Consider the following 55,957-nt stretch of genomic DNA (forward strand, 5'->3'; position numbering starts at 1 on the left):
CCGCCTCAGCCGTCCAGTCCGTCCGCCCCGGCGCCACCGCCGTCGTCGATGAACGCCTTATAGGGGGACCCACCGCAGAAGGTCAACAGGGAAATGCCGACCAAAGGGAAAAAATTGGAAACGACAGCCCGAACAACGGCTTGCAACGTCGCTCAACCGTTAGACGGACGTCACCGTCGCGTCTTTTGAGGCTCCCCGCCTTGTCGGATCGGCAGAAATCAATCCCCGTTCCGTCCCCTTCGAGGCGTTGTGTGCGCCTGCGGCGCCGGCTCTCTCCTGATACGAACCCGCCGGGAACCCTCAGGCGCGAGGGTCGCCTGCGTCCCCACGGTTTTCCCGCGCCCCGCGATCGGCTATGAACCCGCGCCATGACGACGCCCCGCCCCGCCCCGCACGGCCAACCGATGCCGGACTACGAGACGCTGCTGCGCGAGGCGGGCGTGCGCATCACGCGGCCGCGTCGCACGATCATCGCGATCCTGCGCGAACATCCCGATCACCCCGATGCGCTCGAGATCTTCCGCCGCGCGTCCGCGGTCGATCCCTCGATCTCGCTCTCCACCGTCTATCGGACGATGCGGCTTCTGGAGGAGAAGGGAGCGATCCACCGGCATGCCTTTGGCAACGGACCCTCGCGTTTCGAGCAGGCCGACGGCGCACACCACGACCACCTGATCGACGTCGACACCGGCGACGTGATCGAGTTCTCGTCGGACCGGATCGAGGCGCTGCAGGACGAGGTCGCGCGCGCTCTCGGCTACGAGATCGTCTTCCACCGGCTGGAGCTCTACGGGCGCAAGCGTCGGCGGGACTAACGAGAAAGGGCCCGCCTCGATGAAGCGGGCCCTCTCTATGATCGTCAGACCAGCTTGGCGTCGAGGCTGACCTCGATGGCGCCGAGCGCCTTGGAGATCGGGCAGCCGGCCTTGGCCTTGTCTGCGAGCTCCTGGAACTTGGCGTCCTCGATGCCGGGAACGCGCGCTTCCAGCGTGATCTTCGACGACTGCACCTCGAAACCGCCGTTCGCCTGCTCGACGGCGACGACGGCGCGCGCCTTCAGCTCGTCTGCCGGCGTGCCGTTCTCGGCGAGGAAGTGCGACAGCTGCATGGCGAAGCAGCCCGCGTGGGCGGCCGCCAGGAGCTCTTCCGGGTTAGTGCCCGACTTGCCGCTTTCGTCCTCGAAGCGGGCCTTGAACGAGTAGCCGTGATTGTCGAGCGCGCCCGACTGCGTGGTCAGCGACCCGCGACCGTCGGCGAGCGCGCCGTTCCAGATGGCGGTGGCATGGCGTTTCATGGGTCTGTCTTCCCTTCAAGGCTAAGCCCGCGCGAGGCGGACGGGTGGCTCGTGGCGTGTCCGGCGCCGGCACGGGAGCCGGGCCGCTGGTTGGCGAAATGGGGGAAGGTTCGGCTTCGTCCAGCCGCAACGATCCCTTTACCAGACCGCGTTCAGGTGGTTCCCTGCCGTCCGCCGCGCGAGATGCCGTCCCATGTCCGAGCCCCTTCTGGTTTCCGCCACCGCCCCGCTCCTCGCGCTGAAGGCCGCCTGGCTCGATCGGCTCGGCGTCGAGCGGCATGCGGGCCGCCTGACGATCGACGCCTACGAGCGGGACGTGCGCCAGTTCATCGGCTTTCTCGCGCGCTACCACGGTCGCCCGGCCGAGCCCGGCGACCTCGCCGCCCTCTCGGCGACCGACCTGCGCGCCTTCCTTGCCGAACGTCGCCGCGAGGGATTGGGCCCGCGCAGCCTCAACCGCATCCTCTCGGGCATCCGCTCCTTCGTGCGGCATCTGGAGCGCGAGGGTCTTGCCTCCTCGGCCGGTCCCTCCGCCATGCGCGCGCCCAAGCAGCCGAAGTCGCTGCCCCGGCCGCTGCCGGTCGCCGACGCGCTGGCGGTGACCGAGGAGGCGGGGGCCATGGCCTCGAGCCCGTGGATCGCCGCGCGCAACGTCGCGGTTCTCACCCTCCTCTACGGCTGCGGCCTGCGCATCTCCGAGGCGCTGGGGCTGGAGGGCGATGCGCTCGCCGACGAGACCGCGCGCTCGATGACGATCCTCGGCAAGGGGCGGAAAGAACGCCTCGTGCCGCTCCTGCCGGCCGTCCTCGAGGCGGTGGCGGCCTATCGCCGGCTCTGTCCCTTCGATCTCTCAGTCGGTACGCCGCTCTTCCGGGGCGCGCGCGGCGGGCCGCTGCGGCCGCAGATCGTGCAGGCCGAGATGGCGCGGCTGCGCGGGCTTCTCGGGCTTCCCGCCTCGGCGACGCCGCATGCGCTGCGCCATTCCTTCGCGACCCATCTCCTCGCCAAGGGCGGTGACCTGCGCACCATCCAGGACCTCCTCGGCCACGCCTCCCTGTCCTCGACGCAGATCTACACCGCCGTCGACGGCGGGCGCCTCCTGCAGGCGTTCGAAACCGCGCATCCGCGCGCGCGGCGCGCCCGCGCGGGATAGGGACCGGTCCGCTCGCGGCAGGCCTTTCAGCATTTCGTCGGACTCTTCGGTTAGTACTCTTCGGTTAATTAGGGGATCGGTCGGTCGGGGGAGGCCGTGGAGGCCTGTCGCCGCCACGGCAGCCTTCGGCCGGCCGATCCGCCCCACGCACACGGGAAGCGAAGTTCGATGACGAAACGCCCGCCCCGCGGCCTCCTGCCGGCGATCCTGTCGGCGCTGCCGCACCTCTTCCCGCTCCTCCTGTGCATCGCGCTCCTGATGGCGGCCGCCGTGTCGGAAGCGGACGCGGCCGAACCCGAAGCGACGGCCCCGGCCTGCCGGGCGGGTCGCAGCCTGGTGCCTGATCTCGTCGCGAGCGGCGAGATGGCCGGGCCGGAGCGGGAAGCCGCCGCGATCGCGAACGGCGAGGGCCGCCTCTTCCGGATCGAGCGCGAGGGCCTCAAGCCCTCGTTCCTCTTCGGCACCATGCACCTGTCCGATCCGCGCATCGTCGATCTGCCGGACGCGGCGGACCGGGCGCTCGACGGGGCCGACGGCGTCGTGATCGAGACCACCGACGTCCTCGACCCCGCACGGATGGGCGCGACGCTCCTGTCGCGCGCCGATCTCACCACTCTGCCCGCCGGGCAGACGCTGGCCGGCGTCGTCGGCGAGGACGGCATGGCCCGCATCGTCCCGGTTCTGGAAGCGCGCGGCACGCCGCCGGCGGCGATCGCCCGCCTCCAGCCCTGGTTCGTCGCAGCCGGCCTCCTGATGACCGATTGCGAGACGCAGCGCGCGGCGCAGGGCGCGAAGGTGCTCGATGTGGCGATCGCCGAGCGGGCGGCGGCCGCGGCCAAGCCGCTCGACGGGCTCGAGACCGCCGCCGAGCAGCTCGAGGCGCTGGCCTCGATGCCTCTCGACCTCCAGGCCGACAATCTCGTCGCCAGCGTGGCGCTGGTCGACCGAATGCCCGATCTCTTCGAGACGATGATCGACATCTACCTGAAGGGGCAGATCGCGCTGATCGGTCCCGCCACGGAAAAGGCCCTGCCGTCCGGGACCGATGCGGCGACCGCGGTCGCCGTGACCCAGGCCTTCGAGGATCGCGTCGTCCACCGCCGTAATGCGCTGATGGCCGAACGGCTGCAGCCGCTCCTGGCAAAGGGCGGCCGTTTCGTCGCAGTCGGTGCGCTGCATTTGCCCGGCGAAACCGGCCTCGTGGCGGCGCTGCGGCGCGCCGGATGGACCGTCGCGCGCGCCGACTGACCCGCGCGGTCGCCGAGCCGGAGGAACGGGGCTCCGGCCCCGACGTTCTCCCATGCCGATGGATGCGCGCCGGCCGGCCTGATCCGGCCGCGGCGTGCCCCGGTTCCGGAGATCCGCCATGCGCCTTGCCCTGCCCCTCCTTGCCGTCCTCGCCCTGTCCGGCTGCACCGCGGTCGATGGTCCCGCCTTCGACGGGCGACCCGCCGTGGCGCCGACGCTCGGGCTCGCGCCCGCGTCCTACCGCCCGCCGGTGCGGCGCGGCTGCGACAACTACGCCGACCAGACGGCCCGCAACACCTACGAGAACCTCGCGGACAACGAGGACGGCTTCGGCGCCAATGCGTTCGCGCGCACGCAGGCCGAGCGCGACGGGGCGCGGGCCTACCGCCGCTGCGTCGAAGGGCGCCGTTCCTGACGATTTCGAAAGGTGACAGCCGCGCGCGATGGGTTCACACTCCCGTCGTCAACCATCTCGGGAGGATGAACGGATGTCGCGATACCGGATCGAAACGGGACGGGTGGACGGGTCGGCCTGGGTGCCGGGGCCCTTCCACGACGCTCTCAATGCGGTGACCGACGAACAGGCCGTGGGCGCGGTGCGCGAGGTGCTGACGCGCTCAGGCTTTGCGGACGAATGGGGCGATCATGCCCGCGTCCTCGACGGCGACCGGCGCGAGGTGGCCCGCCTGCCCCTCGACCGCGGCTTCTGGGCCGGCGGGAACGCCTGAGGCCTCGAGACGAAAAAGGGGCGGCGCACCGGATGCCCCGCCCCTTTCATCATTTACGAAGCCCGTCGATCAGACGTGGATCGGCTTGGCGAAGGCTGCGAAGGCCGCCTCGCGCACGGCTTCCGACAGGGTCGGATGGGCGTGGCAGGTGCGCGCCAGGTCCTCGGCGGAGCCGCCGAACTCCATCAGGACGGAAATCTCGGCGATCATGTCGCCGGCGCCGAAGCCGACGATGTGCCCGCCGAGCACCTTGTCGGTGCGCGCGTCCGTCAGCACCTTCACGAACCCGTCGGTGTGGAGCATGGCGCGGGCGCGCCCGTTCGCCATCACCGGGAACTTGCCGACCTTGTAGTCCAGCCCTTCCGCCTTCAGCTCCTCCTCGGTCTTGCCGACGGAGGCGATCTCGGGCGAGGTGTAGACCACCGACGGGATGACGCCGTAGTTCACGTGGCCCTTCTGGCCGGCGAGGATCTCGGCCAGCGCGATGCCTTCGTCCTCGGCCTTGTGCGCCAGCATCGGGCCCTTCACCACGTCGCCGATCGCATAGATGCCCGGCACGTTGGTCTGGTAGTGCGCGTCGATCTCGATGCGGCCGGCCTTGTCGCGCGCAACGCCCGCCTCGTCGAGGCCGAGCCCTTCGGTGAAGGGGCGGCGGCCGGTCGCGACCAGCACCACCTCGGCCTCCAGCGTCTCGGCGGCGCCGCCCTTGGCGGGCTCGAACGTCACCGAGGCACCCGATCCCGTCTTCTCCACCGCCGTCACCTTGGCGCCGAGCTTGAAGGTGAAGCCCTGCTTGACGAGGAGCTTCTGGAACTGGGCGGACACCTCGCCGTCCATCGGTCCGAGGATCTTGTCGAGATACTCGACCACGGTCACGCGCGCCCCGAGGCGCGACCAGACCGAGCCGAGCTCGAGCCCGATCACGCCGCCGCCGACGACCACCATCGAAGCGGGCACCTTGGCGAGCGCGATCGCATGGTCGGAGGAGACGATCGTCTCGCCGTCGAAGGCGACGCCGACGCCCGGGATCCCTGCGACCTCCGAGCCCGTGGCGATGCAGATCGCCTTGGTCTGGAGCGTGCGCTTGGCGCCGTCCGGCCCGGTCACCTCGACCTCGCCCGCCTTGACGATGCGGCCCGTCCCTGTGACGCCCTCGATCTTGTTCTTGCGGAACAGGAAGGCGACGCCGTCGACATTGGCCTTCACCGTCTTGTCCTTGTGGCCGAGCATGGTCGGCAGGTCGAGCTCGGGACTCACCTTGATGCCGAGGTCGGCGAAGGAGTGGTTGGCTTCGGCGAACATCTCGGAGGCGTGGAGGAGCGCCTTCGAGGGGATGCAGCCGACGTTGAGGCAGGTCCCGCCGTAGGTCTGGCGCTTCTCCACCACGGCGACCTTCAGGCCGAGCTGCGCGGCCTTGATGGCGCCGACATAGCCGCCCGGGCCGGAGCCGATGACGACGAGATCGAAGGAGGTGGTGTCGGACATGGGTTGGTTCCGGTCGTTGAATGTCTAGAGGAAGCGGATCAGCATCAGGAGGAGGCCGAGCATCGAGAGGGCCCACACCAGGCTGCGCACGTAGGGCACGCCCTTGAGGTAGAGCGGCACGTAGACGATGCGGGCAGCGAACCAAAGCCCGGCGCCCCATGCGCCGATGCCACCGGTGCGGCCCGTGACGGCGAGGCCGAGGGCGAGCGCCACGAAGGCGGGGTAGGTTTCCTGGAAGTTGGCGAGGTTGCGCGTCGCGCGCCCGGCCATGGTGCCGAGCGGCTTCGCCTCGCCGTCGCGGGGGCCGGCGTTCCAGTCGCAGCCGCGCTCGCGCGTCACGAAGTGCCCCTGCAGCATGATCTGCACGACGAGGAGCACGACGGACCAGCCGAGAAGGGTGAGTTCGAGGGGAAGCGACGTCATAGGGACCGGACCTTTGCTGGGAGGCGCCTTGCGCCTCTTTCGCCCGATGACTTGGGACGCGCACGCGCGAAGGAAACGGGGCGGGTCATGGCGTGGCCCCCGTGTCGCAGCGCCCCGTCGCGGCATCGAAGCTCTCGTCGACGGCGGCGAGCCGGGCGCCCGAGATGCCCATCGGCTGGAACGGCGGCTGCCCCTGCGCCGCCGGCTGGACGAGCCGCAACTCGTAGCAGCCCGCATAGACGCGCGTTCCCAACGCGGTCTCGGCCTCGACGACGGCGGGAAGGCGATAATAGGTCGAACCCGCCGCCCCCTCGCCCGTCGCGGTTCCGAGCTTCAACCGAACATGGCGCGTGTCGGCATAGCCCGCGGCGAACGTCTCGAAGGGCCGCGCGGCCTCCTCGCGAAAATACGACCAGGCGCGCAGGTATTCCTGCCGCTCGATCGCGTTGTAGAGCGATCCGACCACCGCCTCGGGCGTCGAGCGGTCGTCGCGATAGGCCGGCGGCTCGGCACGCGCGTCGTTGGCGGCAAGGCCGGCGAGCGCCAGCACCAGGGCCCGGACCCCGGTCCCCGTCACGGCAGGATCGCCCGCGCGCCGGACACGTCGAGGATCGCGCCGGTGGAATAGCTCGCCTCGTCGGACGCCAGCCAGAGGATCGCGCGCGCGACCTCTTCGGCGCTGCCCGGCCGGCGCATCGGAAGGTCGGGCGTCATCCGCGCCACCCGGTCCGGCTGGCCGCCGGAGGCATGGATGTCGGTCTCGATGATGCCGGGACGCACTGCGCAGACGCGCACGCCCTCGGCCGCGACCTCCTTGGCGAGGCCGACCGTGAACGTGTCGATCGCACCCTTGGCGCTGGCATAGTCGACGAACTGGCCGGGCGAGCCGAGCTTGGCGGCGGCCGACGAGAGATTGACGATCACGCCCCCCTCACCGCCCCGCGCGGTCGACATACGCCGCACCGCCTCGCGGGCGCAGAGGAACGAGCCGATCGTGTTGATGCGGAACATGCGCTCGAGCCGCGCGAGGTCCATGTCGGCCACCGCTGATGGCTGGTCGACGACCCCGGCATTGTTGACCAGCACCGCGAGCCGACCCATCCGGTCGGCGGCCTCGAAGATGCCGAGGATATCGGCTTCCGAGCCGACGTCGCCGCGCACCGTCTCGGCCTGCCCGCCGGCGGCGCGGATCTCGGCGGCGACGGCCTCGGCCGCCTCGGCGTTGGCGGCGTAGTTCACCAACACCGCGTAGCCGGCAGCACCGGCAAGACGCGCGGTCGCCGCGCCGATCCCGCGCGAGCCACCGGTGACGATCATCACGCGGTCAGACATCGGGTGCTCCTGGCTCGAGTTGGCGTTCGGGACGGAGATCGGGAAAGGGCGGGCCGGTTCACCGGAGGGCGGCTCGCCAGGCTGTTCCACGTGAAACATCGGCGTCACGCCCTGTCGCCGGCAGGCCTCCGCCTCGGTCGAACCGGCGCCGCCCCTTTCCGGGGGCGATGCCGGGTGTTCTCGTGTCTCAGAGGTCGAGGACGAGACGCTCCGGATCCTCCAGCGAGTCCTTGACCCGCACGAGGAAGGTCACGGCTTCCTTGCCGTCGACGATCCGGTGATCGTAGGACAGCGCGAGATACATCATCGGCCGGATCACGATCTGGCCGCCGACCACCATCGGGCGCTCCTGGATCTTGTGCATGCCGAGGATACCCGACTGCGGCGCGTTCAGGATCGGCGTCGACATCAGCGAGCCGTAGACGCCGCCGTTGGTGATCGTGAAGGTGCCGCCCTGCATGTCGGCCATGGTCAGCTGGTTGTCGCGCGCCGCCTTGGCGAGGCGCCCGAGCTCCTTCTCGATTTCGGCGATCGACATCTGGTCGGCGTCGCGGATCACCGGGACGACGAGGCCCTTGTCGGTGCCCACCGCCATGCCGACATGGGCGTAGTTCTTGTAGATGATGTCGGTGCCGTCGATCTCGGCGTTCACCGCCGGGATCTCCTTCAGGGCATGCGTCACCGCCTTGGTGAAGAAGCCCATGAAGCCGAGCTTCACGCCGTGCTTCTTCTCGAAGATGTCTTTGTACTTGGAGCGCAGCGACATCACCGCCGACATGTCCACCTCGTTGAAGGTGGTCAGCATCGCCGCCGTGTCCTGCGCGTCCTTGAGGCGGCGCGCGATGGTCTGGCGGAGCTTGGTCATCCGCACGCGCTCCTCGCGCGACGCGTCGTCGGCGGAGGAGGCCGGACGCGGGGCGGCCGGCGCCTTGGCCTGCGCCGGCGCGGCCGAGGGACCTCGAGCGATCGCGTCGATGACGTCGCCTTTCAGCACCTGGCCGCGCTTGCCCGAACCCTCGACGTCGGACGCCGAGAGGTTCTTCTCGGCCATCAGCTTGGCGGCCGAGGGGGCGGGCTGCGTGTCGCCCTGCGCGCCGCCCTGCGAGGGCGCGGCCGGCGCCGTGGAGGCGTTGCCGTAGCCCTGCGTCGCCGCGGGCTCGGGCGCCTTCGGCGCGTCGGCCTTGGGCGCCTCGGACTTCGGCGCCGACGCGCCGGCGGCACCCGCCTCGCCGATCACCGCGATCAGCGCACCGACCTCGACCGTCTCGCCTTCCTTGACGAGGATTTCCGACAGGACGCCGGCGGCCGGCGCCGGAACCTCGACCGTGACCTTATCGGTTTCGAGCTCGGCGATCGTCTCGTCCTGCGCGACGGTGTCGCCCGCCTTCTTGAACCACTGGCCAATCGTGGCCTCGGTGACGGATTCGCCAAGGGTCGGGACTTTGACTTCGGTGCTCATCTTAGAAGATCTCATCGGAAAGGGTGTGGCGAGGGCGGGCGGGATACGGCGGCCCTCAGGCCGCCGTGGTTCCCAACGCTTCCTCCAGGAAGGCTTCGAGTTGGGCCATGTGCTTCGACATCGTGCCGACGGCCGGCGAGGCGGCCGCCTGACGGCCGGCATAGCGGGCGCGGCGCTTGGTCTCGCCGATGCGGTCGAGCACCCATTCGAGATAGGGCTCGATGAAGCTCCAGGCGCCCATGTTCTTGGGCTCCTCCTGGCACCAGACGATCTCGGCCTGTTTGAAGCGCGACAGCTCGTTGATCAGGGCCTTCGCCGGGAACGGATAGAGCTGCTCGACGCGCAGGAGGTAGATGTCGTCGATGCCCCGCTTCTCGCGCTCCTCCAGAAGGTCGTAATAGACCTTGCCGGTGCAGAGCACCACGCGGCGAATGTCCTTGTCCTTCTTCAGCTTCACCGTGACCGAGTTCGGCTTCATCTCGGCGTCGTCCCACAGGAGGCGGTGGAACGTCGTGTCGCCCGCCAGCTCCGACAGGTCGGACGTCGCGCGCTTGTGGCGCAGGAGCGATTTGGGCGTCATCAGGATCAGCGGCTTGCGGAAGTCGCGCTTCATCTGCCGGCGCAGGATGTGGAAGTAGTTCGCCGGCGTCGTGCAGTTGGCGACCTGCATGTTGTCCTGCGCGCAGGCCTGCAGGAAGCGCTCGAGGCGCGCCGAGGAGTGCTCCGGCCCCTGCCCCTCGTAGCCGTGCGGCAGCAGCATCACGAGGCCCGACATGCGCAGCCACTTGGCTTCTCCGCTCGAGATGAACTGGTCGATCACGACCTGCGCGCCGTTCACGAAGTCGCCGAACTGGGCCTCCCAGAGCGTCAGCGCGTTCGGCTCGGCGAGCGAGTAGCCGTATTCGAAGCCGAGCACGGCCTCTTCCGAGAGCATCGAGTTGATGACCTCGTAGTTCGCCTGGCCCTTCACGAGGTGGGACAGCGGGATGTAGCGACTCTCGTCGCGCTGGTCGTAGAGGACCGAGTGGCGCTGCGAGAACGTGCCGCGCTCCGAATCCTGGCCCGACAGGCGGATCGGCGTGCCCTCGGCGAGCAGCGAGGCGAAGGCCAGCGCCTCGCCGGTCGCCCAGTCGAGGTTCTCGCCGGTCTCGATCGCCTTGGCGCGGTTGTCGAGGAAGCGGCCGATGGTCTTGTGGACCTCGAAGCCCTCGGGCACCTCGGTGAGCTTCTGACCGAGCTCCTTCAGCGTCTTCACCGGCACGCCGGTGACGCCGCGGCGCTGCTCGTCCTCGTCGTCGGCGCGGCGAAGGCCCGACCACGCGCCGTCCAGCCAGTCGGCCTTGTTCGGGTTGTAGCTCTGGCCCGCCTCGTACTCGCCTTCCAGCTGCGTGCGGAACTCGGCCTTGCGCGCCTCGACGTCGCCGTCCGACAGGACGCCGGCCTCGACGAGCTTCCGGGCGTAGATTTCGAGCGTCGTCTTATGCTCGCGGATCTTGCGATACATGATCGGCTGCGTGAAGCCGGGCTCGTCGCCCTCGTTGTGGCCGAAGCGGCGGTAGCAGAACATGTCGACCACCACCGGCTTGTGGAAGGTCTGCCGGTACTCGATCGCGATCTTCGCCGCATAGGTCACGGCTTCCGGATCGTCGCCGTTGACGTGGAAGATCGGGGCCTCGACCATCTTCGCCACATCGGACGGATAGGGCGAGGAGCGCGAGAAGCGCGGGTTGGTGGTGAAGCCGATCTGGTTGTTGATGATGAAGTGCAACGTGCCGCCGACGCGGTGGCCCTTGAGGCCCGACAGGCCGAAGCACTCGGCGACGACGCCCTGGCCGGCGAAGGCCGCGTCGCCGTGGATGAGGAGCGGCAGCACCTGGTTGCGCACCTCCTGCGGCACCACCTCGGTGCGGGTGCGACCGCCGCCGAGCTGGTCCTGCTTGGCGCGCGCCTTGCCCATGACCACCGGGTTGACGATCTCGAGATGCGAGGGGTTGGCCGTCAGCGACAGGTGGACCGAGTTGTTGTCGAACTCGCGGTCCGCCGAGGCGCCCAGATGATACTTGACGTCGCCCGAGCCCTCGACGTCCTCGGGCTTGTAGGAGCCGCCCTTGAACTCGTGGAAGATCGCGCGGCGCGGCTTGCCCATGACCTGGGCGAGCACGTTGAGGCGACCGCGATGGGCCATGCCCAGCACGATCTCCTTGAGGCCCATCTGGCCGCCGCGCTTGATGATCTGCTCGAGCGCGGGGATCAGCGCCTCGCCGCCGTCGAGGCCGAAGCGCTTGGTGCCCTTGTACTTGACGTCGATGAACTTCTCGAAGCCTTCCGCCTCGATCAGCTTGTTGAGGATGGCGCGCTTGCCCTGGTCGGTGAACTCGACGCCCTTGTTGGCGCCCTCCATGCGCTCCTGGATCCACTGCTTCTCCAGCGGATTGGAAATGTGCATGAACTCGACGCCGACCGTGCCGCAGTAAGTGCGCTTCAGGATGTCGACCATCTGGCGGACGGTCGCGAACTCCATGCCGAGCACGTTGTCGATGAAGATGCGGCGGTCGAGATCGGCCTCGGTGAAGCCGTAGTTCTCAGGGGAGAGCTCGTGATAGTCGTCTTCCGGCGCGGCAAGGCCCAGCGGGTCGAGTTTGGCGTGGAGATGGCCGCGCACCCGGTAGGCGCGGATCAGCATCAGCGCGCGCACCGAATCGCGCGTCGCCTGCAGGATCGCGGCCTCGGAGGGCGCCTCGCCCTTCGGCGCCGCGGCGCTCGCCTTGTCGCGCAGCTTCTTCTCGACGCGGATCTCCGCCTCGCCCCAGTTGCCGTCGAGCGCGGCGACGAGCTCGCCGTTCGGCGTCACCGGCCAGTTGGCGCGCGTCCAGGACGGCCCTTCCGCATTCTTGACGACGGTCGCCTTGTCGTCGGCGACCTGGCCGAAGAACTCGCGCCATTCGGCGGCCACCGAGGACGGGTCGCGCTCGTAGGCGGCGGCCAGCGTCTCGATGTAGTCGGCATTGCCGCCATAGAGGAAGGAGGTCGCCGCGAAGGTCTCGTTCGCCGGATTGCGTGCCATGATGATGACAAAGCGGCCCCCGCTTCTTCAGCGAACGCCGTCTCCCTGAAAGATGATCGGAGGCGGAAGGCCAAGGGCCCCCGCCGCTCACTCGAACGCGTTCGGCTGAAAGGTCGCCCGCCGGGTCAAGACCCGAGGAGCGGCCGCGCGGGCCGAAACGCCGCGCGGCTGGCTTCACGTATCATTCCGGCCAGATAGGGGCGCGATCGTTAAAAATCGAATGATCGCCCCCGTCCTGACCCTTCGGTCGTCAGCCCTTGAGGACCTCGACCAGCGTCTTGCCGAGGCGCGCCGGGGACGGCGAGACGCGGATGCCCGCCGCCTCCATCGCCGCGATCTTGGACTCCGCGTCGCCCTTGCCGCCCGAGACCACGGCGCCGGCATGGCCCATGGTACGGCCCGTTGGGGCCGTCCGGCCCGCGATGAAGCCGGCCATCGGCTTCTTCCGGCCGCGCTTCGCCTCGTCGATCAGGAACTGGGCGGCGTCCTCCTCGGCCGAGCCGCCGATCTCGCCGATCATGATGATCGACTTCGTCTCGTCGTCGGCGAGGAACATCTCGAGGACGTCGATGAACTCGGTGCCCTTGACCGGATCGCCGCCGATGCCGACCGCCGTCGTCTGGCCGAGGCCCTCGTTCGTGGTCTGGAACACCGCCTCGTAGGTCAGGGTGCCCGAGCGCGACACGATGCCGACATTGCCCTTCTTGAAGATCGAGCCCGGCATGATGCCGATCTTGCACTCGTCCGGCGTCATGATGCCGGGGCAGTTGGGGCCGAGGAGGCGCGACTTGGAGCCTTCCAGGCGCCGCTTCACGCGCACCATGTCGAGCACCGGAATGCCCTCGGTGATGCAGGTGATGAAGGGCACCTCGGCCTCGATCGCCTCGATGATCGCGTCGGCGGCGCCGGCCGGCGGCACGTAGATCACGGAGGCGTTCGCGCCCGTGGCGTCCTTGGCCTCGGCGACCGTGGCGTAGATCGGCAGGCTCTCGCCCTTCGACCCGGTCCAGGTCTCACCGCCCTTCTTGGGGTGGATGCCGGCGACCATCTGCGTGCCGTGATAGGCGAGCGCCTGTTCCGTGTGGAACGTGCCGGTCTTGCCGGTCAGGCCCTGCACGATGATCTTGGTGTTCTTGTCGACGAGGATGGACATGTGGTGCGCAGGGCTCCCAGCGAAGGTTCGGCACACTCGGGCGAGGTGCTGCCGAATTTCAAGTTGAAACCGAAGGCCAGACCCTTCGGCTCGATGACAAATTCAGTTCCAGCTCCGACGAAGCTGGCGAGATCGATCGGGTCGGCGCTCCATCGTCGACCCTGCGAAGAACGCGAGGCTGAGAAGCGCTGTCGCCCAGATGAAGACCCACGCCATGAAGATCGCGAGCCCGGCCGGGCCATCTACATCCAAACTTTGTATCCAAGCCTGAAAGCAGACCGGCCCTAGAATGTTGCCGGCGACAAAGGTGTCGCCGACCAAAGTTCTGCCGTGGGGAACGAAGCGACCAAGCACCATGAGGGCGCGACAGGTCAGGACGAGGACCATGGCTGCCAGCGCAGCGGCGAGAATGGACGGAACCGATAGGATCAGAAGTTCCATTCCGCCGGCGCCTTCGGTTACTTGACCGCCGCGACGATCTTCTGCGCGGCGTCGTCGAGGTCGTCCGCCGCCGTGATGGCGAGGCCCGACTCGTTGAGGATCTTCTTGCCGAGCTCGACATTCGTGCCCTCGAGGCGCACGACGAGCGGCACCTTCAGGCCGACTTCCTTCACGGCCGCGACGACGCCCTCGGCGATCACGTCGCACTTCATGATGCCGCCGAAGATGTTGACGAGAATGCCCTGCACCGCCGGGTCCGCCGTGATGATCTTGAAGGCCGCGGCGACCTTCTCCTTGTTGGCGCCGCCGCCGACGTCGCAGAAGTTCGCCGGCTCCTTGCCGTAGAGCTTGATGATGTCCATCGTCGCCATGGCGAGGCCCGCGCCGTTGACCATGCAGCCGATGTTGCCGTCGAGCGCGACATAGGCGAGGTCCCACTTGGAGGCCTCGATCTCCTTGGCGTCCTCTTCGGTCTCGTCGCGAAGCGCCTTCATGTCGTCGTGGCGGAACAGCGCGTTGCCGTCGAACGAGACCTTCGCATCCAGCACCCGGAGGTGGCCGTCGGTCATGACGATGAGCGGGTTCACCTCGAGGAGCGCCATGTCCTTGTCGGTGAAGGCCTTGTAGAGCGCCGGGAACAGCGTCTTGGCGTCCTCGCGGGCCGCGCCCTCGAGGCCGTAGGCGTCCGAGATCCTGGCGACGTCGGCGTCGGTGACGCCCGTCTCCGGATCGATCGCGACGGTGATGATCTTCTCCGGCGTGTCGTGGGCGACCGCCTCGATGTCCATGCCACCCTCGGTAGAGACGACGAAGGCGACGCGCCCGACCGAGCGATCGACCAGCAGCGAGCAGTAGAGTTCGCGGGCGATGTCGGCGCCGTCCTCGATGTAGAGGCGGTTCACCTGCTTGCCGGCGTCGCCCGTCTGGGCGGTGACGAGCGTATGCCCAAGCATTTCGGTGGCGTGGGCGACGACCTCTTCCACCGACTTCGCCAGGCGCACGCCGCCCTTGGCATCGGGGCCGAGCTCCTTGAACTTGCCCTTGCCGCGGCCGCCCGCATGGATCTGCGACTTCACCACGTAGAGGGGACCGGGAAGCTGCCTGGCGGCAGCCTCGGCTTCGGACGCGCTGGTGATCGCGACGCCCGAGGCGACCGGGGCGCCGAAGCCCTTGAGGACCTGCTTGGCCTGGTATTCGTGGATGTTCATGAAAGCTTCCCGTTGCGGATGGCTGCGAGGGACGAGGGAGACGACGTCGGGGCGCCCGGACCGCCGTTCCACGTGCCCGGCATGGCGGCACGCCGCGCGGCGGTGGAGGACAGGGGAGGTCTCGTCATCGGACGCCCTTCGGGTTCCTGGATGCGGCCCGCATTCCCGGGGGCCGGGCAGGCCGGTCGATGCGACCGTCACGGCATCCGGGACGGACGCGCCTCAAGGTCCTGCGTCGGGCAGGGGGATACTCCGTGCGGGCGGCGGGTGCAATGGCCGCAGCGCAGCGCAAGGGAATTCAACCGGTTAGGCTATGTGGGGCTTACGTAAGCGTCATTCGTTTCCCGGCATGATTCCAACGACGTGGCCGTTTGCGGCCTTGTCGGAAAATTTTCATGCACGTTCGACGCTTTCCAGGCGTTCCACTCCGCTCCGCCGCCGTTCGGCCTCCGCGAGATAGGCGTCGGAGCGCATCTCGATCAGCCGCGACACCGTGCGGTCGAACTCGAACGCCTCCGTGCCGCTGGGGGCGCGGTAAAGCGCGTTGGCGGGCGCGGCGGCCGAGACCACCACCCGGCGATGGGCGTCGTAGAGCGTATCGACGAGAAGGATGAAGCGCTTGGCCTCGTTGCGTTCCGCCGCGGCCATCACCGGCACGCCGTCGACCATCACCGTGTGGTAGCGCGCGGCGATCGCCAGGAAGTCGGCGGCGCCGAGCGGCCGGGAGCAGAGGTCGGCGAAGGCGAAGCGCGCGGCGCCCCCACCCGCCCGCGGCACGGCGATCGAGCGCCCGCGGAACGGCAGGGTTTCCGGGCCTTCCGGCGCGGGCCCGAGGATCGAGCGCCACAGCGCGTCCATCCGCCGGTCCGTCTCGGGGCCGAGCGGCGTGAGGTAGAGGTCGCCCGCCCCGATCGTCTCCATCCGGTAGTCGGTCGGTGCGTCGAGGAAGAGGATGTCGGTGTGGCGTTTGAGCGTCTCGACGAAGGGCAGGAACAGCGGCCGGTTCAGCCCGTCGCGGTAGAGATCGTCCGGCGCGACGTTGGAGGTCGCGACCAGCGTCAGCCCGCGCGCGAAGAGCGCGTCGAAGAGGCGCGACAGGATCATCGCGTCGGCGATGTCGGTCACGGTGAACTCGTCGAAGCAGAGGAGCCGCGTCTCGGTCGCGACGGCGTCCGCCACCGGCGGGATCGGGTCATCGCCCTTCGCCTCCCCCGCCTTCACCGCCGCACGGTGCGCGTTGATGCGCCCGTGCATCTCGGCCATGAACTCGTGGAAGTGGAGGCGTCGCTTGCCGTCCACCGGTGCTGTCTGGAAGAACAGGTCCATCAGCATGGACTTGCCGCGCCCGACCGAGCCGTGGATGTAGACGCCGCGCGGCGCGGCCGGCCTCTCCCGTTTGCCGAACAGCCAGCCGAGCGCGCTGGACTTCACGGGAAGCGACGCGGCCTTCAGCTCGCGCCCCAACCGGTCGAGGCGGTCGGCGACGCCGGCTTGGACCGGGTCCTCGCGCAGGGATCCGGCCGCCACGCGCCGGGCGAGTTCGGCCCGCACGGGTCCGCGCTCGCCCCCGACGGAGCCGTAGCCTTGGTGCGGCATGGGTCATGACCTTCCGGGAAAGAGGCCCGGGCAGCTCGTTTCATCTGTGAAACGAAGGGCGGCGGAAGCGCGGCGCCGGGGCTTGAAGCGGTGCCGCGCCAGACGAAGGCGCAGCACCGTCGTCTGGCGCGACTAGCGGTAGAGGCTGACCGACTGGCCGCCGCTGGTGGTGCCTTCGTAGCGCGTGCCGCCCGTGTTGTTGAGCGTCGCCACGGTGGAGCCGCCCGAATCCTTCAGCACCACCTGGTTGCCCGAGACGTCCCAGGCCGAGACGTCGGCCACCTGGCCGGGGCAGCCGCGCGAGGCGGCGCGGTAGCCGCCCGTCCACTGCGTCAGCGCCATGAAGATCTGGCAGTTGCCGCCGCCCGACGACACGCGCCAGGCGCCGACCAGCCCTTCGCGCGTCACCGGCGCGGCCGAAGCGGTCTGCGTCGGGGCGGGCGTCTGCGCAGGGGTCGAGGCGTCCGCCGTCGGGGTCACGGGCGCCGCGGTCACGGGCGCCGCCGGCGGCGGCGGCGGGGGCGGCAGCTGGTTGGAATAGACCTGGCCGGTCGGGGCCGCGCGCAGGGGAGCGGGACTGCGGACATTGCTGCCGCCGCCGCCGAAGCTCGGGCTCGCCGACTGGCAGCCGGCAAGAGCCAGCACGGCCGCAAGGCCGAAGCCCATCCTGATCATCTGGGTCATCCCCGTTCCCCGTCGTTGGTTGCCGCGCGAGATCGCGCCGTCCGCATCACCGGCTGTAGAAAGGGTGTTTACCATGTTCCGCAAGCAAAGCGCCCGCAAATCCGGCGGCCGTCCCCAGCGCTGTGTCCGCCGTGCAACGCCGGCCGCGACCTGCCCGAACGGGCGGGCGGGAAAGAATGTTTCCCTTATCAATCGCGTCGCAGCATGGACATGCTTCGGCCCGCGCGCCCTCATGCCCTAGATAGGGATCCTTCCCGCACGCCCGTCCGAGGCGTGCGCTTCCTCTCGGAGTTTCCCGATGGCCGCCCCCGCTGCCGCCGCCCCGTCCCGGCCGAAAAAGCCGCTCTGGACGAATTTCGGCTTTCAGATCCTCGTCGCCCTCGTGCTCGGCATCGTGCTCGGTCTTGTCGCCCGCTCCCTGGGGCCCGGGGCGGACGGGCCGAACTGGCTGACGCAGACGCTCGCAACCGTCGGCTCGTCCTTCGTCTCGCTTCTGCGCACCGTGGTGCCGGTTCTCGTTTTCACGGCGATCGTCGCCTCGATCGCCAACCTTCGCGCGCTGGACAACGCGGCGCGCCTCGTCTGGCAGACGCTTCTCTGGTTCGCGATCACCGCCTTCATCGCGGTCCTGATCGGCATCGCGCTCGGGCTGATCTTCCAGCCGGGCCTCGGCACCTCGGTGGCGCGCGAGGCGGCCGCCGCGCCCGCCCGCTCCGGCTCCTGGCTCGATTTCCTCACCGGCCTGATCCCGTCCAACATCCTCGGCCTCCAGGCGTCCACCAGCCTTCGCGAGGGCGGCGCCTCGACCAGCCTCAACTTCAACGTCCTCCAGATCCTCGTGATCTCGATCGCGGTCGGCGTCGCGGCGCTGAAGGTCGGCGAGGCCGCCGAGCCCTTCCTCGCCTTCAACCGCTCGTTCCTGAAGATCGTCCACAAGGTGCTCTGGTGGATCATCCGTCTGACGCCGATCGCGACCGTCGGTCTCCTCGGCAACGCGGTGGCGGTCTACGGGTGGGAGACGCTCGCCCAGCTCGGCACCTTCGCCGCCGCGATCTATGTCGGCCTCGCGCTGGTGCTCTTCGTGGTCTATCCGACGCTTCTCCTCGCGCACGGCCTCAGCCCCTTGCGCTACTTTCAGGGCGCCTGGCCCGCCATCCAGTTTGCCTTCGTGTCGCGCTCCTCGATCGGCACGATGCCGATCACCGAGCGGGTGACGGAAAAGAGCCTCGGCGTGCCGCGCGAGTATTCGAGCTTCGCGGTGCCGCTCGGCTCGACCACCAAGATGGACGGCTGCGCCTCGATCTACCCGGCGATCTCGGCGATCTTCGTCGCCCAGTTCTTCGGCGTGCCGCTCGGGATCGAGGACTATCTCCTGATCGTCTTCGTCGCGGTCGTCGGCTCGGCGGCGACCGCCGGCCTCACCGGCGCGACCGTGATGCTGACGCTGACGCTCTCGACGCTCGGCCTGCCGCTCGAGGGCGTCGGGCTCCTCCTGGCCATCGACCCGATCCTCGACATGGGCCGCACGGCCGTCAACGTCGCGGGACAGGCGCTGGTGCCGACCATCGTCGCCAAGCGCCAGGGCATCCTCGACGAGGCCGCCTTCAACCGCGCCGGATCGATCGAGGCCCTCGACGCCGGCCCGGTGCCGGCCGAGTAAGGCTTCGGCCCCCGGCGGCCGGAGGCTGCCGGGGGCCTTCTATCATTGGAGCGCCGCTCAGATGACAGCGTCTTCCACGTCGACCAGCGGGCGCTGGAAGTCGCCGGTCTCGGCATCCATCGCCCACAGCTCGGCGGTCGAGATGTCGAACCACGCGCCGTAGAGGTTGAGCTCGCCCGCCCGCTCGCGTGCGGCGATGTAGGGGAAGGTACGAAGGTTGGCGATCGAGGTGCGGATCGAGATCCGCTCCAGCGCCGTCTGCCGCTCGCCCGACGTCATCAGCTCGTTGGCCGCCACCGTCTCGGCGACGGGCTGCAGGATGCTCATCCACTTGCCGATGAAGTCGCCGGGCGACAGCGGCGCGGCGCCGGTGGTCAGCGCCGCCTTGATGCCGCCGCAGCGGCCGTGGCCCATCACCACGATGTTCTTCACCTTCAGCGCCTGCACCGCGAATTCCAGCGCGGCGGACGTGCCGTGGAACTCGCCGTCCGGGTTGTAGGGCGGCACGAGGTTGGCGACGTTGCGCACCACGAAGAGCTCGCCGGCGCCGGCACCGAAGATCGTCTCGGGCGCGGCGCGCGAGTCGCAGCAGGCGATGACCATGGTCTCCGGCGTCTGGCCGTCGCGCGCCAGCGCCCGATAGGTCTGCGTTTCCTGAAGATAGCGGCCCTGCACGAAACTGCGGTAGCCGGACACGAGGGCATCGGGGAGAAGGGTCATCGTCGCTCCGTCGCTGGTTCGGATCGCTTCTAGACCAGTTTCTTCCGCGCTGCACAGGGGGTCCCGTGGCAGCCAGATCGCAGCGGGAAGGCCGTGCGCGTCGCGCTCCGGCGGGTCCGGCGAGGGCCGCGCCCGGCCCGCCGCCACCGCGCGCGCCACCATCAGCATCGCGCAGGCGTCGATGCGGTCGTCCTCGCCGACGCCGCGCGGCCGCGGGGCGAGGAGAAGCGCCGGCGGAAGGCCCGAGCGTTCGAGGAGCGCGCGGCGCTCGTCGAGCCCCGGCTCGTTCGGCCGGCCGCCGCGCTTCTTCGGATGCGCCATCGCCGTGCCGCCGTTCAGGGCGGCGAAGGCCGCCTCGGGATGGCTCTCGAGAACGCGGTCCGCGAGCGCCGGCTCGGCGCGCAGGAGCCGGTCGATCTCGAGGATCTTCGGAAACAGCATGAAGCCCTGGCGCGAGACGCCGCGCGCCGGCTCGGAGCGCGCTCGTGCCAGCGCCGAGGCGCGGGCGTGCGCAGTGGCCCGCGCCGCCTCCGAGCCGTGCGGCCCGTCCCAGGCCTCGACCGCCGCGCGCGCGGGGATCGCAAAGAGGCTCGACCGGCGGGCCCCCAGCATCGGGCGCACCGCGGTCTCGGCCGCGCGCCCCAAGCCGCGGATCGCCTCGGGCAGGCCGATCGGCATGTCGACGACGACGATCGCATCGCCCGGCAGGGCGCGGAGGAGGCTCTCGAAACTCGCGTGGACGGCGAGCGCCGTCGCGCCGTCCTCGTACTCCACCGCCGCGATCCAGCCGCCGGGGCAGCCATCCACACCGGCGAGCGTCTTCACGCGCGCCGCCCGCCCCCCGCCGGCTGCAGCCGGCGCATCTGCACCATCGCCATCGGCGTCTTGAGGCTGTCGGCGTCGGTCTCGAGCGTCAGCTCGTCCTTGCCGCGCTTGGTGGTACGGGCGAGGATCTCGAACACGGCGGCCGTCGTGCCCTGCAGCGCCTTCTCGCCCGTGGCGCCCGACAGGATGCGCGCCAGGAATACGGCACCGGTGAGGTCGCCGAGCCCATTCGGCACGCCCTCGATGCGCCGGTGCTCGGCCAGCATCGCCGTCCCCTCCTCGACGAGGAGGTTGCCGATGCCGCCCCGCAGGAGCGGAAAGGCCGAGGTGACGACGACACGCGCCGGCCCGAGCGCGCTCGCCGCCTCCACGAGGTGGGCGTTGGTCGAGAACTCCAGCCCGGTGAGGAACTCGAGCTCGAACCGGTTGGGCGTCGCGATGTCGGCGCGCGGCACGAGGAGGTCGCGCACTGCCGCCACGGTCTCGGCCGGCTGGTAGAGCCGCCCGCCCCCGTCCCCGCCGTCGCCGAGCACGGGATCGCAGAGATAGAGCGCCTGGGGGTTGGCGCGGCGCACGGCGTCCACCAGCTTCGCCACCGGTTCGACCTGGTGCGCGGCGCCGAAATAGCCGGAGATCACCGCTCCGACCTCGCCGAGCCAGGGCGCGCGCACGAGGTCGTCGACGAAGGCGGCGAACGCCGCCTCCTCCGGCACGATGCGCGTCGCCGGTCCGTGGCCGGGATGCCAGGGCAGGGTGACGGTCGGCACCGACCAGACGGGAAAGCCGAGCGATTCCAGCGCGAACACCACGGCGCGGTTGCCCACGGTGCCGCGCGCGACATGGCTCGAGATCGACAGGACGGCCGGCTTGTCGCCGCTGGCGGCGGATGCGGAAAGGCTCATCGGCGTCCTTCAGAGGGCGGAGAGCTGATAGGCGAGCCCGATGGCCAGCCCGATCACCGCGACGAGGCCGGCCAGCCGGCCGATCCGCGTGCCGACCACCTCCATCCGGTCGGCGGGATCGGCGTCCGCCGCCCAGAAGTGGCGGCGCAGGCCCCGCGTCATGCTCTCGGCGGCGGCCCCGGTCTGGGGCTCGGTTTCCTGGCGCACGCGCCGCAGGATGGCCTCGGCCTCCTGCTGCCGCGCCCGATCGTCGGACGGGTTCGTCATGGCCCGGACCCTCGCGCAAAAGCATGACGAGAGCAATACGAGCGCCGCCACGGATCGGGGCATCGACCGACCGCAGACATGACGGCCTGCCGCCCTATAAGTCTCGCATGGTGGCGGCCCGATCCGAGAAGCACGGTTGCCCCGACCCGGCCCTCATGGTCCCGTCACGGGCCGATGAGATGATTCGTTTCCAGCCCGACAAGGGCCGAACCGACCGACTTCCCGAGGGGACACGCATGGCGACCGAGCCGAACCCGACCAAGAACCGGATCATCGCCGGGGCTCTGGCCCTCCTGCCCGAGGCGGGCCCCAGCCGGCGGCTGGCGCCGCTCCTCTTCGCCCGGCCGCCCGCCGACGACCTCGCGGCCTTCGCGCCGGAGGCCCTCGCCAAGCTCACCGACGAGGCGGCGGGCGCCCTGGAGCGGCACCGGCCGGGCCGGGCCGTCGTCTCGGTGCGGCGGCTGCGCGGCGAGCTGCGCGCCGGCGAGCCGGTGACTGCGATCACCATCGCCCATGACGACATGCCCTTCCTGTTCGATTCGGTCATCGCCGAGATCGCCGACCGGGCGCCGGCGATTCACGAGATCTCGCATCCGATCCTCAGCGTCGAGCGCGGCGCCGACGGCGCGCCCTTGAGTTTTGCCGAGCGCCGGCCCGGCGCCGCGGGCGGCGAGCCCGTCAGCCTGATCCAGGTCGTGATCGAGCCGATGCCGGACCCGGCGGCCGAGGAGGCGCTGGCACGCAACCTCGAGGCGATCCTCGGCGAAGTCGCCGTCGCCAATGCCGATTTTGCCGCCATGCGCGCGCGCGTCGGCGAGGCGGCCCGCACCATCGAGGCGCGCGCCGGCCGCGAGGCGAATGCGGAGCGCGCAGCGAGCGAGCGCGAGGGCGCCGCGCTTGTCGACTGGCTCGCCAACGGCAACTTCATCTTCCTCGGCCTCCGCGAGTTCGCCTATCACCCGGAGGGCGAGGCGCTGCGGCGCGTCGAGGAGAGCGACCTCGGCATCCTGCGCGATCCCGCTGTCAGGGTCCTGCGCCGCGAGGGCGCGGCCGAGGCGCCGAGCCCCGAGCTGCGGGCCTTCCTCGAGGATCCCGAGCCGCTGATCGTGGCGAAGGCCAACTCGCGCTCGCGCGTCCACCGCCGCGCCTACATGGACTATGTCGGCATCAAGCTGCGCGACGCCGACGGGAAGCTGACGGGCGAGTTGCGCGTCGTCGGCCTCTTCGCCTCCTCGGCCTACACCCAGCCGCTCGCCTCGATCCCCTACCTGCGCGCCAAGGCCGCCACCGTCACCGAGCGCCTCGGCTTCTCGCCGAACTCCCATTCCGGCAAGGCGCTGGCCGTCGCGCTCGAGACCTATTCACGCGACGAGATGTTCCAGATCGACGTCGATCTTCTGGAGCGCTTCGTGTCGATCGTCACGGAACTCGGCGAGCGGCCGCGCATCCGCGTCCTGCCGCGCATCGACCGGTTCGACCGCTTCGTCTCGGTGCTCGTCTTCGTGCCGCGCGAGCGCTACGACGCGCGCCTGCGCGACGAGATCGGCGTGCTTCTCGCCGAGCGCTACGACGGCCACGTCTCGGCCTATTACCCGAACTTTCCCGAAGGCGCGCTCGCCTCGATCCACTTCATCATCGGGCGCTCCGGCGGCCCGACGCCCGAACCCGACGAGGCCGAGCTCGAGGCGGAGATCGCCGCCATCGCGCGCGACTGGTCGCTCGCCTTCGAACGGGCGGCCGCGCGCGCCGGGCGGATCGGCGAACTGACGGCGCTCGCCCCCGGCCTTCCCGGCGGCTACCGCGATGCGGTCGACCCGCAGGAGGCGGTGGAGGACGCAGCGCGCATCCTCGACCTTCGCCCCGGCGCCCCGCTCGGCATCGACTTCTACCGCCGCGAGGGCGACGAGGACGCCTCGCTGCGGCTCAAGATCTTCCACCTCGCAGAGGCTTTGCCGCTGTCGCGCCGGGTGCCGATCCTGGAGAACATGGGCTTCTCGCCGCTCGCCGAGCAGACGCACGAGATCGCGCGCGCCGACGGCAGCCATGTCTGGCTCCACGACATGGAGCTGATCCCGCGCTCGGGCAACATCGCCGCGCTCGCCGACAAGGGCTTGGCGCTGGAGGCGACGCTGCAGGCCGTGGTCGACGGGCGGATCGAGGACGACGCCTTCAACGCGCTGGTGTTCTCGGCCGGGCTCGACTGGCGCGAGGCGAACGTCCTGCGCGCCTATGCGCGGTATCTGCGCCAGACCGGCTTTGCGACGACGGCCGAATTCATGGCGCAGGTGCTGGAGCGCCAGCCGGGCGTCGCGCGCGCGCTGATCGAGCTGTTCGCGGGCGCCTTCGATCCGGCGCGGGAGCACCGGCCGGACGCGCTGCCGGAGGAGTTGGCCGGCGACGCGGAGGCGGCGCAAGCGGCCGCGCGCGGCGCGCTGTTGCCGCTCCTCACCCTCCGCCAGGCGCTCGACGCGATCACCAGCCTCGACGAGGACCGCGTGGTGCGCCGGCTGATGGGCGCGGTGCTGGCGACCCTTCGCACCAACTTCTACGCCGTGCCCGACGTCTCGGCCGACCCGAACTCGGTGCCGACCGCGGTGAAGCCCGCGCTTGCCTTCAAGATCGATCCGCACCGCATCGAGGGCATGCCCGCGCCCGTGCCCTACCGCGAGATCTTCGTGTTCGACGCGCGCGTCGAGGGCGTCCACCTGCGCTTCGGCCCGGTGGCGCGCGGCGGCCTGCGCTGGTCCGACCGCTCCCAGGACTACCGCACCGAGATCCTCGGCCTCGTGAAGGCGCAGCAGGTCAAGAACGCCGTCATCGTGCCGGTCGGCTCCAAGGGCGGCTTCTACCCCAAGCGCCTCGCCGACGCCTCCAACCGCGAGGCCTGGTTCGAGAGCGGGCGCGCCGCCTATGTCGTCTTCATCGCCTCGCTTCTGTCGGTCACCGACAATATCGAGCCGTCCGGCGAGACGGTGACGCCGACCGGCGTCATCGCCTATGACGACCTCGATCCCTATTTCGTGGTGGCGGCCGACAAGGGCACGGCGACCTTCTCCGACACCGCCAATGCGGTGGCGCGGGCGCGCGGCTTCTGGCTGGACGACGCCTTCGCCTCCGGCGGATCGGCCGGCTACGACCACAAGGCGATGGGCATCACCGCGCGCGGCGCCTGGGAGGCGGTCAAGCGCCACTTCCGCGAGATGGGCCGCGACGGCCGCGCGTGGGACATCCAGTCCGAGCCCTTCACGGTGGCCGGCTGCGGCGACATGTCGGGCGACGTCTTCGGCAACGGCATGCTCCTGTCGCGCAAGATCCGCTTGGTCGCGGCCTTCGACCACCGCGACATCTTCATCGACCCGAACCCGGACGAGGAGCGCTCGTTCAACGAACGCCAGCGCCTCTTCGCCCTGCCCCGCTCGTCCTGGGCCGACTTCGACCGTTCGGTGATCTCCACGGGGGGCGGCGTCTTCTCGCGGCGCGACAAGCTGATCCGCCTGTCGCCGGAGGCCGCCGCCGCGATCGGCCTCGACAAGACCTCGGGCACGCCCGCCGAGATCATCACGGCGATCCTGAAGGCCCCGGTCGACCTTCTCTGGTTCGGCGGCATCGGCACCTATATCCGCGCCTCCACCGAGACCAACCTCGACGTCGGCGACCGCGCCAACGACCCGGTCCGCATCGCCGGCCGCGAGGTGCGCGCCAAGGTGATCGGCGAGGGCGCCAATCTCGGGCTGACTCAAGGAGGCCGCATCGAGGCGGCGCGCTCGGGCGTCCGGCTCAACACCGACGCGATCGACAACTCGGCCGGCGTCAACACGTCGGACGTCGAGGTCAACTTCAAGATCGCGCTGCGCCAGCCGCTCGCCGAAGGGCGCCTGTCGCGCGAGGAGCGCGACCGGCTGCTCGGCTCGATGACCGACGAGGTGGCGCGGCTTGTGCTCGCCAACAACTATGCGCAGACGCTGGCGATCTCGCTGGAGGAGCGGGCGGGCGTCTCGCGACTTGCCCTGCAGGCGCGGCTGATGGCGGCGCTGGAGGAGACCGGGGCGCTCGACCGGCAGGTCGAGACCCTACCCTCGCCCGGCGCGATCGCCGACCTTCGCGCGCGGGGCCAGAGCCTGTCCCGGCCCGAGCTCGCCGTTCTCCTCGCCTATGCCAAGATCGATCTCTTCAACACGCTGGTCTCGGGTTCGCTGCCGGACGACCCCTACCTCGCCAGCCGCCTCATGGCCTATTTCCCGACGGCGCTGCGCGAGAAGTTCGAGGCCGACATCTCGGCTCACCGTCTGCGCCGGGAGATCGTCGCGACGGGGCTCGCCAACGCCTTCGTCAATCATCTCGGCGTGTCCTTCGCGACGGTGCTGCGCGACGCGACGGGCCGCTCGGGCTCCCATCTCGCCAGCGCCTATGTCGCCATCCACGACGGGTTCGCGATCGACGATCTCCTGCGCGAGATCGACGCGCTCGACGCCCGGCTGCCGGGCGCGGTGCAGAATGATCTCTACGCCGCGGTGTCGTTCTTCCTCCAGGTCGGCGTCGTCGGCCTCGTCCGCTCTGGCGCCTTTGATCTCGGCGAGACGGTCGCCGCGCTCCGGCGCCTGTCGGCGGAGTTCGGGCCGGCCCTCGTCGAGATGGCGAGCGAGCACGCCCGCGCCGATTTCGCCGCCCGGCAGTCGGCATGGGTCTCGGCCGGCGTGCCGGAGGAACTAGCGACCCGCATCGCCCGCCTGCCGCTTCTGGCGCTGGTGCCGGACGTCGAGCGTGTTTCACGTGAAACCGGCCGGTCCTTCGGCGAGGCGATGCGTGCGACCTTCGCGCTGACGCAGGCCCTCCACATCGGCCAGCTCGAAGAGGCGCTCGTGACGCTGCGCCCGACCGACTACTACGAGACGCTGGCGCTGGAGCGCGCCGGCAGCCAGATCGCCCGCGAGCGCAAGCGCCTGACGATCCTCGCGCTGAACGAGGGGAAGGGCGAGGACCCGGTCGCGGACTGGGCGGCGGCGGAGGGCGACACGCTGCGCGCGGCGGCCGAGCAGCTGCAGCGCCTCGCCGGCACCGGCGAGACCTCGGTCTCGCGCCTGACGCTGGCCGCGGGCCTCCTGCAGGATGTCGGGCTCTGACGACCGACAACACACCTCGTCCAGCGACCTGATGATGGCTGGCCGAGTGTCCTGAAAAAGGTGGGCGCGCCCCCGTCCGGCCCGGTGCGGCCGGCGGAGCATCGCTCCGGCGGTCAGGTCGGGTTGGCGCTTCCCGTCGCGTTCGGCTCATCGGGCACCGTGCCCGGCGGGATCACCGGCGTCGTGCCCGGATCGGGAGCCGGCACCGGCGCCTCGACACTGGGCATGCCGGTATCGGGCGGCGTCAGCACACCGCCGCAATCGGCCAGCTGGCCGCTCAGCGTCTGGCCGTCGGCAGCCCCGGGCTGGGCCGCGCAGGGGTCGGTCGAGGGCGGGATCGCCTGCGCGCCCGTATCGGGAACGCTCGGCGCGGGCGCGGGCGGGCTCGTGGTCTGCGCGCCGGCCGGCACGGCGCTCCAGAGAAGCGCGGCGCAAAGGGCGGTCGTCATGCGATGGGTCATCGGAGCACTCCTGTTCGTCCCGAACAACGCCGACCGGCGGCGATCGCTCCCGCCCCGCGGTCCCGCGACGAGCCGCAGGTGGCGGGCGGACGGGCGGCTTGCTAAGCCGGAGGGATGGACCTGCTCGCCCCCGCCGCCCCTCTCCTGCCCCGCCTGACGCTCGGGCAGGTCTCCGACTTCCTGGAGGCCGCCTTTCCGCCCGAGGCACGGCCCGCGCTCGGCACGCCTGTCGACCTTCGGCCCGGACGCCTGCGGATGCGCCTCGACCCCGTTCCCGCGATGCTGCGGCCGGGCGCGATCGTGTCCGGCCCGACGCTGATGGCGCTTGCCGATGTCGCCGCCTACGCGGTGATCGCCGCCCATCACGGACCGGAGGCGATGGCGCTCACCAACACCCTGTCGATCGCCTTCCTGCGCCCCGGCCGCCCCGAGCCGGTCTTTGCGGACGCCGATCTCCTGAAGCTCGGCCGCCGCACCGCGACGGTCGACGTCCGCCTGTGGCAGGGCGACGCGCACCGGCTCGTCGCGCAGGCGACGGTCGGTTACATCCTGCCGGACGCAGCCGCCTGACCCATGTCCGTCAGTGCCGGAAGTGGCGCATGCCGGTGAAGACCATGGCGATGTCGTTGTCGTCGGCCGCCTGGATCACCTCGGCGTCGCGCATCGAGCCGCCCGGCTGGATCACCGCGCGCGCGCCGGCGGCAACCGCCGAAAGAAGGCCGTCGGCGAAGGGGAAGAAGGCGTCGGAGGCGACCACCGAGCCCTGCGTCAGCACCGGGCCGCCGGCGCCTCTCGCGGCGTCCTCGGCCTTGCGGGCGGCGATGCGGGCGGAGTCGACACGGCTCATCTGGCCGGCGCCGATGCCGACGGTGGCGATATTCCTGGCATAGACGATGGCATTCGATTTCACGTGCTTGGCGACGCGGAAGGCAAAGCGCAGGTCGGCCATCTCGGCCTCGCTCGGCGCGCGCTTCGTCACCACCTTGAGGTCGAGCGCGTCCACCGTGCCGGAATCGCGCGACTGGACGAGGAGGCCGCCCGCCACCGACTTCACCAGAAGCCCCGCCGCGCGCGGGTCGGGCAGGCCGCCGGTGAGGAGGAGGCGCAGGTTCTTCTTGGCCGCCACCAGCGCGATCGCCTCCTCGTCGGCGTCGGGCGCGATGATGACCTCGGTGAAGACCTTGACGATCTCGGCGGCCGACGCCGCGTCGAGCCGCCGGTTCAGCGCCACGATGCCGCCGAAGGCCGAGACCGGGTCGCAAGCAAGCGCGCGTTCGTAGGCGTCGAGGATCGAGGCGCCTTCCGCGACGCCGCAGGGGTTGGCGTGCTTGATGATCGCGACGGCCGCCGTGCGGGCGGCGTCGAACTCGGCGACGAGCTCGAACGCGGCGTCGGTGTCGTTGATGTTGTTGTAGGACAGTTCCTTGCCCTGCACCTGCCGCGCGGTGGCGACGCCCGGGCGCTGCGAGCCGTCGAGATAGAAGGCGGCCGACTGGTGCGGGTTCTCGCCGTAGCGCAGGCTGGAGGCGAGCGTGCCGGCAAAGGCGCGCCGCGCCGGGGCCGCGTCGCCGGTCTCGGCCGCGAACCAGGTGGAGACCGCCGCATCGTAGGCCGCCGTCATGCCGTAGGCCTTGGCGGCGAGGCGCCGGCGGCGCTCGAGGCCGATCGCGCCCCCGTTCTCGCGAAGCTCCTCAAGGAACGCCGTGTAGTCGGCCGGGTCGGTAAGGACCGAAACATAGGCGTGGTTCTTGGCGCCGGCTCGGATCATCGCGGGACCGCCGATGTCGATGTTCTCGATGATCGAGGCGCGGTCGGCGCCCGACGCCACGGTCTCGGCAAACGGGTAGAGGTTGACGACGAGAAGGTCGATGCCGTGGATGCCGTGCGTCTCCATCGCGCCGGCATGCGCCGGGTCGGCGCGGATGCCGAGCAGCCCGCCATGGACGTTCGGATGCAGCGTCTTGACGCGGCCGTCCATGATCTCGGGAAAGCCGGTCAGCTCCGAGACGTCGCGCACCGGCAGCCCGGCGGCTTCCAGCGCCGCGCGCGAGCCGCCGGTCGAGACGAGTTCGACGCCGAGCTCGACGAGCCCGCGCGCCAGATCCACCATGCCGGCCTTGTCGAACACCGACAGGAGGGCGCGGGCGACCGTGTGCCGGTCGGGAGCGGGGGTGCGGTTGGCGGCGACGGCCATGGGGAGCATCCTTTTCGAAGGCGGCATGGGGCGCCGCCTCCGGCCGAAGGCGCGCCGTTCGTGCCGCCCCCATAGGACGGGCGCGCGCGCCGCACAACCGCCCGGCGGGACGGAAGGTCAGGCCATGACGCGGCGATAGAGATGCCAGGTCGCGTGGCCGAGCACCGGCAGCACCACCGCGAGGCCGACGAGGAGCGGCAGGGAGCCGAGGATCACGAGCCCCGCGACGATCGTCGCCCAGACCGCCATGACAAGCGGATTGGCCCGCACGGCGGCGACCGAGGCTGCCATCGCCTCGCCCGCCCCAAAGCCCCGGTCGAGGACGAGCGGCAGCGACAGGGCGCCGATCGAGAAGGCGACCGCCGCGAACAGGAACCCGACGAGATGGCCGACCGCGAGGAGCGCCCAGCCGGCGGGCGTCGCCATCAGCGCCTCGAGAAACGCCGGGTAGCTCCCGGCCTCGATGTCCGGCACGAGAAGCGCGAAGAGGCCGCGCGCGCTGAGGAGCCAGAGCGCGAAGAGGGCGAGCAACGTCAAGGCGACGCGAGCGATGGCGCCCCGCGCCGGGCTCCGGAGGACGCCGAAGGCCTCGCGCCACGTCGGATGCTCGCCGCGCTCCTCGCGCCGGCTGATCTCGTAGAAGCCGAGCGCGGCGACGGGGCCGATCAGCGCGAATCCGGCCACCAGCGGAAACAGGATCGGAAAGGCGTTGGCGTTGGTCGCGGCGAGCGCGATCGCGATGCCGGCAAGTGGATAGATCGCCGCCAGGAACACGAGATGCGTCGGGCGGCGGCGGAAGTCGTCGAGACCGCGAGCGAGGCTGAGGGTCAGGTCGGCGGTGGTGATGCGGCGGATGACGGGCAGGCGATGGCCGGTCAGCCGCGAGGCATCGAGCGGCAGAGCTCTCATGGATCCGTTCTCCTCTGGCCGAGGAAAAGCCGGTCGGATCGTTCAAGGCGGGTCGGACCGGCGGGAGCGGGCGGCCAGGAGCCGAACTCCCGTGCATGCGATCCGGAGAAATCTAGTCCGCCCAGGCGCGCTTGGCGAGCGCCGATCCGTCGAGCCGCCTCACGACCTCGCGACCGGCACCCCGGTCAGGGGCGTGCGGCGAGCGCCGCATCGCCCGGCTGAGCGGGACGGGCCGGGTTTCCGGCGCTCGGCGTCTCGGGCGCGGCCGCCGGCGGGGTGCGGCCGCCGAGGCCGTCCAGCGTGTTGGGCAGCACCGCGACCGCGCGGTTCATCCCCCCGCAGCCGGACAGGAGGAGGACAATGCCGAGGCCGAGATAGAGGCGGTGCATGAGCATTTCTCCGGATCGTTGCCGGAGGAGATAGGGCAAAAGCCTCCCGCGTCGCTTCAGGCCTGGCGTTCGAAGCGCCAGTTGAGGTCGGTGCGGTCGAGGCAGTCGAGCGGCAGGACGATCTGCCGCGTGCGGCGGGGACCGGCGGCATCGGCGAAGAAGATCGATTCTTCCAGCTGCGGCGCGCCGTCGGAGGAGAACCACCAGACCTCCTCACCGTGGACGAGGCGAAGCCCCTCGCCGGCCGTCTCGACCTCGACGTCGGGATGGAGGTGGAAGCGGAGCGTGCCCATCGGCTCGTCGCAGGCCATGCGGTGGGGGCGACCGGCCGCCTGGAAGAGGCGGTCGATCCCCTCGATGCGCCGCCCGTCGCGCGACAGGAAGAGCTGGCGCTCGTGGACGAAGCCGAAGGGCTGGCGGTAGCCGTCGTGGGCGGCGGTAAGGACCTGGCCCTCGTGCGATTCCTCGCGGTTCACCGGCACGCGGGTCGGGCCCGGCAGGAGCGGGCCGCCAAGGAAGCGGTCGACGGCCTCGGAGCGCGAGAAGCGCGAGGAGGACTGGTCGTTGAGGGTGAGCGTCGAATGGGCGGCGGTGGTGCGCGACAGGCGGCGCCAGCCGCCCTCGATGCGCACCGGCGCACCGCAGTTGACGACGAAGCGGCGACCGCCGGAGGAGAACTCGAGCGCGAGCGTGCCGGCATGGGCGTCGTGCGAGACGTCGGGGGCGGGCGGCACGCCGGTGTCGGCGAGCATCACGGTGCGGCCGGCGGCGAGGCGATGGTAGCCGGACTGGCGCATCTGGCTGATCGGCTCGCCGAGCGTCTCGTCGTGTTCGAGGAGGGCGGCGGAGAGGTGATGGTCCGGCGCGCCGGCCCCGTTGAAGAGGGCGAGCGAGCCGTCGCCGTGGCGGAAGAAGCGCAGCGCCGGCAGCATGCGGTCCACCGCGCCGAAGACGGCGCGCGGGGCCGGCACGCCGCGCTCGTCGAAGAGCGCACGCAGCGGCACCAGTTCGGCGAGGATCTGCGAGACGGCGGCGGGATTTCGCGAGACGTGGCCGCCGTCGGCATGGACCTGCGCGTCGAGCTCCTCGCCGAGCACCCGCGCCGCCTGACGCACGGCGTTGGCGGCGCCCGGCTGGACGAGCCCGGCGGCGACCAGCGCGATGCGCACGCGCAGCCGCGCCATGCCGGCGGGCGCCGAGCCCGCCATGCGGCGCAGATGGCGCGTCTCGGCGGCAAGGCCCCGCGCGAAGCGTTCGGCGAAGGCGGCGTCGGCGCCCGACAGGATGGTCGGGGCATGGGCGATCCAGGCGAGCACCCGGCCGGCCGCGATCTCGTGCTCGTAGGCGAGCGCGGTGCGCTGGCGGCGGCCGAGGCGCAGCCAGTCGCCGACCAGCGAGCGGGCGTGCTCGCAGGACAGGGCGTCGCCGGCTCGGGCGAAATGGCGCAGCCAGCCGAACCCGTGCAGCTCGGCGCGCCAGGGACGCGCCTCGTCCTTGAGTGCGAAGGGCGAGCGGCCGTTGAGCTCGACGAGCTGGCCCGCCAGCCAGACATGGCCGACATAGAAACCCCGCGCGATCGAGGGATCGCCGCGGCGAAGGTCGTGGAGCGCGGCGGCGGGAAGCTGTGCGCCGCCGGCGAACGGCAGGGGATGGCGCAGGAGGGCGCCGAGACGCGACAGGGCTCGGCGCCCGATTTCGCGCGCCATCAGGCCGGCCAGGCGAGGCTCGTCGACGAAGCCCGTCGTCATCCGCATTCCCCCGCCCAAAGACGCCCCCGGTGATCCGCGACCCGGTCGGGGCGCGGGATGTTCCAGGGCCAATTTCGGCCAACAGGGTTAACGGAAGCTTAAAGCGCTGCAACCGGAAGGCGGCAGGCTGACGCGGACCTTGCGGGCAAGGCCTTGTTCGTCAACGGATCACGCCCGGCGGCGCAACCTTGCGGCGAAGAACCCGTCGAGCCCGGAGGCGTCCGGCGTCTCGCACGCGAGCATGGCGGGCGTTGTGCGCAGGAAGCCCTCCCGGGTGACGGCGGCTTCAAGGCCCGGCACCTCGTCCGGCCGCACCGGCTCCAGCGTAAATTCCGGATGCTCGACGAGGAAGGCGCGGGCGACGGCCTCGCCCTCGACCGGATCGAGCGAGCAGTTCGAGAAGACGAGGAGCCCGCCCGGCGCGACGAGGCCGGCCGCCTGGCGCAGCATGCGGGCCTGGACGCCGGCAAGCTTCTCCACCTCTTCGGCGGTCTTCGTCCAGGCGACATCGGGGTGGCGACGGATCGTGCCGGTGGACGAGCACGGTGCGTCAAGAAGCACGGCGTCGAAGGGCTCGGCGGGCCGGAAGGTGGCGAGATCGCCGACTTCCATCTCGGCTTCGAGCCCGAGACGGGCGAAGTTCTCCTTCAGGCGGCGCAGGCGCGAGGCCGAGATGTCGAGCGCGGTGACGCGGGCGCCGGCCGCCGCCAGTTGCGCCGTCTTGCCGCCCGGCGCGGCGCAGAGATCCGCGGCGCGGGCCCCGGCAAGGTCGCCGAAGAGGCGCGCGGGCAGCGCGGCCGCCGCGTCCTGCACCCACCAGTCGCCGGCCGCATAGCCCGGCAGGTCGCCGACGAGCCCCTCGCCGCCCGACAGGCGCACGGTGCCGGTCGGCAGCACCTCGCCGCCGATCGCAGCGGCGACCGCCGCGGGGTCGCGCCGCGCGGTGAAATCGAGCGGCGCCGGCACGCGGTGGATCGCCGCGATCCGTTCCGCCTCCGCCTCGCCATAGGCGGCGGCCCAGCGCTGGAACAGCCAGGCCGGCGTGTCGAGCCGGGGATCGTCGACGGCGGCCAGAAGCGTGTCGCGCTCGCGCGCGATGCGGCGCAGCACGGCGTTCACCAATTTGGCGAAGCGCTGCGAGCGCGGGTCGGCGTCGGCCTGGCTGACGGCAAGATCGACGGCCGCCGCGTCCGGCACGTCGAGAAACAGGATCTGCGCCGCGCCGACATGGAGGATGTGGCGGAGCGACGCCGCGCCGCCCGGCAGCGGTTTCTCGATGCAGGCCGCGATCACCGCCTCGATCGTGCCGCGACGGCGCAGCGCCACGGTGAGGATCGCCTTCACCAGGGCCTGGTCGCGCGGCTCCAGCGCGCGGAACTCGGGATGCCCGTGGCCGCGGTCGGTCAGCCCGTCGAGCGAGGTGCGCGTGTCGACCACCGCCGAGAGGAGGCGCGCGGCGACACGCCGGCTGGCGAGGCCCGGGCGTTCCGGCGGCTGGGGCCTTGCCGGCCGAGGAGGCTTTCCCGCCTTTTCAGGCTTGGCGGTCTTGAACGGGCGCTTGGGGCTGGGCGGCTTTGTCATCGCCGATGCTATGGGCTGGCCGGGCCGCCGGGGCAAGCCCGCCGCGCGCCGGGTTGCGCACGGCCTTCTCGCGCGGCAGAGGAGGGGTGATCCCAGACGGAGCCCATGCGATGACCGATGCCCCGCCCGACGATGCGACGCTCGCCTTTGCCGCACGCGTGTTCCAGGCGGCGCGCGACGGCCACGTGGAGACGCTCGAGCCGCTTCTCGCCGGCGGCCTGCCCGCCAACCTTGCCAACGATCGGGGCGACACGCTCGTGATGCTGGCGAGCTACCATGGGCACTCCGAGGCCGTGCGCCTGCTTCTGGCTCACGGCGCCGATCCCGACCGGCCGAACGACCGCGGCCAGACGCCGCTCGCCGGCACCGCCTTCAAGGGCGAGACCGAGGCGGCGCGTGCGCTTCTGGACGGGGGCGCGCGCGTCGATGCGGCGGGGCCCGACGGGCGCACGGCGCTGATGATGGCGGCGATGTTCGATCGCGCGGAGATGGTGGCGCTGCTTCTCGCCCACGGCGCCGACCCGGCGCGGCGCACGCCCGAGGGACTGGATGCATTGGGCGCCGCCCGGATGACGGGTGCCCGCACGACGCAGCCGCTTCTCGAGCCTCAGCGCGAGGGCTAGAGCGCGTTCCGACCGGCTCGAACGGTCGTCATCGCCCGACGGACGCCCGCTGCGAGGCGGGGCCTTTGCTCCGCTTCGGCCTCGCTCGTCGGTCACGATGCGCCGGCATCGCTCCCGCCTCGCGCCTTGCCGCGAGGCGACATCACCTGCGTGCCAACCATCCCACCCGGTCGGACAACGCTCTAGCCTCTTCCTCAGCCCCAGGGCCCCTTGCGCGGCTTCGCCGTGCGGCCGGCGCGGCTCCAGGGGCCCGGGCGGGCCGGCGTGGCGGCGGGTGCCGTCGTCAAGGCACTCGCGCTCATCTCGCCGGCCATCGCAGCCAGCGCGTCGATGCGGTTCTGCGTGTCGGGATGGGTCGAGAACAGCCCGTCCATGCGCTGGCCGTTCAGCGGGTTGATGATGAACATGTGGGCCGTCGCCGGATTGCGCTCGGCGTCGAGGTTTACCGTGCGGCCGGCGGCATTGGCGATCTTGGCGAGCGCGGAGGCGAGCCACATCGGGTTGCCGCAGATCTCGGCGCCGCGCCGGTCGGCCGAATATTCGCGGGTGCGCGAGATCGCCATCTGCACGATCATCGCGGCAAAGGGCGCGACGATCATCGCGAGCAGCACGCCGATCCCGCCGAGCGGGTTGTTGTTGTCGCGGCTGCCGCCGAGAAAGAAGGCGAAGTTGCCGAGCATCGAGATCGCACCGGCCAGCGTCGCCGTGACGGTCATCGTCAAGGTGTCGCGGTTCTGGACGTGGGCGAGTTCGTGCGCCATCACGCCGGCGACCTCCTCGGGCGTCAGGCGCTGCAGGAGGCCGGTGGTGGCCACGACGGCGGCGTTCTGCGGGTTGCGGCCGGTGGCAAAGGCGTTCGGCTGGTCGTTCTCGATGACGTAGACGCGCGGCATCGGCAGGCCGGCGCGCGCGGCGAGCTCAGTGACGATGCGATGGTATTCGGGGGCGCTCGCCCCATCCACCTCCCGCGCATGGTGCATGCGCAGCACCATCTTGTCGGCGTTCCAGTAGGAGAAGAGGTTCATCGCCGCCGCGATCACGAAGGCGACCACCATGCCGCGCCCGCCCCCGATGAGGAACCCGACCCCCATGAAGAGGGCCGTCATCCCGGCGATTAGCATGGCGGTCTTCACGTGGTTCATGGGTCGCGGGCCTCCGATACTCGGGACGGACGGCCGCACTTGCCAAGCGGGGTCCGGTCGCCGATCTGTTGCGAAATCAACTGGGGACCCGCCCCTGCCCGGTCAACGCCGGCGGGGCTGCTGTCTCGCCCCCATCCGATCCCGTTGCCGTGAGCCCGACCATGTCCGACACCTCAGCCCCCACCCCGGCGCCCGAGCCTTCGCCGAGGCGCCGCGAGGACCTTCCCCCCGCCGCCCGCCGCGCGCTGGAGGAGGCCGAGGCGCGCCGCGCCGCCGAGGAGAAGGAGCGGCGGCCGGAGGAGGTGAACGGTCGCGGCGGCGCCGAGCCGACGCGCTTCGGCGACTGGGAAAAGAACGGCATCATCTCCGACTTTTGAAGGTCTTAGGATAGAGGTCCTGCGCGGACGTCGAACCGCGCCGGGAACATTCGAGAAGCGGGCCGGTTATGGGAATTTAACCCTAGCCGTGCCAGACTGGATCGATGAGACTCGCCCTCCCCCTGCTTCTCGCCCTGTCGGGCATCTCGCCGAGCCTTGCGCAGGAGCTTCCGCGCGAGGTCGGCGGCCCGGTGCTCGCCCATGTGGTGAAGGTGCGCGACGGCGACACGATCGAGGTCGAGGCGCTGATCTGGCCGATGCAGACGGTGCAGGTCGCCGTGCGCCTGCGCGGTGTCGACGCGCCGGAACTGAAGGGCGCCTGCGCGGCCGAGACGGCGGCGGCCCGCGACGCGCGCGACCGCCTCGCCACGCTCGTCGGCGCGGGGCCGGTCTGGCTGACGCGGGTGTCGGGCGACAAGTATTTCGGACGCGTGCTCGCCGACGTCGCGACCTCGGGCGAGAGCGATCTCGGCGCCCGGCTGCTGCGCGAGGGGCTCGTCGACGCCTATGACGGCGGACGCCGCCGCGACTGGTGCGCGACGGTCGGCGCGCGGCGCGAGGGCGCGGGCGCCGGGCGCGGCTGACGGGTCTCGCGTGCCTTGAACCCGGCGGCCCCGGTCCCATCTGCAGGACCGGGGCGGCGGACGACCGCGCCCCGGCGCATCGAGCGCCCTTCCTTTCGGGACGACCCGGTTCGCACAACGCGGGACACATCATGCCCTGGGTCTATCTGGTCGTCGCCGGCCTTCTCGAAATCGGCTGGGCGTCGGCAATGAAGCAGTCCGCCGGCTTCACCAAGCTCGTGCCGACCGTCCTCACCATCGTGTTGATGCTCGGCAGCTTCGGGCTTCTCGCCGCCGCCATGCGCACCCTGCCGCTCGGCACGGCCTATGCCGTGTGGACCGGCATCGGCGCGCTCGGCGCGTTTCTCGTCGGCCTCGTCTGGTTCGGCGACAGCGCCCATCCGATGCGCCTTCTGGCCGCCGCGCTGATCCTGTCGGGCATCGTCCTGATGAAGGCGGCGCCCTCGTCCTGAAACCGGCGATGGCGGGTGGCAGGGCGACGGCCGGCGGTCTAGAAGGGTTTCACGTGAAACGCAGACGCCGGTGCGCATGACCCCCTCCCCTGCCCCCTCCGCCGACGAGGCGCGCGTCGCCGCCGCGATCGGCGACCTCGTGCGCACGCTCGATCCCGGCTTTCCCGTCGTCCTGTGGACCGGCGAGCGGATCGGCGCCCCGGACGGGCCGGCGCTTCTCGTGCGCCGCGCCGACGCGGTGGCACGCCTCGCCTTCAGCCCGCGCGTCGAGACGCTGCTCGGCTTCTGGATGGACGGGACGATCGACGTGGTCGGCGGCTCGTTCCTGGATCTTGCCGGACAACGCGGCGCGAGAGCCAAGGCGAAGGGCGCCTGGAAGAAGCTCGACAAGCGCCGGCTCGTCACGCTCCTTCCCGCGCTCTGGCGGCTGCGCAAGTCGGGACCCGCCGCCGTCGCGGAAGCCGGCGCCGATGCCGGCGCCAGCGGCTCCACCAAGCAGGCGATCCAGTACCACTACGACGTCTCGAACCGCTTCTACGAGCTCTTCCTCGACCGGCGCATGGTCTACTCCTGCGCCTATTTCGACGGCTGGCACGACGACATCGACAAGGCGCAGGAAGACAAGCTGGAGATGATCTGCCGCAAGCTGCGGCTCCAGCCCGGCGAGCGCTTCCTCGACATCGGCTGCGGCTGGGGGGCGCTCCTGATCCACGCCGCCTCGCGCCATGGCGTGACGGGGCACGGCGTCACCCTGTCCAAGGCCCAGTTCGATCTGGCCACGCGCCGCGTGCGCGAGTCGGGGCTGGAGGACCGGATCACGATCGAGCTGAAGCCTTACCAGGAGCTGACCGGCACGTTCGACAAGATCGCCTCGATCGGCATGTTCGAGCATGTCGGCTTCCGGAACCACGACGCCTATTTCGGCGCCGTGCGCAAGCTCCTGCGCCCGCGCGGGCTCTACCTGCACCACACGATCGCCCGGCCCGCCAAGCGGGACCTCAAGACCTTCCACAAGGGCTCGCGCGAGTATCGCGCGATCACCCGCTTCATCTTCCCCGGCGGCGAGCTCGACTATATCGGCCACTCGCTGCAGAAGCTCGAGGCGCACCGGTTCGAGGTCCACGACGTCGAGAACTGGCGCGAGCACTACGGGCGCACCTGCCGGATCTGGGCGGAGCGGCTGGAGGCGAACTTCGAGGCTGCGGCCGCGGAAGCGGGCGCACCCGTCACCCGCCTCTGGCTCCTGTATCTTGCCGGCTGCGCCCTCGCCTTCGAGCGCGGCACGGTGATGATCAACCAGACCCTCGTCTCGAAGCGCGACAAGGGCCCATCGGGACTGCCCCCGACGCGGGCCGACCTCTACGCCTGAATGCGGGGCGCGGGCTCCGCGCCCGTCGCCCCGACGGCCGCCATGAGGAGGCGCATGTCCTCGCGCATGGCCGACAGCTCGTCCGACAAGGCCAGGATCTGCGTCTCGGCGCGGATGTTGGTCTCGTAGTCGAGCCGCGCCTCGAGCCGGTCCTTCGCCGCCTGCCGGTTCTGGCTCATCATGATGATCGGCGCCTGGAGCGCCGCCAGCATGGAGAGCATCAGGTTCAGGAAGATGAAGGGAAACGGATCGAAGGCGTTGGCCGCCAGGATCACGGTGTTGACCACCGCCCAGGCGACCAGGAACACCCCGAAGCCGATGATGAAGCTCCACGAGCCGCCGACGGCGGCGACGCGGTCGGCCAGGCGCTCCCCGAAGGTCATGCCCTCGGCGAACACCTCGTGGGGATCACGGGTGGCGGTGGTCCGGCGCAGACGGCCGGCGACGTAACGGATTGCCGCGTTCATGGGCTCACCTTTGAGACGACCGGCCGCTCGCCGCGGACGTCGTCCGGTGAGCCGACGGATCAGCTCCGGCGCGACCGCGAAAGCGGCTCGGTCGATCGACTGAGATCGTTGCTGGACATGATCCTCTCGGGATCGGCTGATGACTGGGATGAGCCCCTGCGGCTCGGGAGGGGATATGCGCTTCGGGGGTGTCTTGGTCAAGTCCCCGTGAGCGGAGCGGCACCGACGCGGCTGCAGGCCTGCCATGCAGGGACCGCGGGCCGTCTTCCGCCCATGAAAAAGGCCGCTCTTCGAGAAGAGCGGCCTTTCCGTGATCAAAGCCACGCCGGCAGGTCCGATGCGGACCCTGAGGCAGGGCACATCAGATCGTCAGATGCGAGAAGAAGGCTGCCCCTTCACCATCGTCGAACCCACGGACCCGGCCGGCATAGGAAAACCACTCGACATCGGATCACCTCCTTTCGCTTCGTTAAACACGGAGGAAGTATGGGATCGTGCGGCGACAGGCGCAAGGGGCTGGCTGCGGCAAATCGTCGAGCCCGACGACCGGTCGAGCTGCGAGAAAATCGCAAACCAGCCTTTAAACCTTCCCCGGTCAATGTACCCTTGAGGCAGGGGGACTTTCGGATGCTGTTGCGGATCGACCGGCGTCAGGCAAGGATCGGCATGTTCGTCGATCATGTCGAAGGCGCCTGGATCGACGTGCCGATCTGGTTCCGGAGCCATCGCATCGACGACGACGCGGCGCTAGCCCGCATCCGCGACAGCCGCATCTCGGCCGTCGTGATCGATCTCGACAAGGGCGTCGGCCCGACCCAGGCCCCCGTCGCCCCCCATGCGCCCGCGAATGCGCCCGCCCCACAGGCGCCGGACCCCGAGACGGCGAAGGCCAAGGAGACGCTGCGCCGGACCCATTCGGCGATGCGCCAGATTTTCGCCGCGATCCGCGACGGGGCCTCGATCGATCCCGGCCAGGCCAGGGCCGTGGTCGACGAAGTCGCGGTCGCGATGCGCCATCGCCCCCGCGCCCTTCTCGGCATCACCCGCCTGAAGTCCAAGGACGAGTACAGCTTTCTCCATTCCGTCGCGGTCTGCGCGCTGATGACGCATTTCGGGCGCTTCCTGCACCTCGATGAGGGCATGGTGCAGCAGCTGGGCGTCGCCGGTCTCCTCCACGACGTCGGCAAGGTGACGCTGCCGAGCGAGATCCTCGGCAAGCCCGGTTCGCTTACCGAGGAGGAACTCGAGATCGTGAGGACCCACCCCAGGCAAGGGTTCCGGATCCTGCAGAGCCAGGACGTGTCGGACATGGTGCGGGACGTCTGCCTGCACCACCACGAGCGCATCGACGGCCGCGGCTACCCCGACGGACTGGAGGGCGACCAGCTGTCCCAGGCGGTGCGCATCGCCGCGATCTGCGACGTCTACGACGCCGTCACCTCGATCCGTCCCTACAAGGAGGCGTGGTCGGCCAAGACCGCCTACCGCCGGATGTGGGAGTGGGACGGCCATTTCGACCGCGTGCTGCTCGGCCAGTTCTTCGTCAGCATCGGCGTGACCGGCGAGACCGCCCGCCGGCCGGAGCTTTGAGCCGGCACGCCGCGCGTTCGGGCGGCGTGCCGGCGATGCGCCGTCAGCTCTTGCGGTTCTCGCGGTTCTCGATCAGGTCGTCGACGACGCCGGGATCGGCCAGCGTCGAGGTGTCGCCGAGGGCTCCGAACTCGTCCTCGGCGATCTTGCGCAGGATGCGGCGCATGATCTTGCCCGAGCGCGTCTTGGGCAGGCCCGGCGCCCACTGGATCTTGTCGGGCGAGGCGATTGGGCCGATCTCGTTGCGCACGTGGGCGACGAGTTCTTTCTTCAACTCGTCCGACGGCGTCTGCCCCTCCATCAGCGTGACGTAGCAGTAGATCCCCTGCCCCTTCACGTCGTGCGGGTAGCCGACGACGGCGGCTTCCGAGACCTTGGGGTGCGAAACGAGGGCGGATTCCACCTCGGCCGTGCCCATGCGGTGACCCGACACGTTGATGACGTCGTCGACGCGGCCCGTGATCCACCAGTAGCCGTCGGCGTCGCGCCGGGCGCCGTCGCCCGTGAAGTACTTGCCGGGATAGGTCGAGAAATAGGTCTGCTCGAAACGCTCGTGGTCGCCGTAGACCGTGCGCATCTGGCCAGGCCAACTGTCGGCGATGCACAGATTGCCGTCGGCCGCGCCCTCCAGCACCTTGCCCTCGGCGTCGACGAGTTCGGGCCGGACGCCGAAGAACGGCTTGGTGGCGGAGCCGGGCTTGAGCGCCACCGCGCCCGGCAACGGCGAGATCAGGATGCCCCCGGTCTCGGTCTGCCACCAGGTGTCGACGATCGCGCAGCGCTCCTCGCCGACGACCGTGTAGTACCAGTTCCAGGCTTCCGGGTTGATCGGCTCGCCGACCGAGCCGAGGAGGCGGATCGACTGGCGCGAGGACTTGGTGACGAACTCGTCGCCCGCCCCCATCAGCGCGCGGATGGCGGTCGGCGCGGTGTAGAAGATGTTGACCTTATGCTTGTCGACGACCTGCCACATCCGGCCGGCATCGGGGTAGTTCGGCACGCCCTCGAACATCAGCGTCGTCGCGCCGTTGGCGAGCGGGCCGTAGACCGTATAGCTGTGGCCGGTCACCCAGCCCACATCCGCGGTGCACCAGAACACCTCGCCCTCGCGGTAGTCGAAGACGTACTGGTGCGTCATCGAGGCCCAGACGAGATAGCCGCCGGTCGTGTGCAAGACGCCCTTCGGCTTGCCGGTCGAGCCGGACGTGTAGAGGATGAACAGCGGGTCCTCGGCGCTCATCTCGGCGGGCGGGCAGTCGGGCGAAACCTTCTCGCGCTCCTCGTGCCACCAGAGGTCGCGGCCCCGCTCCATTGCGACGTCCGCCCCGGTGCGCCGCACCACCAGCACCTTGTCGACCGTGTGGCCGGCCTTGGCGGCGATGCCGAGCGCCTTGTCGGCATTGGCCTTCAGCGGCACCTTGCGGCCCGCGCGGAGGCCCTCGTCGGCGGTGACGAGGACCTTGGAGGACGAGTCCTCCATGCGTCCGCCGAGCGCGTCGGGCGAGAAGCCACCGAACACGACGGAATGGATCGCGCCGAGCCGGGCGCAGGCGAGCATCGTCACCGCCGCTTCCGGGATCATCGGCAGGTAGATCGAGACGCGGTCGCCCTTTGCGACGCCCATGCCCTTCAGGACATTGGCCATGCGGCAGACGTCGGCGTGAAGCTCGCGATAGGTGATGTGGCGGGCGTCAGTCGGATCGTCGCCCTCCCAGATGATCGCCGTCTGGTCGCCGCGGTTCTCGAGGTGCCGGTCGAGGCAGTTGGCGGAGAGATTGAGCGTGCCGTCCTCGAACCATTTGATCGAGACGGCGCCGGGATCGAACGAGGTGTTCTTGACCTTGGTATAGGGCTTGATCCAGTCGAGCCGTGCGCCGTGCTCGCGCCAGAAACCCTCCGGGTCGGACACGCTGCGCGCGTACCAGGCCTCGTAGTCGGCCTCGGTGATCTGCGTGTCCGCCTTCCAGGCATCCTTGACGGCGATGGTGGTCATGTCAGAGGTCTCCCTACCCTCGGCACGCCTTCGTGCCGGCCCCGCTCCCGACGGCGCGAGGGAGAACCTAGAACGGGTCGCGCGCCGAGAAAACCGCCGCACGCCAGAAAACCCGCCGTCAGTCCGCCTCCCCCGCCTCCACCGGACCGCCGAGAACGTCGCGCACGTAGAGTTCCTGCACCAGCGTCATCAGGACGGCGACCACGGGCACGGCGAGCACGAAACCGAGAAGGCCGAACAGGAGACCGAAGATCACCTGCGCCGACATGGTGAGCGCGGGCGGCAGCGAGGTCGTGTAGCGCTGGGCGATCGGCTGGGCGATGTTGCTCTCGATGCCCTGCAGGACGATGTAGAGGCCGAGCGCCCAGAGCGCCATGTCGACGCCCTGCGCGAGCGCCGCGAGCACGATGATCACGCCGGCGACGAAGGCGCCGAGCGTCGGGATGAAGGCGAAGAGCCCCGCCTGCAGCGCGAGCAGGAAGGCGTTGTTGACGCCGATCGCCCAGAGCCCTGCCCAGGAGACCGAGAAGATCAGCGCCATCGAGACCGCGTCGCCCGCCACCCACATCAGGAGCGAGTGGGCGCTCCGGTCGAGCACCTCGCCGATGCGCGCGCGCTTTTCCTTCGGGAACAGCGAGACCAGCCCGTCGCGATAGAGGCTCGGCTGCCACGACACGAAGATCGCGAGGAACAGGACGATGAAGAAGTTGCCAAGGCCCCCCAGCGCCCCGAAGAGCGCGCGGCCGGCCGAGGACACGACGCCGGACGGATCGGGCAGGAGCGACTGGAGATCGCCCGACGTGATCTCCTTCTCGACCGGCAGGCCGAGAGCGCTCAGCTGGCTCATTAGCTGGTCGGCCTGGTTGCGCACGCCGGCCAGGAGATCGTTGAACTGCTGAACGATCGTCACCCCGCCCCAGGCGACGGGGGCGATGATGAGGGCGAAGGTCAGGAGATAGACGAGACCGAGCGCCACCATGCGCGGCAGTCCGAGCCGCTGCAGGAGCCGCGCGAGGCCGCAGAAGATCGCGGCGATCAGCAGCCCGGCGAAGATCAGGAAGAAGGCCGAGGCCGCAAAGGCGAAGACGACGACGAGAAGCAGCATCCCGAGGACGATCGCCGCCATGGTCACCGTGCGGTAGGCGAGGCGTGGCGGGACGGAGGCGAGGTGGGGGGCGAGGTCGCTCAACGCGGAGATCCAATGCTGCCGGGGCGCGCCGGCGCGAAGGCCGACCCGCCGAGCCTCGTCGGGCAATCGTCCCGGAGGCTGGACGCCGGGATATAAGGCGGGCGGTACCTTCGGGAACCGACAGGCGCTCGAGGCGGGTCGCACGGCCCCCCGCGGGATCGTCCAGCCCTGTGCCTCGGGGACGGCAGCGATGAGCCGCCTCCCCCGCCCTGCGCCCCTAGCCGCGCGTGCCGAAGATCGCCGAGCCGACGCGCACGCTCGTCGCCCCGAACGGGATCGCCCGCTCGAAATCGCCGGACATGCCCATGGACAGCTTCTCCACCCCCGCCTCGCCGGCGAGCTTCTGAAGGAGTGCGAAGTAGGGACCGGGATGCTCGTCGACCGGGGGAATGCACATCAGGCCCTCGATCGCGAGGCCGAATTCCTCGCGGCACCGGCGCACGAAATCGACCGCCTCGCGCGGCGCGACGCCCGCCTTCTGTTCCTCCTCGCCGATGTCGACCTGGACGTAGAGCCGAGGGGTGCGGCCCTGGCGCGCGCTCTCCTTGGCGATCTCGCGGGCGATCTTCTCGCGGTCCACCGTCTCGATCACGTCGAAGAGGGCCACGGCCTCGGCGGTCTTGTTGGACTGGAGGGGCCCGATGAGGTGCAGCTCGACGCCGGCGAACTCCTGGCGCAGCGCCGGCCATTTGCCGGCCGCCTCCTGCACCCGGTTCTCGCCGAAGACGCGCTGGCCGGTCTGGAGGACCGGCCGGATCGCGTCGGCGTCGAAGGTCTTCGACACGGCGACGAGCTCGACCGAGCCCGGCGCACGACCCGCCTCGTCCTCGGCCGCGCGGATGCGGGCCTTGATATCTTGGATGCGGAAGGCGGCGGTGTCGCTCATGGCATTCCTTGAAGGCACGGGGGTTTCCGGCTATTTTGAGGAGTGGGTGCCGGAGCGCGAACTCCGACACCCGTCGCCTTAGATGAAGAGTTGGACCCGGAGGATAGCTTGCCAGCCTCTCCGGGTCCTTTTCACCTCAAGCGTGACGCTTAGCGGAATCATCCACATCGCTTCACTCCTTCGGACGGCAAAGCCGATGCCTCGGCCGCGGTGGCTCATCCTCCGCGGCGGCGTGGGCTGGCTTCACGCGTCTGCTTCTGCCGCCGAAGCCCGTTTATGCAGGGCGGCCCCAAGCTTGTGAAGGCGGGCATAAGTCAATATTGACTGTGGCTCCCGGCGCTTCGCGCGCCCCCGCCCGCCCGCATCCTTGCCGTGAGAATTCCGTCCGCGATGGCCATCGAACGTTACAATCCCCGCGCCTCCGAACCCCGCTGGCAGGACGCCTGGAACGAGGCCAAGCTGTTCGAGACGGACACGGACGGCGACGGCGAGGCCTACTACGTCCTCGAGATGTTCCCCTACCCGTCCGGGCGCATCCACATGGGCCACGTGCGCAACTACGCGATGGGCGATGTCGTGGCGCGCTACAAGCGCGCCATGGGCTACAACGTCCTCCATCCGATGGGCTGGGACGCCTTCGGCATGCCGGCCGAGAATGCGGCCATGCAGAACAAGGTGCATCCGCGCGACTGGACCTACCAGAACATCGCGACCATGCGCGGCCAGCTGAAGTCGATGGGCCTGTCGCTCGACTGGAGCAGAGAGTTCGCGACCTGCGACGTCGAGTACTACCACCGCCAGCAGATGCTCTTCCTCGACATGCTGGACAAGGGCCTCGCCTATCGCCGCAAGTCCAAGGTCAACTGGGACCCGGTCGACAACACCGTGCTCGCCAACGAGCAGGTGATCGACGGGCGCGGCTGGCGCTCGGGCGCCGAAGTCGAGCAGCGCGAACTGACGCAGTGGTTCTTCCGCATCACGCACTATGCCGACGACCTCCTCAAGGCGCTGGACGACCTGCCCGGCTGGCCGGAAAAGGTGCGCCTGATGCAGCGCAACTGGATCGGCAAGTCGGAAGGGCTGTCGTTGCGCTGGGCGCTGGCGGAGCCTGTGGGCGGGCTCGGGGAGGTCGAGGTCTTCACGACGCGGCCGGACACCCTCTTCGGCGCGAGTTTCCTGGCGATCGCGGCCGACCATCCGCTCGCCCGTTCCGCCGCCGAAACGAACCCGGAGCTTGCAGCCTTCGTCGACGAGCTGAAGCGCGGCGGCACGTCGGCGGCCGAGATCGAGACGGCGGAAAAGCGCGGCATGGACACGGGCCTGCGCGCCGTGCATCCGCTCGACCCGAACTGGACCGTGCCGGTCTATGTCGCCAACTTCGTGCTGATGGACTACGGCACCGGCGCCATCTTCGGCTGCCCGGCGCACGACCAGCGCGACCTCGACTTCGCCCGCAAGTACGGCCTGCCGGTCACCCCCGTCGTCCTGCCCGAGGGCACGGACGCCGCCGACTTCTCCGTGGGCGACACCGCGCATGACGGCGACGGTCGCCTCTTCAACTCCCGCTTCCTCGACGGCATGACGCCGGACGAGGGCTTCGAGGCGGTGTCGGCGAAACTGACCGCCGAGACGCTCGGCAACCGGCCGGTGGCGGAGCGCCGCGTCAATTTCCGCCTGCGCGACTGGGGCGTCTCGCGCCAGCGCTATTGGGGCTGCCCGATCCCGGTGCTCCACTGCGAGAGCTGCGGCACGGTGCCGGAGCGCCGCGAGAACCTCCCCGTCCGCCTGCCCGACGACATCGACTTCGACAAGCCCGGCAACCCGCTCGACCGCCATCCGACCTGGCGCCACGCCACCTGCCCCCAGTGCGGCGGGCCAGCGCTGCGCGAGACCGACACGATGGACACGTTCGTCGATAGTTCCTGGTACTTCGCGCGCTTCACCAGCCCTCGCGCCGACGAGCCGACCGTGCCGGCCGTTGCCGACCGCTGGCTGCCGGTGGATCAGTATATCGGCGGCATCGAGCACGCGATCCTGCATCTCCTCTACTCCCGCTTCTTCACGCGGGCGATGCGCGCGACCGGCCATCTCAACCTCGACGAGCCGTTCCGGGGCCTCTTCACGCAAGGCATGGTGGTCCACGAGACCTACCGTGACGGGCGCGAGTGGGTGCCGCCCGCCGACGTCGCGATCGAGGAGGTGGACGGCACGCGCACCGCGCGGCGCCTTTCCACCGGCGCGCCGATCGAGATCGGCGGCATCGAGAAGATGTCGAAGTCGAAGAAGAACGTCGTCGACCCCGACGACATCATCGGCTCGCTCGGTGCCGACACCGCGCGCTGGTTCATGCTGTCAGACTCGCCCCCCGAACGCGACGTCATCTGGACCGAGGCCGGCGCCGAGGGTGCGCACCGCTTCGTGCAGCGCGTCTGGCGTCTCGTCGCCGAGACCGCCGAGGTGCTGAACGGGCTCGGCACGGGCCTCGGCGAGACGAGCGCGGCGGCGACCGCCGTGCGCCGCGCCGCCCATCGCACGGCCGCGGGCGTCGGCGACGACATCGAGCGCCTCGCCTTCAACAAGGCCGTCGCGCGCCTCTACGAACTCGTCAACGCGCTCTCGTCCGCCCTGCAGGAGGCCGCCCTGCGCGAGGACGCGAGCCTGCGCGAAGCGGCCCGCGAGAGCCTGTCGATCCTCGTGCGCCTCGTCGCGCCGATGATGCCGCATCTGGCCGAGGAATGCTGGCGGGCGCTCGGCCAAGGGGGTCTGTGCGCCGCCGCGCCCTGGCCGAAGGCCGATCCTTCGCTCCTCGTGCAGGACGAGATCACTCTGCCCGTCCAGATCAACGGCAAGAAGCGCGGCGACATCACCGTGTCCGCCAAGGCGGGCAAGGACGAGGTGGAAGCCGCCGTCCTCGCCCTGCCCTTCGTCGCCGAGGCGCTGGGCGGCGCCGCCCCGAAGCGTCTCGTCGTGGTTCCCGGAAGGATCGTCAATGTCGTCGCCTAAACGCCTCGCACTGGTCGTCGCCGCCCTGGCCCTGTCGGGCTGCACCTCCGGTCCGCTCTACGGCACGACGGCGGTCGATCCGGCGACCGGCGCGCGCTCCTCGGTGCTGACCGACCTTCGCGGCCGCATCGCGCTGGCGCCGGCCTCGACGCGCACGGCGCAGGTCTTCCGCAACGCCATGCTCTACAAGCTGAACGGGGCAACGCCGGTCTCCGCGCCGCTCTACGAGCTGCGCTACACCGCGGCGGCCACCGACCAGGTCTCGGCCGTCGAGGCCGGCACGGGCACGCCGAGCGCCGCGCTCTACCGCATGACGGTGAACTACGAGCTCGTGCGCACTGCCGACGTCAAGGTGCTCACCACCGGACAGCGCTTCGCCATGGTGCCGTACGATCGCACCAACCAGCTCTTCGCCGCCAGCCGCGCGGTGATCGACGCGCGCGACCAGGCGGGCGAGGCGGTGGCCGAGCGGATTCTCGGCGCCATCGCGCCGGTGCTCCAGCGCGAGGTCTTCACCGACGAGCCGGCGATCACGGCCAAGAACTGACGGGGCGGGGGCTTGGCACAAAAGAAGGCGCACGAGGTCGACGCCTTCCTGTCGCGGCCCGACACGTCGTTTCCCGTTCTCCTCCTCTACGGCCCCGATCCCGGCCTCGTGTCGGAGCGGGCCGAGACGGTGGTGAAGCACTCCGGCGTGCCCGCGAGCGACCCGTTCTCGCATGTCGTCCTGCAGGCCGAGGATCTCGAGCGCGACATCGGCCGCCTGTTCGACGAGGCGCGCACGGTCTCGCTCTTCGGCGGCCGCCGCCTCCTGCGCGTCAAGGGCGCGGGCAACGGCCGGAACCTCGCCGACGCGGTGGCGGACCTTGCCGCCGATCCGCCGGCCGACTGCACCATCCTGATCGAGGCGGGGGACCTCAAGAAAAGTGCGCCCCTGCGCACGCAGGTGGAGCGTGGGCGCGCCGCCATGGCGTTGCCCTGCTACCAGGACGAGGACAAGGCGCTCGACCGGATGATCGACGAGGAGCTGGCGGCAGCCGGCCTGTCGATGGACCGCGCGACGCGCGAGATGCTGCGCGCCCGGCTCGGCGCCGACCGGCTGGCCTCGCGCGGCGAGGTGCGCAAGCTCTGCCTCTACGCGCTCGGCAAGGGCCAGATCGCGGAGGAGGACATTGAGGCGATTGTCGGCGACGTGTCGGCGGAGACCGTCGACGAAGCGGTGGATGCGGCGGCCAGCGGCGAGGTCCGACGGCTGCCCGAACTCATCGGCCGCCTCGTCTCGTCGGGCACCTCGACCTTCCAGCTGCACGGCGCGCTCCTGCGCTTCTTCCAGGGGCTGCAGGTGATGCGCGGCGAGGTGGAGACGAAGGGCACCCCGATCTCGGCGGTGGTCGAGCGCCGCCGCCCGCATTTTCGCCGTCGCCCCGCGATGGAGGCCGCGCTCGGCGCCTGGGACGGGGCGGGGATCGCCGCGGTCCTCAGCCGTCTCGAGCACGACATCCTCCTGTCGCGGCGGGAAGCGGCGCTCGCCGTGACCGTGATGCGTCGCAGCCTGATCGAGATCGGCGTCGAGGCCGCGCGGCGACGCGCCCGCGCGCGCCGCTGAGAGGCTGTCGGTCGCTTATCGGCCCATTCAAGCACGTTTACGCGCAAAAGATTTCATCGGACCGCAAATCCGACGATCTCACGCGCCGCGAATATGCTTTAACAGGCGGACGAACGGGCCGGGAGGATCGGCTCGGGACTTTGGGGGAGGATGACAATGGAATACCGCACGCTCGGGCGATCGGGACTGAAGGTCTCGGCGCTCACCATGGGCACCATGACGTTCGGCGGCGCCGGCGTCTTCGGCAGCGTCGGCTCGACCGGCACCGACGAGGCGAGGGGGCTGATCCATCTGTGCCTCGACGCCGGCATCAATCTCATCGACACCGCCAACATGTATTCCAACGGCCTGTCGGAGGAGATCATCGGCGATGTCCTCGGGGCTAAGCGCCCGAACGACGTGCTTCTCGCCTCCAAGGTCCGCATGCGCATCGGCGAGGGACCGAACGACGAGGGCCTGTCGCGCCATCACGTGATCCGCGAGTGCGAGCGCTCGCTGAAGCGCCTGAAGACCGACGTCATCGACATCTACTACTGCCACGAATGGGACGGCACGACGCCGCTCGAAGAGACGATCGCCGCGCTCGACACGCTCGTCAGCCAAGGCAAGATCCGCTACATCGGCTGCTCCAACTATTCGGCCTGGCAGGTGATGAAGGGGCTCGGCATCTCCGACCTCCACCATCATCCGCGCTACATCACCCAGCAGATTCACTACACGCTGGAAGCGCGCGAGGCCGAGTACGAGCTTCTGCCGCTCTCGGTCGACCAGGGCCTCGGCGTCCTCGTCTGGAGCCCGCTCGCCGGCGGCCTCCTGTCGGGCAAGCATCGCCGCGGCGCCTCGGCGGAAGGCTCGCGCCTCACCGCCGGCTGGACCGAGCCGCCGATCCGCGACGAGGATCGCCTGTGGCGTATCGTCGACGTCCTCGTCGAGATCGGGGAGGGCAGGGGGGTCTCGGCCGCGCAGGTCGCGCTGGCATGGCTGCTCGGCCGCCCGGCCGTCGCCTCGCTGGTGATCGGTGGTCGCCGCGAGGACCAGTTCCGCGACAACATCGCCGCCGCCTCGCTAAAGCTCACCGACGACGAGCGCCAGCGCCTCGATGCGGTGAGCCGCCCGCCCGTGCTCTATCCCTACTGGCACCAGTACAACACGGCGCGCGACCGCTTCGGCCCCGCCGACCGGGTGATCGACCACGGCTGACGCGACGGGGCGCCGGCTCGACCGGCGCCCACCCTCCGTCAGGTCGGTCCTGCCGGGGAACCGCGTTGCTCAGAACGGTCGCGGATAGCAATCGCAACGACTTGCCCGCGCGGCGCCGTCGCGGCATCGTCACGTCCGCCTCATTCGATACGGGACAACGATGCGACTCGCCCTGACCGCCGCCACGCTCCTCGCCCTCGCGCTTCCCGCCATAGCCGAGGAGATCGACTGCACCGACCCGCAGACCCAGACGGACATGACGCTGTGCGCGCAGGCCGATCTCGACACGGCCGACGAGACGCTGAACGCGCTCTACGCCAAGGTGCGCGAGCGGCTGAAGGGCGAGGACGAGAGGCTGACGGCCCTGCGTGACGCGCAGCGGGCCTGGATCGCTTACCGCGACAGCGAATGCGCCTTCCGCTCCTCCGCGGTGGATGGCGGCAGCGCGCAGCCGATGGTCGAGGCCCAGTGCAAGAGCGAGAAGACCGCGCGCCGCAGCGCCGATCTTCAGGACTATCTCGACTGCGAAGAGGGCGACATGGCCTGCCCGCTTCCGGCCGAGTAAGCCGGCTTACAGACTGCGGATACGCGGGCCGCCGTCGCCGTCCTTCCGTTCGCCCGCCTGAAGCAGGCGACAGACCGCGTCGAGCTGGTCGAGGTCGCGGAAGGCAAGCTGCAGCGTGCCGCCTTGGCCCGCCATTTCGATCGACACCGGCAAGCCGAGCGTCTCGGACAGAAGGTCGGCGAGTGCCCGCGCATCCGAGGCCTGCGGCGCAGCGGGGGCCACCGGCGTGCGGCGGCGCGGGGCGGGCTTCGGGGCAGGGGGCGCATCCGGCCCGCGCGCCAGACTTTCGGCCTCGCGCACGCTCAATCCCTCGTCGACGATGCGCCGGGCAAAGGCTTCCGGGTCATCCTGCGCCACCGCGGTGCGCGCGGCCCCTGCCGTGAGTTCGCCCCGCTGCACCATGTCCTTGACGCTGTCGGGCAGTTTCAGGAGGCGCAGCGTGTTGGCGACGTGGCTGCGGCTTTTGCCCACGACGTCGGCAAGATCGGCCTGCGTGTAGCCGTGTTCGGCGATCAGCATCTCGTAGCCGAGCGCCTCTTCGATCGGGTCGAGGTCGGCGCGTTGGACGTTCTCGATGATCGCGATCTCGAGCGACTGGCGGTCGGAAATCTCGCGCAGGACGACCGGGACGTCCTTCAGCGCCGCAGCCTTGGCAGCGCGCCAGCGACGCTCGCCGGCCACGATCTCGAAGCCGCCGGCGCCCTCGACCCGCCGCACCAGGATCGGCTGCACCACGCCGTGCTGGCGGACCGATGCCGTCAGTTCCTCGAGTTCGGTCTCGTCGAAGTGGCGGCGCGGGTTCTTCGGGTTCGGCCGGAGCTCTGAGGGCGCGACGCGCCGCTCGCCGACCTGGGCTTCGCGCGCCATCGCGGGGCCCGGAAACGCACTACCCGCCCGCGAGGGCAGGGTCGAGGAGGCCGAACCGCCGATCAGCGACGCGAGCCCGCGTCCCAGCCTTTGGCGTCCCTTGTCCTCGGTCATGCGGGGTCTCCTGGTTCAGATGCGGGGGCGTCTTGCCCGAAATCGATGGGTCGGCGAACCGGACGGGTCAGGCGGCGGCGAGATCGCGCTCGCGCTGGATGACCTCGGACGCCAGCCGGATATAGGCCTGACTGCCCGAACACTTCATGTCGTAGAGGATCGCCGGCTTGCCGAAGCTCGGCGCTTCCGAAACGCGCACGTTGCGCGGGATGATCGTCTCGTAGACGTGGTCGCCCATGTAGGAACGAACGTCGCGCACCACCTGGCTTGCGAGATTGTTGCGCCCGTCGAACATCGTCAGCACGATCCCGTGCAGGGACAGCGCAGGGTTCAAGGTGTCGCGCACCTGCTCCACCGTTTCCAGAAGCTGGCTGAGACCTTCCAGCGCGAAAAACTCGCACTGGAGCGGCACCAGGATCGCATCGGCCGCGGCCATGGCGTTGACGGTGAGAAGGTTCAGCGACGGCGGGCAGTCGACCAGCACGAAATCGAAGCGCGCGGTCTCCTCGACATGGAAATGCAGCGCGTCGCGCAGGCGATAGGCGCGGCTGGCCGCGGTCGAGATCTCCATCTCGACGCCCAGAAGATCGAGCGTCGAGGGGATGACCCAGAGGTTCGGGACGGCCGTCTCCATCGCCGCATCGGTGACCGACGCGCTTTCGACCAGCACGTCGTAGGACGACACCGCGCGGTCCTCGCGATCGATGCCGAGGCCCGTCGAGGCGTTGCCCTGCGGATCGAGGTCGATCAGCAGCGTGCGCTTGCCGATGGCGGCCAGCGCCGTCGCGAGGTTGATGGCGGTCGTCGTCTTGCCGACGCCGCCCTTCTGGTTCGCAACCGTGATGACCCGCATGCGCGGGACGGAAAGCGTGTCCATCGTGTCAACTCCACCCGGGTCTGGCCAGGCCGGATCCATGCCTTCGGTTGCGGGTCGCGATCCCTAGCGGGCCGCCAGGCGCTCGAGGCGACGGATCTCCAGGAGCACCGAGCCGTCTTCGACCGGCGAGGCATGCTTTACCATGTCGAAACGCCAATGGGCAGCGGCTTGCGCGATCTCGCTCTCGTGAGTGCGTCCCTTGAGGAACCAGTAGACGGTGTCCGGCCGCGTATGAGGCGCGACGAGCGCGAAGAGATCGTCGAGCGAGGCGAGCGCACGCGCGCTGATCGCCTCGACGGCGGACAGGACCGAACCGCAGTCCTCGATCCGTTCGGCGTGGACCGTCGCGGGAAGCGCAAGCTCGCGCGCCACCGTGCGCAGGAACGCCGCCTTCTTGGCGTTGCTCTCGACGAGATGCACCTCGCCGCCCTCGCGCTCGGCCATGAGGATCGCGAGGATCAGCCCCGGCAGTCCGGCGCCCGAACCGAGATCCGCCCAGCGCGAGATGCCCCTGGCGCGTTCGCCGAGCACCAGCCCGTCCTCGACATGCCGGGTCCAGATTTCCGGGATCGTCGCCGGCGAGACGAGGTTGATGCTCTTCTGCCAGGTCCGCAGCAGGGCGACATAGGCGTCGAGCCGTTCCCCTGTTTCACGTGAAACAGCGTGCCGCGACAGGACGAGCGCGCGCTCCTCGGCGAGCTTCGCCTCCGTCGCGGCCTTGCCCATCTTCGGCTTGGGCGCGGGGCGCTGTACGTCGGTCGGCTTGCGGGGCGGTGGGCCCCGGCGGTCACGCGGCGCGGGCAAGGTCTTGCTTTCGAAGAGCGACAAGAAGGAGCGCAAGCGCCGTCGGGGTCATGCCGTCGATGCGCTCGGCCTCGGCAAGGCTCGCCGGTCGGCGCTCGACCAGCTTCTGACGAAGCTCGTTGGACAGGCCCTTGATCCCGGCGAAGTCGAACCCCGCCGGAAAGACCTTCGCCTCGTCGCGCTTCAGCTGCATCTGGTCGCGGCGCTGGCGATCGAGATAGACATCGTAGCCCGCCTCGATCTCGATCCGTTCCCGAACCGATCCCTGGATCGCCTCGAGTTCCGGCCAGACTTCGGTCAGGTCGTCGAAGCCGATATCGGCGTGCGAGAGGAGCACCCAGGCCGAACGGGTGCGCCCGTCCTGATTCACCGGCAGACCCTTGCGGGCCGCCTCGCTGCTCGTCAGGGTCAGGGCTTCCAGCGTGGCGCGCGCGGCGCCAAGCGCCGCCTCGCTGGCCTCGAACGCCGCACGGCGTTCGCTGTCGGCCAGTCCCCATTCCATGCCGAGCGGGGTCAGGCGGCGGTCGGCATTGTCGGCGCGCAGGCTCAGGCGGAACTCGGCGCGGCTCGTGAACATGCGATAGGGCTCGGTGACGCCGGTGCGCGTCAGGTCGTCCACCATCACGCCGAGATAGGCATCGGCACGATCGATCACGACGGGCTCGGCCCCGCCGGCACGCCGCGCCGCGTTGAGGCCGGCGAGCAACCCTTGCGCCGCCGCCTCCTCGTAGCCGGTGGTGCCGTTGATCTGCCCCGCCAGGAACAGGCCGGGCACGGCTCGAACCTCCAGCGCCCGCGTCAGCTCGCGCGGGTCGACATGGTCGTATTCGATGGCATAGCCGGGTTTCAACACCTCGACCTTTTCGAGGCCCGGCAGCGAGCGCAGGAACGCCTCCTGCACATCTGCTGGCAGCGAGGTCGACAGGCCGTTGGGATAGACGGTCGCATCGTCGAGGCCTTCCGGCTCGAGGAACACCTGATGGCCGTCGCGGTCGCCGAACTTGACGATCTTGTCCTCGATCGACGGGCAGTAGCGCGGGCCGACCCCTTCGATCTCGCCGGAATAGAGCGCCGAGCGATGGAGGTTGTCGCGGATGATGCGGTGCGTCTCCGGTGTCGTGCGGGTGATGCCGCAGTCGATCTGCGGGTTCGCGATCTCGGTCGTCAGGTAGGAGAACGGGTAGGGCTCGGCGTCGGGACCCTGCCGGTCGAGCGAGGCCCAGTCGATCGTCGTGCCGTCGAGCCGCGCGGGCGTGCCCGTCTTCAGGCGGCCGAGGCGGAGCCCCAGGCGGCGCAGCGTGGCGGAGAGGCCGAGCGACGGCTTCTCACCGACGCGCCCCGCCGGGATCTTCTCCGTGCCGATATGGATGAGCCCGTTGAGAAACGTGCCGGTGGTCAGCACCGCCGCGCCGCAGGCGATCCGGCGGCCATCGTCGAGGACCACGGCCGCAACGCGCCCGGCTGCATCGAACTCAAGATGGAAGGCGTCGCCCTCGACGACGGACAGCCCGTCCTGCGCGCGCACCGCGGCCTGGACGGCCGCCTTGTAGAGCTTGCGGTCGGCCTGCGTGCGCGGGCCCCGGACGGCGGGTCCCTTGCGCCGGTTGAGAAGGCGAAACTGGATGCCGCCGCGATCGGCCGCCCGGCCCATCACACCGCCGAGCGCATCGATCTCGCGCACGAGATGGCCCTTGCCGATCCCGCCGATCGCCGGATTGCAGCTCATCGCGCCCACAGTCTCAAAGGCATGCGTCAGAAGGATCGTCGCCGCGCCCGTACGCGCGGAGGCGCAGGCCGCCTCGACGCCCGCATGGCCGCCGCCGATCACCACGACGTCGGCGGAAACATCCATTGGTTTCTGTGTCATGGGACGGGTTAAGCCGCAGCGGACCGAGACTGTCAATCGAGGCCGATCAGGCCGCACCTGCAAGCCGAGCCGCAAGTCGCTCGGCCTGCCCGTTCTCCACCCGCACCTCCGGCCTCACTTCCCGATGCAGAACTCGCCGAAGATCACGCCGAGAAGGTCCTCGACCCCGGTGCGGCCGGTGAGGCTTCCCAAGCGGTCGGCGGCAAGGCGCAGCGTTTCGGCGGCGACCTCGGGCGGCTGGTGCTCGGGATCGTAGGCCTCCAGCCATTCCAACGTGCCGGCGATGATTTCGCGGTGGCGCAGGCGCGTCGGCACGATCTGGCTGGGATCGCCGGCCT

The 55,957-nt window shown here is 70.3% G+C and carries 51 protein-coding genes and 1 pseudogene (1 of these 52 cut by a window edge); 19 read left to right on the plus strand and 33 right to left on the minus strand.

Annotated elements, in window-relative coordinates; all coding sequences use genetic code 11:
• The first annotated feature begins 368 nt into the window (after window positions 1–368).
• Window positions 369–815: a Fur family transcriptional regulator gene (locus ASF65_RS04545; protein ID WP_055885824.1), complete on the plus strand. Its 447-nt coding sequence runs from the start codon at window positions 369–371 to the stop codon at window positions 813–815.
• 44 nt (window positions 816–859) lie between these two features.
• Here ASF65_RS04545 and ASF65_RS04550 read toward each other — a convergent pair whose 3' ends face one another.
• The gene (locus ASF65_RS04550; protein WP_055885827.1) at window positions 860–1,294 is read right to left on the minus strand and encodes an OsmC family protein; all 435 of its coding nucleotides are present in this window, start codon (window positions 1,292–1,294) and stop codon (window positions 860–862) included.
• Between the two features lie 193 nt (window positions 1,295–1,487).
• On the opposite strand from ASF65_RS04550, the gene ASF65_RS04555 reads away from it, so the two are divergent.
• The 4 genes from ASF65_RS04555 to ASF65_RS04570 all read left to right on the plus strand — a co-directional run bounded on the left by ASF65_RS04555 (window position 1,488) and on the right by ASF65_RS04570 (window position 4,423).
• On the plus strand, window positions 1,488–2,447 hold the full coding sequence (locus ASF65_RS04555) for a tyrosine recombinase XerC (protein WP_055885829.1): 960 nt from the start codon (window positions 1,488–1,490) through the stop codon (window positions 2,445–2,447).
• Between the two features lie 168 nt (window positions 2,448–2,615).
• Window positions 2,616–3,695, plus strand: coding sequence for a TraB/GumN family protein (locus ASF65_RS04560; RefSeq protein ID WP_055885831.1), 1,080 nt, complete (start codon window positions 2,616–2,618; stop codon window positions 3,693–3,695).
• 118 nt (window positions 3,696–3,813) lie between these two features.
• Window positions 3,814–4,110 (plus strand): hypothetical protein, encoded by a 297-nt coding sequence (locus ASF65_RS04565; protein WP_055885833.1) that lies wholly within the window; start codon window positions 3,814–3,816, stop codon window positions 4,108–4,110.
• A gap of 73 nt (window positions 4,111–4,183) precedes the next feature.
• Complete coding sequence (locus ASF65_RS04570; RefSeq protein WP_055885836.1) at window positions 4,184–4,423, plus strand: hypothetical protein; 240 nt, start codon at window positions 4,184–4,186, stop codon at window positions 4,421–4,423.
• Between the two features lie 69 nt (window positions 4,424–4,492).
• Here the strand turns inward: ASF65_RS04570 and lpdA are convergent, their stop codons facing one another.
• The 11 genes from lpdA to ASF65_RS04625 form a co-directional block, all read right to left on the minus strand.
• Complete coding sequence (gene lpdA, locus ASF65_RS04575) at window positions 4,493–5,908, minus strand: dihydrolipoyl dehydrogenase (RefSeq protein WP_055885838.1); 1,416 nt, start codon at window positions 5,906–5,908, stop codon at window positions 4,493–4,495.
• A 24-nt stretch (window positions 5,909–5,932) separates the two neighbouring features.
• Entirely contained in the window at window positions 5,933–6,331 is a 399-nt protein-coding gene (locus tag ASF65_RS04580) for an MAPEG family protein (protein ID WP_055885842.1), read from the minus strand.
• Window positions 6,332–6,416: 85 nt separating this feature from the next.
• Window positions 6,417–6,908: a hypothetical protein gene (locus ASF65_RS04585; protein WP_055885844.1), complete on the minus strand. Its 492-nt coding sequence runs from the start codon at window positions 6,906–6,908 to the stop codon at window positions 6,417–6,419.
• Window positions 6,905–7,663, minus strand: coding sequence for an SDR family oxidoreductase (locus ASF65_RS04590; RefSeq protein ID WP_055885847.1), 759 nt, complete (start codon window positions 7,661–7,663; stop codon window positions 6,905–6,907). The genes ASF65_RS04585 and ASF65_RS04590 overlap by 4 nt, the downstream gene beginning before the upstream one ends.
• A 187-nt stretch (window positions 7,664–7,850) precedes the next feature.
• On the minus strand, window positions 7,851–9,122 hold the full coding sequence (gene odhB, locus ASF65_RS04595; RefSeq protein ID WP_055885849.1) for a 2-oxoglutarate dehydrogenase complex dihydrolipoyllysine-residue succinyltransferase: 1,272 nt from the start codon (window positions 9,120–9,122) through the stop codon (window positions 7,851–7,853).
• A gap of 55 nt (window positions 9,123–9,177) precedes the next feature.
• Window positions 9,178–12,186 (minus strand): 2-oxoglutarate dehydrogenase E1 component, encoded by a 3,009-nt coding sequence (locus ASF65_RS04600; RefSeq protein ID WP_055885851.1) that lies wholly within the window; start codon window positions 12,184–12,186, stop codon window positions 9,178–9,180.
• 250 nt (window positions 12,187–12,436) lie between these two features.
• Entirely contained in the window at window positions 12,437–13,339 is a 903-nt protein-coding gene (gene sucD, locus ASF65_RS04605; protein WP_055885854.1) for a succinate--CoA ligase subunit alpha, read from the minus strand.
• Window positions 13,340–13,441: 102 nt separating this feature from the next.
• Complete coding sequence (locus ASF65_RS04610; RefSeq protein WP_055885857.1) at window positions 13,442–13,780, minus strand: hypothetical protein; 339 nt, start codon at window positions 13,778–13,780, stop codon at window positions 13,442–13,444.
• A gap of 17 nt (window positions 13,781–13,797) precedes the next feature.
• Entirely contained in the window at window positions 13,798–14,988 is a 1,191-nt protein-coding gene (gene sucC, locus ASF65_RS04615; RefSeq protein WP_055885860.1) for an ADP-forming succinate--CoA ligase subunit beta, read from the minus strand.
• A gap of 393 nt (window positions 14,989–15,381) precedes the next feature.
• Complete coding sequence (gene zapE / locus ASF65_RS04620) at window positions 15,382–16,584, minus strand: cell division protein ZapE (protein ID WP_082505176.1); 1,203 nt, start codon at window positions 16,582–16,584, stop codon at window positions 15,382–15,384.
• A gap of 132 nt (window positions 16,585–16,716) precedes the next feature.
• Window positions 16,717–17,268 (minus strand): protease inhibitor Inh/omp19 family protein, encoded by a 552-nt coding sequence (locus ASF65_RS04625; RefSeq protein WP_055885864.1) that lies wholly within the window; start codon window positions 17,266–17,268, stop codon window positions 16,717–16,719.
• Window positions 17,269–17,566: 298 nt separating this feature from the next.
• On the opposite strand from ASF65_RS04625, the gene ASF65_RS04630 reads away from it, so the two are divergent.
• A complete protein-coding gene (locus ASF65_RS04630; RefSeq protein WP_055885868.1) occupies window positions 17,567–18,928 on the plus strand; it encodes a dicarboxylate/amino acid:cation symporter in 1,362 nt (453 codons plus the stop codon).
• 57 nt (window positions 18,929–18,985) lie between these two features.
• Here the strand turns inward: ASF65_RS04630 and ASF65_RS04635 are convergent, their stop codons facing one another.
• From ASF65_RS04635 to ASF65_RS04645, 4 genes and pseudogenes are all read right to left on the minus strand, one after another.
• Window positions 18,986–19,648, minus strand: a complete 663-nt coding sequence (locus ASF65_RS04635) for a carbonic anhydrase (protein ID WP_055886100.1) — start codon at window positions 19,646–19,648, stop codon at window positions 18,986–18,988.
• 114 nt (window positions 19,649–19,762) lie between these two features.
• Window positions 19,763–20,473, minus strand: a pseudogene (locus ASF65_RS20715) (DUF429 domain-containing protein); the annotation flags it as partial.
• Window positions 20,470–21,375, minus strand: a complete 906-nt coding sequence (pdxY, locus tag ASF65_RS04640) for a pyridoxal kinase PdxY (RefSeq protein ID WP_055885870.1) — start codon at window positions 21,373–21,375, stop codon at window positions 20,470–20,472. The pseudogene ASF65_RS20715 and the gene pdxY, both read right to left, overlap by 4 nt.
• Before the next feature lie 9 nt (window positions 21,376–21,384).
• Window positions 21,385–21,642: a hypothetical protein gene (locus ASF65_RS04645; protein WP_055885874.1), complete on the minus strand. Its 258-nt coding sequence runs from the start codon at window positions 21,640–21,642 to the stop codon at window positions 21,385–21,387.
• Between the two features lie 236 nt (window positions 21,643–21,878).
• Between ASF65_RS04645 and ASF65_RS04650 the strand changes: the two genes are divergently transcribed.
• Entirely contained in the window at window positions 21,879–26,762 is a 4,884-nt protein-coding gene (locus ASF65_RS04650; RefSeq protein WP_055885877.1) for an NAD-glutamate dehydrogenase, read from the plus strand.
• 113 nt (window positions 26,763–26,875) lie between these two features.
• Here the strand turns inward: ASF65_RS04650 and ASF65_RS04655 are convergent, their stop codons facing one another.
• On the minus strand, window positions 26,876–27,223 hold the full coding sequence (locus tag ASF65_RS04655; RefSeq protein ID WP_055885880.1) for a hypothetical protein: 348 nt from the start codon (window positions 27,221–27,223) through the stop codon (window positions 26,876–26,878).
• A gap of 114 nt (window positions 27,224–27,337) precedes the next feature.
• Here ASF65_RS04655 and ASF65_RS04660 point away from each other — a divergent pair, with 114 nt between their 5' ends.
• The gene (locus tag ASF65_RS04660; RefSeq protein WP_055885883.1) at window positions 27,338–27,793 is read left to right on the plus strand and encodes a PaaI family thioesterase; all 456 of its coding nucleotides are present in this window, start codon (window positions 27,338–27,340) and stop codon (window positions 27,791–27,793) included.
• A 10-nt stretch (window positions 27,794–27,803) separates the two neighbouring features.
• Here ASF65_RS04660 and purH read toward each other — a convergent pair whose 3' ends face one another.
• The 5 genes from purH to ASF65_RS04685 all read right to left on the minus strand — a co-directional run bounded on the left by purH (window position 27,804) and on the right by ASF65_RS04685 (window position 34,044).
• Window positions 27,804–29,417: a bifunctional phosphoribosylaminoimidazolecarboxamide formyltransferase/IMP cyclohydrolase gene (purH, locus tag ASF65_RS04665; protein WP_055885886.1), complete on the minus strand. Its 1,614-nt coding sequence runs from the start codon at window positions 29,415–29,417 to the stop codon at window positions 27,804–27,806.
• A 117-nt stretch (window positions 29,418–29,534) separates the two neighbouring features.
• Window positions 29,535–30,326 carry a DUF2189 domain-containing protein gene (locus ASF65_RS04670; RefSeq protein WP_055885889.1) on the minus strand — a complete coding sequence of 264 codons (792 nt, stop codon included), beginning with the start codon at window positions 30,324–30,326 and terminating at the stop codon, window positions 29,535–29,537.
• 185 nt (window positions 30,327–30,511) lie between these two features.
• Window positions 30,512–30,721 (minus strand): hypothetical protein, encoded by a 210-nt coding sequence (locus tag ASF65_RS04675; protein WP_055885893.1) that lies wholly within the window; start codon window positions 30,719–30,721, stop codon window positions 30,512–30,514.
• 50 nt (window positions 30,722–30,771) lie between these two features.
• Entirely contained in the window at window positions 30,772–32,463 is a 1,692-nt protein-coding gene (locus tag ASF65_RS04680) for a heparinase II/III family protein (protein WP_055886101.1), read from the minus strand.
• A gap of 168 nt (window positions 32,464–32,631) precedes the next feature.
• Window positions 32,632–34,044, minus strand: coding sequence for a transcription antitermination factor NusB (locus ASF65_RS04685; RefSeq protein ID WP_055885895.1), 1,413 nt, complete (start codon window positions 34,042–34,044; stop codon window positions 32,632–32,634).
• Window positions 34,045–34,154: 110 nt separating this feature from the next.
• On the opposite strand from ASF65_RS04685, the gene ASF65_RS04690 reads away from it, so the two are divergent.
• Entirely contained in the window at window positions 34,155–34,667 is a 513-nt protein-coding gene (locus ASF65_RS04690; RefSeq protein ID WP_055885900.1) for an ankyrin repeat domain-containing protein, read from the plus strand.
• Between the two features lie 194 nt (window positions 34,668–34,861).
• Here ASF65_RS04690 and htpX read toward each other — a convergent pair whose 3' ends face one another.
• Window positions 34,862–35,809 carry a zinc metalloprotease HtpX gene (gene htpX / locus ASF65_RS04695; RefSeq protein ID WP_055885902.1) on the minus strand — a complete coding sequence of 316 codons (948 nt, stop codon included), beginning with the start codon at window positions 35,807–35,809 and terminating at the stop codon, window positions 34,862–34,864.
• 161 nt (window positions 35,810–35,970) lie between these two features.
• Here htpX and ASF65_RS04700 point away from each other — a divergent pair, with 161 nt between their 5' ends.
• The 4 genes from ASF65_RS04700 (at window position 35,971) to ASF65_RS04715 (ending at window position 38,591) form a co-directional block, all read left to right on the plus strand.
• Window positions 35,971–36,186 (plus strand): DUF1674 domain-containing protein, encoded by a 216-nt coding sequence (locus ASF65_RS04700; RefSeq protein WP_055885905.1) that lies wholly within the window; start codon window positions 35,971–35,973, stop codon window positions 36,184–36,186.
• A 104-nt stretch (window positions 36,187–36,290) separates the two neighbouring features.
• Window positions 36,291–36,770, plus strand: coding sequence for a thermonuclease family protein (locus ASF65_RS04705; RefSeq protein ID WP_055885907.1), 480 nt, complete (start codon window positions 36,291–36,293; stop codon window positions 36,768–36,770).
• A gap of 131 nt (window positions 36,771–36,901) precedes the next feature.
• Window positions 36,902–37,222 carry a multidrug efflux SMR transporter gene (locus ASF65_RS04710; RefSeq protein ID WP_055885910.1) on the plus strand — a complete coding sequence of 107 codons (321 nt, stop codon included), beginning with the start codon at window positions 36,902–36,904 and terminating at the stop codon, window positions 37,220–37,222.
• A 76-nt stretch (window positions 37,223–37,298) separates the two neighbouring features.
• Entirely contained in the window at window positions 37,299–38,591 is a 1,293-nt protein-coding gene (locus tag ASF65_RS04715; RefSeq protein WP_055885913.1) for a cyclopropane-fatty-acyl-phospholipid synthase family protein, read from the plus strand.
• On the opposite strand, the gene ASF65_RS04720 is transcribed toward ASF65_RS04715, so the two are convergent.
• Together ASF65_RS04720 and ASF65_RS21625 are read right to left on the minus strand one after the other, a co-directional pair.
• A complete protein-coding gene (locus ASF65_RS04720; protein WP_055885916.1) occupies window positions 38,582–39,058 on the minus strand; it encodes a DUF1003 domain-containing protein in 477 nt (158 codons plus the stop codon). The genes ASF65_RS04715 and ASF65_RS04720 overlap by 10 nt on opposite strands.
• A gap of 369 nt (window positions 39,059–39,427) precedes the next feature.
• Window positions 39,428–39,739, minus strand: coding sequence for a hypothetical protein (locus ASF65_RS21625; protein WP_162239450.1), 312 nt, complete (start codon window positions 39,737–39,739; stop codon window positions 39,428–39,430).
• Here ASF65_RS21625 and ASF65_RS21630 point away from each other — a divergent pair.
• Window positions 39,725–40,648 carry an HD-GYP domain-containing protein gene (locus ASF65_RS21630; protein WP_162239451.1) on the plus strand — a complete coding sequence of 308 codons (924 nt, stop codon included), beginning with the start codon at window positions 39,725–39,727 and terminating at the stop codon, window positions 40,646–40,648. The two genes, ASF65_RS21625 and ASF65_RS21630, sit on opposite strands and share 15 nt — an antisense overlap.
• A gap of 43 nt (window positions 40,649–40,691) precedes the next feature.
• On the opposite strand, the gene acs is transcribed toward ASF65_RS21630, so the two are convergent.
• The 3 genes from acs to ASF65_RS04740 form a co-directional block, all read right to left on the minus strand.
• Window positions 40,692–42,641: an acetate--CoA ligase gene (gene acs / locus ASF65_RS04730; RefSeq protein ID WP_055885922.1), complete on the minus strand. Its 1,950-nt coding sequence runs from the start codon at window positions 42,639–42,641 to the stop codon at window positions 40,692–40,694.
• A 118-nt stretch (window positions 42,642–42,759) separates the two neighbouring features.
• On the minus strand, window positions 42,760–43,830 hold the full coding sequence (locus ASF65_RS04735) for an AI-2E family transporter (protein ID WP_055885925.1): 1,071 nt from the start codon (window positions 43,828–43,830) through the stop codon (window positions 42,760–42,762).
• A 217-nt stretch (window positions 43,831–44,047) separates the two neighbouring features.
• Window positions 44,048–44,716, minus strand: a complete 669-nt coding sequence (locus ASF65_RS04740) for a YggS family pyridoxal phosphate-dependent enzyme (protein ID WP_055885928.1) — start codon at window positions 44,714–44,716, stop codon at window positions 44,048–44,050.
• Between the two features lie 390 nt (window positions 44,717–45,106).
• Between ASF65_RS04740 and leuS the strand changes: the two genes are divergently transcribed.
• The 5 genes from leuS (at window position 45,107) to ASF65_RS04765 (ending at window position 51,090) form a co-directional block, all read left to right on the plus strand.
• On the plus strand, window positions 45,107–47,719 hold the full coding sequence (gene leuS, locus ASF65_RS04745; RefSeq protein WP_055885932.1) for a leucine--tRNA ligase: 2,613 nt from the start codon (window positions 45,107–45,109) through the stop codon (window positions 47,717–47,719).
• The gene (locus tag ASF65_RS04750; protein ID WP_055885935.1) at window positions 47,706–48,266 is read left to right on the plus strand and encodes a hypothetical protein; all 561 of its coding nucleotides are present in this window, start codon (window positions 47,706–47,708) and stop codon (window positions 48,264–48,266) included. The genes leuS and ASF65_RS04750 overlap by 14 nt, the downstream gene beginning before the upstream one ends.
• 12 nt (window positions 48,267–48,278) lie before the next feature.
• On the plus strand, window positions 48,279–49,325 hold the full coding sequence (holA, locus tag ASF65_RS04755; RefSeq protein ID WP_055885938.1) for a DNA polymerase III subunit delta: 1,047 nt from the start codon (window positions 48,279–48,281) through the stop codon (window positions 49,323–49,325).
• A gap of 156 nt (window positions 49,326–49,481) precedes the next feature.
• Window positions 49,482–50,525: an aldo/keto reductase gene (locus ASF65_RS04760; RefSeq protein ID WP_055885941.1), complete on the plus strand. Its 1,044-nt coding sequence runs from the start codon at window positions 49,482–49,484 to the stop codon at window positions 50,523–50,525.
• Between the two features lie 160 nt (window positions 50,526–50,685).
• Complete coding sequence (locus tag ASF65_RS04765; protein WP_055885945.1) at window positions 50,686–51,090, plus strand: lysozyme inhibitor LprI family protein; 405 nt, start codon at window positions 50,686–50,688, stop codon at window positions 51,088–51,090.
• A 6-nt stretch (window positions 51,091–51,096) separates the two neighbouring features.
• Here the strand turns inward: ASF65_RS04765 and ASF65_RS04770 are convergent, their stop codons facing one another.
• The 5 genes from ASF65_RS04770 to mnmE form a co-directional block, all read right to left on the minus strand.
• Entirely contained in the window at window positions 51,097–52,071 is a 975-nt protein-coding gene (locus tag ASF65_RS04770) for a ParB/RepB/Spo0J family partition protein (RefSeq protein ID WP_055885947.1), read from the minus strand.
• 67 nt (window positions 52,072–52,138) lie between these two features.
• Complete coding sequence (locus ASF65_RS04775; protein ID WP_055885951.1) at window positions 52,139–52,948, minus strand: ParA family protein; 810 nt, start codon at window positions 52,946–52,948, stop codon at window positions 52,139–52,141.
• 63 nt (window positions 52,949–53,011) lie between these two features.
• Window positions 53,012–53,752 carry a 16S rRNA (guanine(527)-N(7))-methyltransferase RsmG gene (gene rsmG, locus ASF65_RS04780; RefSeq protein WP_055885954.1) on the minus strand — a complete coding sequence of 247 codons (741 nt, stop codon included), beginning with the start codon at window positions 53,750–53,752 and terminating at the stop codon, window positions 53,012–53,014.
• Window positions 53,736–55,604: a tRNA uridine-5-carboxymethylaminomethyl(34) synthesis enzyme MnmG gene (gene mnmG, locus ASF65_RS04785; protein ID WP_055885957.1), complete on the minus strand. Its 1,869-nt coding sequence runs from the start codon at window positions 55,602–55,604 to the stop codon at window positions 53,736–53,738. Before mnmG ends, rsmG begins: the two co-directional genes overlap by 17 nt.
• Window positions 55,605–55,733: 129 nt before the next feature.
• Window positions 55,734–55,957: the 3' portion of a tRNA uridine-5-carboxymethylaminomethyl(34) synthesis GTPase MnmE gene (gene mnmE, locus ASF65_RS04790; protein ID WP_055885960.1), read on the minus strand. It continues 1,087 nt past the right edge of the window; 224 of the gene's 1,311 nt are visible here — the last part of the coding sequence; its start codon lies off the right edge, out of view; it ends in the stop codon at window positions 55,734–55,736.

Source organism: Aureimonas sp. Leaf324, from assembly GCF_001423245.1.
In the GTDB taxonomy this organism is placed as follows: Bacteria; Pseudomonadota; Alphaproteobacteria; order Rhizobiales; family Rhizobiaceae; genus Aureimonas.

Bases quoted from the DNA above. Each gene is read 5' to 3' on its own strand.
- ASF65_RS04670 (WP_055885889.1), bottom strand. From the start codon at position 30,326: ATGAGAGCTCTGCCGCTCGATGCCTCGCGGCTGACCGGCCATCGCCTG.
- ASF65_RS04590 (WP_055885847.1), bottom strand. From the start codon at position 7,663: ATGTCTGACCGCGTGATGATCGTCACCGGTGGCTCGCGCGGGATCGGC.
- ASF65_RS04600 (WP_055885851.1), bottom strand. From the start codon at position 12,186: ATGGCACGCAATCCGGCGAACGAGACCTTCGCGGCGACCTCCTTCCTC.
- sucC (WP_055885860.1), bottom strand. From the start codon at position 14,988: ATGAACATCCACGAATACCAGGCCAAGCAGGTCCTCAAGGGCTTCGGC.
- acs (WP_055885922.1), bottom strand. From the start codon at position 42,641: ATGACCACCATCGCCGTCAAGGATGCCTGGAAGGCGGACACGCAGATC.
- ASF65_RS04700 (WP_055885905.1), top strand. From the start codon at position 35,971: ATGTCCGACACCTCAGCCCCCACCCCGGCGCCCGAGCCTTCGCCGAGG.
- ASF65_RS04580 (WP_055885842.1), bottom strand. From the start codon at position 6,331: ATGACGTCGCTTCCCCTCGAACTCACCCTTCTCGGCTGGTCCGTCGTG.
- ASF65_RS04760 (WP_055885941.1), top strand. From the start codon at position 49,482: ATGGAATACCGCACGCTCGGGCGATCGGGACTGAAGGTCTCGGCGCTC.
- ASF65_RS04625 (WP_055885864.1), bottom strand. From the start codon at position 17,268: ATGACCCAGATGATCAGGATGGGCTTCGGCCTTGCGGCCGTGCTGGCT.
- ASF65_RS04630 (WP_055885868.1), top strand. From the start codon at position 17,567: ATGGCCGCCCCCGCTGCCGCCGCCCCGTCCCGGCCGAAAAAGCCGCTC.
- ASF65_RS04645 (WP_055885874.1), bottom strand. From the start codon at position 21,642: ATGACGAACCCGTCCGACGATCGGGCGCGGCAGCAGGAGGCCGAGGCC.
- ASF65_RS04740 (WP_055885928.1), bottom strand. From the start codon at position 44,716: ATGAGCGACACCGCCGCCTTCCGCATCCAAGATATCAAGGCCCGCATC.
- ASF65_RS04765 (WP_055885945.1), top strand. From the start codon at position 50,686: ATGCGACTCGCCCTGACCGCCGCCACGCTCCTCGCCCTCGCGCTTCCC.
- ASF65_RS04560 (WP_055885831.1), top strand. From the start codon at position 2,616: ATGACGAAACGCCCGCCCCGCGGCCTCCTGCCGGCGATCCTGTCGGCG.
- ASF65_RS04680 (WP_055886101.1), bottom strand. From the start codon at position 32,463: ATGACGACGGGCTTCGTCGACGAGCCTCGCCTGGCCGGCCTGATGGCG.
- ASF65_RS04660 (WP_055885883.1), top strand. From the start codon at position 27,338: ATGGACCTGCTCGCCCCCGCCGCCCCTCTCCTGCCCCGCCTGACGCTC.
- ASF65_RS04635 (WP_055886100.1), bottom strand. From the start codon at position 19,648: ATGACCCTTCTCCCCGATGCCCTCGTGTCCGGCTACCGCAGTTTCGTG.
- ASF65_RS04675 (WP_055885893.1), bottom strand. From the start codon at position 30,721: ATGCTCATGCACCGCCTCTATCTCGGCCTCGGCATTGTCCTCCTCCTG.
- odhB (WP_055885849.1), bottom strand. From the start codon at position 9,122: ATGAGCACCGAAGTCAAAGTCCCGACCCTTGGCGAATCCGTCACCGAG.
- ASF65_RS04705 (WP_055885907.1), top strand. From the start codon at position 36,291: ATGAGACTCGCCCTCCCCCTGCTTCTCGCCCTGTCGGGCATCTCGCCG.
- ASF65_RS04555 (WP_055885829.1), top strand. From the start codon at position 1,488: ATGTCCGAGCCCCTTCTGGTTTCCGCCACCGCCCCGCTCCTCGCGCTG.
- ASF65_RS21630 (WP_162239451.1), top strand. From the start codon at position 39,725: ATGTTCGTCGATCATGTCGAAGGCGCCTGGATCGACGTGCCGATCTGG.
- ASF65_RS21625 (WP_162239450.1), bottom strand. From the start codon at position 39,739: ATGATCGACGAACATGCCGATCCTTGCCTGACGCCGGTCGATCCGCAA.
- mnmG (WP_055885957.1), bottom strand. From the start codon at position 55,604: ATGGATGTTTCCGCCGACGTCGTGGTGATCGGCGGCGGCCATGCGGGC.
- ASF65_RS04770 (WP_055885947.1), bottom strand. From the start codon at position 52,071: ATGACCGAGGACAAGGGACGCCAAAGGCTGGGACGCGGGCTCGCGTCG.
- sucD (WP_055885854.1), bottom strand. From the start codon at position 13,339: ATGTCCATCCTCGTCGACAAGAACACCAAGATCATCGTGCAGGGCCTG.
- zapE (WP_082505176.1), bottom strand. From the start codon at position 16,584: ATGCCGCACCAAGGCTACGGCTCCGTCGGGGGCGAGCGCGGACCCGTG.
- ASF65_RS04610 (WP_055885857.1), bottom strand. From the start codon at position 13,780: ATGGAACTTCTGATCCTATCGGTTCCGTCCATTCTCGCCGCTGCGCTG.
- ASF65_RS04650 (WP_055885877.1), top strand. From the start codon at position 21,879: ATGGCGACCGAGCCGAACCCGACCAAGAACCGGATCATCGCCGGGGCT.
- ASF65_RS04710 (WP_055885910.1), top strand. From the start codon at position 36,902: ATGCCCTGGGTCTATCTGGTCGTCGCCGGCCTTCTCGAAATCGGCTGG.
- ASF65_RS04690 (WP_055885900.1), top strand. From the start codon at position 34,155: ATGACCGATGCCCCGCCCGACGATGCGACGCTCGCCTTTGCCGCACGC.
- lpdA (WP_055885838.1), bottom strand. From the start codon at position 5,908: ATGTCCGACACCACCTCCTTCGATCTCGTCGTCATCGGCTCCGGCCCG.
- ASF65_RS04550 (WP_055885827.1), bottom strand. From the start codon at position 1,294: ATGAAACGCCATGCCACCGCCATCTGGAACGGCGCGCTCGCCGACGGT.
- htpX (WP_055885902.1), bottom strand. From the start codon at position 35,809: ATGAACCACGTGAAGACCGCCATGCTAATCGCCGGGATGACGGCCCTC.
- ASF65_RS04715 (WP_055885913.1), top strand. From the start codon at position 37,299: ATGACCCCCTCCCCTGCCCCCTCCGCCGACGAGGCGCGCGTCGCCGCC.
- ASF65_RS04545 (WP_055885824.1), top strand. From the start codon at position 369: ATGACGACGCCCCGCCCCGCCCCGCACGGCCAACCGATGCCGGACTAC.
- leuS (WP_055885932.1), top strand. From the start codon at position 45,107: ATGGCCATCGAACGTTACAATCCCCGCGCCTCCGAACCCCGCTGGCAG.
- pdxY (WP_055885870.1), bottom strand. From the start codon at position 21,375: ATGAGCCTTTCCGCATCCGCCGCCAGCGGCGACAAGCCGGCCGTCCTG.
- ASF65_RS04565 (WP_055885833.1), top strand. From the start codon at position 3,814: ATGCGCCTTGCCCTGCCCCTCCTTGCCGTCCTCGCCCTGTCCGGCTGC.
- ASF65_RS04750 (WP_055885935.1), top strand. From the start codon at position 47,706: ATGTCGTCGCCTAAACGCCTCGCACTGGTCGTCGCCGCCCTGGCCCTG.
- ASF65_RS04720 (WP_055885916.1), bottom strand. From the start codon at position 39,058: ATGAACGCGGCAATCCGTTACGTCGCCGGCCGTCTGCGCCGGACCACC.
- ASF65_RS04570 (WP_055885836.1), top strand. From the start codon at position 4,184: ATGTCGCGATACCGGATCGAAACGGGACGGGTGGACGGGTCGGCCTGG.
- purH (WP_055885886.1), bottom strand. From the start codon at position 29,417: ATGGCCGTCGCCGCCAACCGCACCCCCGCTCCCGACCGGCACACGGTC.
- ASF65_RS04775 (WP_055885951.1), bottom strand. From the start codon at position 52,948: ATGGACACGCTTTCCGTCCCGCGCATGCGGGTCATCACGGTTGCGAAC.
- ASF65_RS04655 (WP_055885880.1), bottom strand. From the start codon at position 27,223: ATGACCCATCGCATGACGACCGCCCTTTGCGCCGCGCTTCTCTGGAGC.
- ASF65_RS04685 (WP_055885895.1), bottom strand. From the start codon at position 34,044: ATGACAAAGCCGCCCAGCCCCAAGCGCCCGTTCAAGACCGCCAAGCCT.